We start from the raw sequence: 57,671 nt of genomic DNA, 5'->3' as shown, positions 1-57,671 counted from the left end.
TTTCAGCTGTATTGGGAATATAGGAGAAAACAGTATTATCCGTATCATTATCAATCGCTTCCAATACTGCCGGAAGAATTAATTTTCCTAACATTTTTCTTTCGCGGTATATTTCTGCGTCACTCCCTCTGGAAAAATAGATGCGTTCAAACGAACACGCTTTCTTTTCTAACGGCTCTAAAATTTGTTCTAAGGAAAAACTTCCATTCTTTTTGATGATTAATGCTTTTCCGGGTTCCAGCTCTTGTACTTTTTCGTAAGCCACATTGAAAACCGTTTGAATTACCGGTCTTTCTGAGGCAACTACCACGATTTCCTCATCTTCATAATAAAACGCAGGTCGAATTCCGGCAGGGTCACGCAACACAAAGGCGTCACCGTGTCCTAATAATCCGGCCATGGCAAAACCACCGTCCCAGTTCTTGGAAGCTTTTCTTAAAATCTTTGCTATATCTAATTTTTCAGCTATCACCGGAGAGGCTTCTCTTTTGGACAATCCGTTGTTTTTACATTCTTGATATAAATCGGTCACTTCATCATCTAAAAAATGACCAATTTTTTCCATGACAGTAACCGTATCGGCCAATTCCTTCGGATGTTGCCCTAATTCCACCAAATTATCAAACAACTCCTTTACATTCGTCATATTGAAATTTCCCGCTACAATCAAATTGCGGTGCATCCAATTGTTTTGACGTAAAAACGGATGAACACTTTCGATACTGTTCTTTCCAAACGTTCCATAACGAACGTGACCTAAAAACAATTCACCGATATACGGAATGTTTTCTTTTTGCCATTCCACATCATTTTGAAATTCAGGATGAAGAATCAACTCCTCATTGATTCGCCCATTGATTTGCGTAAAAATATCTTGAATAGGTTGTGCTTGATTGGAACGCACCCGGCTAATGTATCGCTGTCCGGGAGCCACATCAAACTTGATACTCGCAAATCCGGCACCGTCTTGACCGCGGTTGTGCTGCTTTTCCATCAACAAATACATTTTTTGGATGCCATAAAAAGCAGAACCGTATTTGTCTTTGTAATACTGAAGCGGTTTCTTTAATCGTAAAAGTGCAATTCCACATTCGTGTTTGATTGCGTCACTCATTTTGTTGTAGTTATTAGTTGTGTTATTTCTAGCACGAATTTACTTTGTAAGTTCGTTTTGTTTAAGCCGCAAATTTCACGAATTTTGATATTGATTATAATGTATTTCACTTATTGAATTTTATTACAAGCCTAAATAAAATTCGTGCTAATTCGTGCAATTTGTGGCTAACTCATATAAAAAATGCCCCGAAATTTCGAGGCACACTTTTTTATTCTAATTCTATGTCAAATTGCGTTAGGGCTCTAAATTGTTTTAAACGCTCAAAAACTTCTTCGCGTTCTAAGTCAACCATTCGCTCCGTTCCAAATTTTTCAACACAGAAAGAAGCTAAGTTAGAACCATAAATAATCGCATTTTTCATGTTGCCAAACGAAATGTTTTCACTTTGAGCAATAAATCCAGAAAATCCTCCGGCAAAAGTATCACCCGCTCCTGTAGGATCAAAAACTTCTTCTAACGGTAAAGCCGGTGCAAAGAAAATTTCTTTTCCATGGAACAATAAAGCTCCGTGTTCTCCTTTTTTTATCACTACATATTTTGGTCCCATTGTATGAATTTTAGCAGCTGCTTTTACCAAGGAATATTCTCCGGATAATTGACGGGCTTCTTCATCGTTGATGGTAATCACATCCACGCGTTTCATCACTTCGTGTAATTCTGCTAACGCACAATCCATCCAGAAATTCATGGTATCCAACACCACTAATTTTGGTTTAGCGGTCATTTGATCCAACACGCTGATTTGCACCATCGGATGCAAGTTCCCCAACATTACCACCTCAGCATTTTGGAATTCGGTTGGTACTTTCGGTTGAAAATCGGCCAACACATTAAGTTCAGTTACCAACGTATCTCTTGAATTCAAATCGTTGTGGTAACGACCGCTCCAAAAGAAGGTTTTACCGCCCTTCACAATTTCAATTCCGGAAATATCAATATCTCTATCCGACAATAAATCTAAATATTCTTGTGGAAAATCTTCTCCTACCACCGAAACAATTCCGGATTTAATATTAAAAAAAGAAGCCGAAAGCCCAATAAAAGTAGCGGCTCCGCCTAAAATTTTATCTGTTTTTCCGAAAGGAGTTTCAATGGCATCAAAAGCAACCGTTCCTACGATTAAAAGTTTGTTCATGAGTTATCACTTGATATAAGGTGCAAAGATAGGGTTTTTGTTTTTGGTTTGAAAGTGGAAATTGTGTGTGGTTTTAAATAATTTTCACAAGAAGTTTAGTTCCGAATAGCTATGTAGATTGTGAAGCTTTTCTTAGGATAATTGTGATGAATAATACTTAGTTGGGTCAAAAACCGTACAAAACATGGTATCACTTTTCTTCATTACATTCGATTTAAGGTATTTTCAAATGTAAAAAAGGTAAGCGGTTAGGCTTACCTTTTAGATTTAAATTTTATTTAAGGATTGATTTACAAAAGGTTAAGTTGAACTTTTTTGTTCATCACTAACTTTGGAAGATTTCCATTTAGTTATTAACCAGACAAAAAAAATAAGAAAAAAAAGATTAAAATGTTCACTAATAAAAGATTAAAATGTTCATTTTTACAATTATATTTCCACCTCTTTAATAATCAACTACTATGTGAAACTTGATGTTTGTCAATTTGAATTCATTCTAAAATGATCTTTTTTAGAATACTCAATAAAATAAAATTTTACTTCTCTCGCTATATAATTTCTACCTTTTTTCTCTGACAAATCAATTATGAAAATCTTATTATACTGAAAAAATGCAGTATCATCATATAATTTTTTTTTATTTATGTCATCAATAGTATATACACTATCCTTATTTTTTTTTAAAAATGATTTTTTTACTTTAAAGGTTCTTAAAATTTCATGTGGTTTTTTTTCATAATCGTATGTTCTATCTATCACAAAGTTAAAAAACTGTTCATTTTCAAAAAAATACCAATACGATATATAATCAATTTCCATTAATTTAGGCAAAGGCCTAAGTGATTTGACAAATTGATTTTTCCCTTCTTTAAATATTATAAAAATACTATCCTTAGGAGTTAAATAATTTTCAGATTGTGAATAAGAAAAAAATGATACAAAAAAAAGTATTAAAATAAGTCTTTTTATGATAATTATACTATACTTACTCATTTGCTACAAAACTAAAAATTACACCTCTTGCAATATAATGTTTTCCTTCCTTTTCTTCCAAATCCACAATATAAACTTTTCGTAACTGAAGAAATAAAATAAAATTATCAATGCCTTTTTCATTTATGTCATCATAATTTATTATTTTATGTTTATTTTTTCTTAAATATGATTTTTGGAGTTTATATGTTTTAAGTACTTTATTACCATTACTATCATAATTAAATGTTTCATCAATAAAAAAACTACAACTTTTTCCGTCACTAAAATTAAAAATATAGGAAACTTTTTTTATATTTTTGGAGTTTTTTTCTAAAATTTTTGAGTATATTTTCTGATTTTCACTTTCGGAAAAATATATAAACACGCTATCTTTCTTTTTTAATTCATGGTCAAATTGAGCAAATGCAGAAAATGATACTAAAAAAAATATATGAAGTAAAAATCTCATCAGAATATTGTCTTAGTTATTGAAAAACTTCCTAACTCCTTCATAAAATAAAACTTTTCATAATTAATAGATCCAGAGGGATATTGATTTAAAAACGGAGAACTCTCATGTAAGCCATTTAAAGATAAATAATAAAACAAATCTGGCCAATTAAAATTGTAAATTTCATTATTAGACAAGATCCAAGTAGATTGCTCTGCTTGTGAAATGTGCGATGGAGAAATCAATTTATCCTTTAAACTCAATAAAACATCTGTAAATACTGGTATCATGTGGTTAAACATAAAATCATGTTGTGATACAGTTCCGTTAGCAACAGGTACACCTCCAAAACCGACTGTAATTGTGCCTAATAATTGACTAAGGTCTAGTCCATTAATTTCTGCAATAGTTGTGCCTAAATTTTGATTTATCATTTTAATATTCAAATAAGCATGAATACATTCATGCAAAATTGTTTTTGCAATTGATATATTTGAATAAATACCAAACATTGATTTATTTATCTTAATAGTGTTATAAAATTTACCATTCAAGCTTTCTAATATACAGATTCCATTTGCACTAGTTGGAATCCCATCATCAGTAATTTCAAATTTAACATTAATTCTTGGATCATTGATTTGAAATGTTTCTGTAAACATTTGCTTAAAAGTATTTGACGCCATCAATTTATTATAAATCCATGTAAATTGTTGTCCTTCTGTTGTATTTTGATCAATAGCTGAGAAATCAATATTGGCAGGTGAATTTAAGGATTTTTGCAAATCAAGATTTAAACCACTATCCTTAAGGTTTTGCAAAAACTCCTCTGCAAAAGCTAAATCCGCATTTGCTGAATTAATATAATTCTCAATCATATCTTTAATTTCATCTGAAGCACCTTGTGGATAAGGTTTTGTGAGCCAATTTTTTAAATCTGTAGGCAAACTAAAAATAAAACTCATAAATGCAGATGAAGGCTCAATTATTCCTATACCGTCGGCTGGTGGACAAGGGTCACCCATATCACCATCAGACTCTTCACTATTTTCACCTTTTTTAGTGGTTCCATTTTTATAAATTTGATACATCGCTCCTGTGCATGTATCTATCGCGTATGTAGCCCCTTTGAATGTCCCTTTACAATCGGGATAACTACCATCATGCCCGCCTCCTCCATTACAACTTATTACCATAAAAATAACACCACAACTTCCAGTTGTTGAACCACCTCCACTTGAACCTCCTGTATTACCTATTGCTCCTTGATTTAAACCAATTCCTGAAGGATTCGATATTATTGTTGTTGGATTTGTGTCAGGTAAATTAGAGTCATTTGGATATGGTGAATTTTCAACACCTCCAAAAACAGGTGTTTGAGGATCAGAATTCACAGGATCAGGACAAGGAAAACTATTTACTATAATTTGTGAATTCAAAGTCCCTTCAAATTGAGCTATTAATTTCTGTCCAGAATAATATGCATTTTTAAAATCCTCGGTCATTAAATATTCATATAAAACAACTTTTTCTTTGTCATCATAGGTAGAATAAACTATATTGTAAAATTTTTCTAATGTGATTGAAGTTGGTTTTACTAAATAAGTATAATTAGTTACACCAAATTCATTCGTTATTTCTAATACTTTTGTTAAATCAATTTCTCCAACATTAGTGCTTAAGACAGTAAAATTATTCGTGTCATTTTTACCGAATGGTTTATTAAATTTTGTAGCTAATTTTGCTGAAATGTGTCTAGACTGTTTACTATCTAAATATCTAACTTGTTTTTTGGTTACAGGTATATCTTTACCAAATTGTTTTAAAACAACTTCCTCCGTTTGGCAGGAAATTAAGAAGCCAAATAAAGATAAAAGGCAAAGTAAATGTTTAAACAAACGTTTTTTGTTCATAATAATGGTGTTTTAGTAGGTTAAAAATTCATTTATAGCAAATGAGTTAAAACCAAAGCATCATGTACCCATTATTTCAACGAAAGAAAAAGTCTGCAGTACTTTCTTTTTTTGAAAATTGTGAAGATTCATAAAAAAATTGATTTTAGCTCAATTATTTATGATTAAATTTGTTTTTGCTAATTAAGAAAATTATTTTTAATCAACAAAATATTTTTTAGTTCTAAATTATGTATTTTTAGTTCTAAAATAGAACCAAGCCGAATCATGAAAAACAACATTGGACAAAAAATTAGAAAAGTAAGAGAACTAAAAGGTTTTACTCAAGATTATATGGCAGATAAACTGGCCATTTCACAAAGAGCTTATAGCAAATTAGAAAATAATGAAACAAAATTAGACTGGGAGAAAATAGAATTGGTGTCGTCCGTTTTGGGTGTAGACCCCCTTGAACTTGTTGCGTTTGATGATACTCTTGTCTTTAATAATTGCATACAATCCGGCAAGTTCCATATTTTTAACAACAATCTACCTGAGGAACTCAAAAAAAACTATGAAGAAAGAATAGAGCATTTGGAGAAAGAGATAGAGTTTCTGAGAGATTTAGTAAATAAATCAAATGTTTAGTAAGCCATAAATATCTGTAGCAAAAATTTCATTTAAAAAAAAATGCGTCAATAGTTGACGCATTTTTTTCATTCTTAAAAATTTGCTACAAAAAGTGTAGCGTAAAATTATTTTTTGCAAATTTGCTACAAATGTAAATCTAAAATGAAAAAGCAACTGACCATCAGAGAACAACTCGGTTTAAAACAAGAAGAATTGGCATTGTTGCTTCAAGTCACGCGTAGTCAACTCTCGTTGTATGAAATTGGCAAACGTAAACTACCCACTCATGCCACTGAAAAATTGGCTACACTCTTATCTTTTGCACAAAGCGAATCTGAAACAGAAAATCTTGAAGCTAAAAACGAGCCAACAGAGAGAGGTCTTTTGCATCGTCTTTTAGTAAAAAACCAACACCAGCAACAATTGATTGAAAAGAAAATATTGGCTATGCAGAAAAAAGAAAATGCAGCAAAGGCGTCTAACAAAATTGTAAGCCGTTTGAAGGAACAAGCCAAATCAAAAAAAGAAATTAAATTATACGAGTCGCTTGCCCACAAAAAGCTAAATGAAAAAAATGCAGAGGGCTTGGTTCTACTACAAATAAAAAAAGAAGTATTGGCTTTTGAAGAAAAAATACTCAAAAAACGTTTAGAAATAGCGGTGATAACGTAAGAAATTTAGTTAATAGTATATTTTTATTATAAGATTAACGCTACACGTTAATGTTTTTATAAACTTCTGATTTATAATATTTTAAGGTATAATACTTGCGTTTATGTAAGTATAATTTTAAAATAATTTATTATGTATTCAGTAAGTAATTTAACAACAGTTGCCGATTGCGATGTGTTGTTGGGCATTGCCCAAAAGGAAAAATCCGATTTAAACTTTAAAAAGTTATCTGAGGAACGACTTGTTACCAATTACAGCAATACCGCTGTAGAGATTGATGCCATCTTGCAAGGTGTAAATGCAGAAATAGCTGCTGTTGACACAGTTATTGCGATTTTACCGGAAGGCCCCACCAAAGAGGCCGAAGAAAAACGCAAAGTACGGTTAGAATACCGCAAATTCTTGTTGGAAAACCGTAAAGAAAGTTACGGTGCGGTGGCTCTATTGGAAAAAGAATTAGACCTTGAACGCGTAAACAAACAACTTGCCGAAGTAGATGAGTTTATCGCAGAAGTTACCGCCCATCGGGATACGTTGTAAAAGTAATTGTAATGTAATGACCGCCTCTAAAGGGCGGTTTTTTTGCGTTATTAATTTCGAAATAACACAACTTCTTTATAGGGTTATCCAAAAGCATCAACCTATGATTGCTATGTGTTTAAAATATTATCGTGTTTTTTTACAACAAGTAAATACATTTTGTAAAATGTAATTTATTGTAACTACTCATATTTTCGTATTATTGAGATGTAGTAAAATATTTTATTTACCAGACCTAAAGGAAAGGATTTATGCATTATCAAGGAGTTGACAAAATAGCCGAAGTTAATTCTTTGGTTTATTTTTGTTTTTATAATATATCATGATAGCTTGTAATACTTTTGAAACTGGCAAAATCTGAAGCATTTTTCGTATTTCTCCAAATATCACTTTTATTTTTTGATTTTTCATCATCCAAAGCATCGCCAATAAAATTAGTGACCAGCTTAACCATGCTACTGTGTTTGTTATCATAATTAAAATTGTTTATTATAAATATGTTCGTTTTTCAAAAAGTTCGTGTTCAAAGAAAAAAAGTTTCATTTTTTTATTTCGGACATCAAATCGCAAGCTACTTTGATGATTTAATAAAAAAAAGGACATCAAAAATCGACTTGAAAAAAGTCAGTGTTTACGGGCTATTTCCTTCTTTTTTATCGCTAAGGATTCCAGACAACAAAAAAGGTCCACTTTTTAAAAATGATTTCTTTTGGCTAAATTCCGAAGTGGATTTCATATAAACTGTAACATGAGAGAACCAAAAAAATCTTATTTTTAATGACTTTATTGTTTCAGTATTTGCCGATAGTTTCCATTAATTACAGAGCTTGCCAGATATTCCTTTGAAGTGAAGCTTTAGTGATGTGTAAAAGGGCAGTGAGTGTGTTTGGAGGCAATACCTTGCTATAAAAAAGAATTCTTTCTTGCGGTTCACAATAGATGAAGCCTTTCTAAATTAAGAAATTTATAGTTTTTACTTATGTTTTTAATTTATTAAAAATGAAATAAAAAATATTTTATTTGCTAGAACTATAGGAAAGAATTCTTGCGGCTGCAAAGGTTTTCTTCTTTTCTATGAACTTAGTCGTTAAATTATACTTTTTGTCGGCTTTTAACATGTTTATTGATAGGTTTTTATAAATTTAACATACGTTTAGCTTGATTAATTCATTTAAATAATAAGCTTATGAAAAATTGTTTTCTTTTACCTTGTTTTCTTTTGCTAAATAGTTTTGAATTAACGTGGTCACAAGTAGGTGTTGGAACAACTACTCCGGCTTCAACTTTAGAAGTAGTGGCAACAAACCCAACCGGAGCTTCCACCAATGTTGATGGTATTTTAATCCCAAGAGTTAGCCGACAAAGAGCCCAAAATATGGCCGGCACTCCTACTTCAACCTTGATTTATGTTAACGATATTGCATCAGGTACTGCTACCGGAACTACGATTAATGTAACTTCAGTAGGATTTTATTTTTTTAACAGTTCCGGTGTTTGGGAGAGAATCTCAACCGGACTCAACACAAATTGGTCTTTGACAGGAAACGCTTCTACAAATGCAGCTACCAACTATATTGGTACTACTGATACGCAAGACCTCCGAATCCGAACCAACAACACAAACCGATGGAACATATCCAACACGAATAACGGTCAATTACAGTCCTATTCTCTGGGTACAGCTGCATTACCAACCTATTCTTGGCAAACAGACCCTAATACCGGTATGTTTAGTTCCGCTGCCGACAATTTAAATTTTTCAACTAATGGAGTGCAACGAGTTAATATTGGTAATACAGGGAATGTAGGGATAAACATTGCCCCTTCTGCCTACAAACTTGATGTGGATAGTGGTACCGGTGATGCTATCTATGGCCATTCAACAAATGTAGGAGGTATTTTAGGAAGAGAAACCAATTTTAGTATAGGCACTCCTCCACAAGCAATTCTTGGTGCCGGTGTATATGCAAATAACCCGGCGGCCGGATATACTAGTATTTTTGCTCAGTCAACTGGAGCTGCAACGGTAGCTGCAAACATTAATTACTCGAATGTTTGGATGGCAAGTTACAACTATGTTGACAATGCCTCAGCCACATTTAATCCTAGTTCATCCTATCATCAATTGAATGTTACCTCTCCAACATTAGGAGGTAACCATTCTGCTATAAATGCTTACAGCGGTCGAGGAACAACGACCGGTAATCCCGGATTTACAGTAGGTGTAAATGCAATAGCAGATGCACAAAATCAGGACGCATTTGGTGTTTCAGGTCTAGCATTTACTAATGCTGGGTTTCGGTTTGGTGGATACTTTGAAGGTCTTTCCTATGCCGGTGTAAGTAATGCATACGCATATGTTGGCGGAACGCCGAATGGTGTAACGGCTAGAAAAATTTTAGGAACCGGAACTGTTTCCGAAATTATACCTACTGCAAACCACGGTCGTGTAACACTCACTTGTCCGGAATCTCCTGAATATTGGTACCAAGATTATGGAACTGTTGAAATGGTAAACGGGAAAGCCACCATTGTTTTAGACCCAATTTTAGCGGATATCATTGTTGTGAATGATGAAAACCCAATACGCGTTTTTTGTACTCCGGTTGCAATGCCTTATTTTAATGGTGTTACCATAATGAAACAAACCCAAAATTCTATTGAAATTTTAGAGTTAAACGGCGGAAATCACTCAGGAAAATTACTATACCAATTGGTTGCTAAACCTAAAACCAATTTTGGCGAAGGAAGATTTCCTCAAGCCCCTGGTCCAAGCTTCTTAAAGGCTGACAAAGAACCAATCGCAGCCAAAGCAGCGAATAATCCAAAAGATGGCAGAAATGTTTATCGTTGGCCATCCGACCATGAAGTTTATAAATATAATCCGGAAGATATGGTAAATATTGGAGATGTTATTCCTGCCGGTCCAAATGCCGGAAAAATTAAACTTGGCGATGGAAAATATGGTGTAGCTGTTCCTGTTGAAAAAACTAAAAAATAAGATGTTGGGTTTTTGGAGGAGTTTTATGTTTTAACATTGAAAAAATCAATTTTAAGGAATAAGAATTTTATTTTTCAAAACAACTTCCCTTCCTCCTTTTCATAAAAAGCATCCACCGATAAAGTAGGCAAGTTAGAAGCATACACCGCCAATTCATCACAACGTTCGTTCTGTGGGTGATTGTTGTGCCCTTTTATCCATTGAAAATCCACTTGATGTTGACGATACGCTTTTAAAAACCGTAACCATAAATCGGGATTTTTCTTACCGGCAAACCCTTTCTTTTCCCATTGAAAAACCCATCGTTTTTCAACGGCATCTACCACATATTTTGAATCAGAAATAACCAAAACAGTAGTTTTCGGGTGTTTTAATTTTTCTAAACCAACAATTACAGCCAATAATTCCATACGGTTGTTCGTCGTGTGTCGAAACCCTTCGTAGAACTCTTTTTTATAAGGCGAACCCACCAATTCCATCACCACACCATAACCTCCTGGCCCGGGATTTCCTTTGGCAGCTCCGTCTGTGTAGATGTGGACTTCGTGGGACATTTTTTTTGGGTGATGGGTTGAAGTTAATTGGTTATGGGTTATGGGTAATTGGTTAGAGGAGTTGGTCGATTACTTTCGGGAAATATTCCTGTTCCAATTGATGGACTTTTTGAGCGATGTCTTCAAAAGTAGTACAATCAGTTATACTTACCGCTTTTTGAAAAATAATTTTTCCTTCGTCATACTGCTCATTTACATAATGAATAGTAATGCCGGTTTCTGTTTCTTTTTGTTCCAAAACCGCTTGGTGTACGTGGTTGCCATACATGCCTTTTCCTCCATATTTGGGTAACAAAGCCGGATGAATGTTGATAATTTTACTGGGGAAATGCTGTATGATACGCGTTGGAAACATCCATAAAAAACCGGCCAACACAATCAAATCCGGTTGAAAAGCTTGCAATTTTGACAAAACTACGCCATTCGACAACTCTTCTTTTGTAAACACCACTGTTTCAACCGAAAGATTTTTGGCTTTTTCAACCACTTTGGCATCGGAATGGTTTGAAAATACAGCGACAACGGATTTGGTATTATTATTTTTAAAATAACGAATAATGTTTTCGGCATTTGAACCCGTTCCCGAGGCGAAAATCACGATATGCTGCATGTTTCCTGTCATTTTTATGACACAAAAAAACGAATAAAAAACGAGAATATACGAGGATTTTTCGCCTAGATTAAAAAAAAATTTATACATTCGTAGTCAGATTTATGAACTAAAATGTTGTTTTAAAATAAAGTTTTTTATTTTTGCCAACAATTAAACTAAAATTTAAAAGATTATGTCAGACATTGCATCAAGAGTAAAAGCGATTATCGTAGACAAATTAGGTGTTGACGAAAACGAGGTTGTAACAGAGGCAAGCTTCACTAACGATTTAGGAGCTGATTCATTAGACACTGTTGAACTAATCATGGAGTTCGAAAAAGAATTTGATATTCAAATTCCGGATGATCAAGCAGAAAACATTGCTACTGTAGGTCAAGCTATTTCTTACATCGAAGAAGCTAAAAAATAATAACTAACAACATCCCGTTCTGTTCACTCGGAACGGGTGTTATTATTTTAATCAATTTTTAAATTACGGATTGTCAATCAATCGTACACATACATAAAAAAACTCCCCTGAATTTTACTTTTCATTAAATTTCAGGGTTTTTTTGTTTATATTCGTACCAATAAATTTACACAAAATGGAGTTAAAACGAGTAGTTGTGACCGGATTAGGTGCCTTAACACCCATAGGAAATAATATTCAAGAATACTGGAACGGCCTTGTCAACGGCAAAAGCGGAGCCGCTCCTATCACCTATTACGACACAGAAAAACACAAAACAAAGTTTGCCTGTGAAGTAAAAAACTTTAATGTGGAAGAATTTATCGACCGCAAAGAAGCTCGCCGTATGGATAAATTTACGCAATATGCTATCGTTGCCAGTGACGAAGCCATCAAAGATGCCGGAATTACTGCGGATAACATTGATAAATACCGTGTCGGCGTTATTTGGGGTGCCGGTATTGGAGGTTTAGAAACCTTCCAAGAAGAGGTTTTAAATTATGCCAAAGGCGATGGAACACCAAAATTTAATCCGTTTTTTATCCCAAAAATGATTGCGGACATCGCTCCGGGTCAAATTTCCATCAAAAATGGATTTATGGGACCTAATTATACAACAGTTTCGGCTTGTGCTTCTTCTGCCAATGCATTAATCGATGCGTTTAATTATATCCGAATCGGTCTTTGTGATGTGATTGTTTCCGGTGGTTCAGAAGCTGCTGTTACCATTGCCGGAATGGGTGGATTCAATTCTATGCACGCTCTTTCCACGCGAAATGAAAGTCCGGAAACAGCTTCAAGACCTTTTGATGCAACTCGTGACGGTTTTGTTTTAGGAGAAGGTGCGGGTGCATTAGTGCTAGAAGAATATGAACATGCCAAAGCTCGTGGTGCAAAAATTTATTGCGAAATCATGGGTGGAGGAATGTCATCTGATGCGTATCATTTAACAGCTCCACATCCTGACGGAATAGGTGTGATTGCCGTTATGAAAAATTGCTTACGCGATGCACGCATGAATCCGGAAGAAGTAGATCATATCAACACACACGGAACGTCAACTCCGCTTGGTGATGTTGCGGAATTAAAAGCGATTAGTGCCGTTTTTGGTGATCATGCTAAAAACATCAACATTAATTCAACCAAATCCATGACCGGACACTTACTAGGTGCAGCCGGTGGAATTGAAGCCATCGCTTCTATTTTAGCCATTCAACACGGAATTGTTCCGCCAACTATTAACCATGAAGTGGTGGATGAAAACATTAATCCAGAGTTGAATTTAACCTTGAATAAAGCCCAAAAAAGAGACATTAAAGTAGCCATGAGCAATACGTTTGGTTTTGGTGGCCACAATGCTTGTGTTTTACTTAAAAAATTGGAAGAATAATTCTAAATGAACGTTTTTAAAAAAATATTTACAAAAAATTCCCGACCTCAAGAAGGCGGGATTTTTTTTGAAGCCATTCATAAAATATTGGGGTTTACCCCGCAAAATATAGATTACTATCAAAAAGCCTTTACACATCGTTCTTCCAATAAATTAGATTCCAAAGGAAACCCGATTAATTATGAACGATTAGAATTTTTGGGTGATGCGATGCTGAGTTCTGTCATTGCCAGTCATTTATTTAATGTTGTGCCTCACGGAGATGAAGGGTATTTGACCAAAATGCGTTCTAAAATTGTGAGTCGCGAACACTTGAATGAATTGGGCAGAGACCTCAACCTGATTCAGTTTGTAGATAGCAAAGTACCAACGCAACATTTTGGTGAAAACATTCACGGAAATATTTTTGAAGCACTGGTTGGAGCTATTTTTTTAGACCGAGGATATACCTATTGCGAAAAATTCATTTACAAAAGAGTAATTGTTCCTTATGTGGACATTGAAAAATTAGAAGGAAAAGTAATCAGCTATAAAAGTTTGGTTATTGAATGGTGTCAAAAAGAAAAAAAATCCTTCCATTATGATGTGTTCGACGATAATGGAAATGATAATCAACGCTTTTTTGGTGTAAAATTGAGTATCGACCAAAAAATAATTGCCAAAGCTAGAGCTACTTCAAAAAAGAAAGCAGAGGAAATTGCTTCCAAACGTGCTTTTTATGCATTTCAAGAACAAATGGGGAAAAAAATATAAAATTGGCAAAAAACTACATCGTTTTCGTTAATAAATTTAAGTTAAGTTAGAACGTTAACGTGCTTTTTTTGGACAAAAACTGTATCTTTACATCTTGTTTATTTAAAAGATGGCCATTCATAAACTATTTATTGATGATCTTGAAGAAGCTGATTTTCAATTAATCGCCATCCATTCTCATTTAGAAAATTTCCGTATTGCTTATTTTGTCAATCAACAATTGCAAACCCGATTGAGTAAATCTCAAAAAGGCGTTTTGATTCAAAAAACGGCTTATCCTGCTTTTTTATTTGAAGACGAAAAAAACGATATGGTTTGGACGTTGATAGAAAATAAAAAAGAAGTTCAAGTTCCTTCTAATACTGCAGGATTATTTGCCAATGATGGCGGTTTAACTTCTCATGCGTATTTTTTACCGGAACTCAAAAAAGTAGATTATTTTCTGAAAATTGAAGGAGAAGAAAAACAAATCAACACCATAAAAATCATACATCAACTGAAAAAAATAAACCAAATTTCTACGGTTTATGCTGTTCAATACGACAAACTAAAATCTAAAAATAATTTAATATTTTAACAAAATATGCCACTTAACAAAAAAACGAAAATTGTAGCCACACTAGGTCCTTCGTGCAGTAGCAAAGAAGTGATAAAAGAAATGGTAGATGCGGGAGTAAACGTGTTCCGTATTAATTTTTCGCATGCCGATTATGCTGATGTAAAAGAACGAATTGACATCATCAGAGGATTGAATGAAGAATTTGGTTATACTACTGCCATTCTTGCCGATTTACAAGGCCCAAAACTTCGTGTTGGTGTGATGAAAGAAGATGTAGTGGTGAACAAAGGTGACATCATCACTTTTCAAACGGCGGAAGATGTTCCCGGAACGGCGGAAAGAGTTTATATGAACTACAAAGAATTTCCTCGTGATGTAAATCCGGGTGAAAAAATCTTATTAGACGACGGTAAATTAATTTTTGAAGCGTTAGAAACCAATGGTTCAACTGAAGTGGTATGTAAAGTACTTCAAGGTGGGCCATTAAAGTCTAAAAAAGGTGTAAACCTTCCCAATACCAAAGTTTCGTTACCGGCTTTAACTAAAAAAGACATTAAAGATGCTTTATTTGCCATTGAAAATGAAGTGGATTGGATTGCTCTTTCATTCGTAAGAACACCAAAAGATTTAGAGGAATTACAGGATTTAATTTCCAAAAATTCTTCTTATAAAATTCCGATTGTGGCTAAAATCGAAAAACCGGAAGCAGTAGAAAATATCGATAAAATTGTGGCCTTTTGCGACGGATTAATGGTAGCTCGTGGCGATTTAGGCGTAGAAATTCCGGCTGAAGAAGTGCCGTTAATTCAAAAGAAATTAATTCATAGAGCTAAAACGGCTCGTATTCCGGTGATTGTGGCTACACAAATGATGGAAACGATGATTACCAGTTTAACGCCAACTCGTGCAGAAGTAAACGACGTAGCCAACTCCGTAATGGATGGTGCAGATGCAGTGATGCTTTCCGGTGAAACTTCCGTAGGTAATTATCCGGTAGAAGTAATTGAAACGATGACCAGAATTATTCGTTCTGTAGAAGATAGTCCGTTGATTTCGGTTCCGCAAAATCCACCTCACGTGAGAACGAAACGATTCATTACCAAATCGATTTGTTATCATGCAGCCATTATGGCGAATGAAATTAAAGCAAAAGCCATTTCAACCTTGACGAACAGTGGTTATACTGCTTTTCAAATTTCAGCTTGGCGTCCGAGTGCTCACATTTTAGTATTTACTTCTAACCGAAGAATTTTAACGCAAATGAATTTATTATGGGGTGTTCGATCGTTTTACTATGATAAATTTGCGAGCACCGATGATACGGTGGAAGACGTAAATAAAATAGCCAAACACAAAGGATTTGTAGAAAAAGGCGATATGGTTATCAACTTAGCGGCTATGCCAATTGCTGAAAAAGGAATGGTAAATACGTTAAGAGTATCAGATATAGGATAATTTTTTTATCTTTCCACTTTAAAAATTAAAAAGATGCAATCCAACAATCCGTTTTTTAAGAACAAATCTTTTGATAAACCTCAGGTTATTCAAGTAGATGAAGAAGGAAATCGTTCTGTAATCATTGATTACAACGAGACCATGACCATTTCCGGCACCATTAACAAGAGTCTTATTATGTTGCTGATTTTAGTAGTAACCGCTACGTTAACGTGGACAATGACAGCAACCGGCTACAATCCGATGCCGTTTTTAATAGGCGGTGCATTAATTGGTTTTGTGCTCGTGTTAATTGCCTCTTTTAAACCGCATTTATCCACTTATTTAGCTCCGGGTTATGCACTATTTGAAGGATTATTTATCGGGGCATTATCCGCCATTTTTGAAGCAATGTATCCCGGAATTGTGATTCAGGCTGTTGGAGCAACATTTACCACGTTTTTAGTGTGTTTTATGTTGTATAAATATAAGGTGGTTACTGTAACCGAAAAATTCAAATCGGTGGTGATTGGAGCTACGATTACCATTGCTATTTACTATCTTATTACGTGGTTGTTGAGTATGTTTACCAGCTTTCAGCCGGTACATTATGGTAATTCGTTGATGAGTATCGGCATTAGCGTTTTGGTGATTGTAGTGGCGGCCTTAAATTTATTTTTGGATTTTGATCAAATTGAAAAAGGAGCTCAAAAACAATTGCCTAAATACATGGAATGGTTTGGAGCGATGGGATTGATGATTACCTTGGTTTGGTTGTATGTAGAGTTTTTGCGATTGCTTTCTAAGATTTCGAGTAGGGATTAACACCTTATTTATAACATAAATAAACCCTTCTTGTTTAACAACTTGTAGGGTTTAGTTTTTTTAAATTAATCTATTGAACCCATATCTTTTTTACAAAGTGAGCTTGATTATTTTCTTTTATAAAATACATTCCTTTTGCTAAATGACTTAAATTTAATTGTTTTTCTACAACTTCATTTTGGTGATGAACCAATCGACCAAAAGCATCATAAACAACCACTTTTTCAATGTTAAAGGAAGCATCTATATACATCTTTCCATTTGAAGGATTTGGATAAATCTTAATTTCATTTTGAGACAACTTAAACTGTTCAGTTGAAAGAACAATGGGCTCTTCTAATGGGGTGGAAAAATGTACGACTATAAAATCTGTTAGCTCTTGCGACTCACAAACCACATTTGATGAGGAATTAAAAACATTGATAGTAAGCGTGTAATTTAATGGTTCATCTGATAGTGAAATCGAAAAAAGATTTGTCAAATGTGAAGTTGCAGTTAATATTGATGTCCAATAACAGGTATTTAATGTAATCTGTGCCTCACTCAATGTATTTGTACTACTTACAAAAGTTGTAATGGTTTGACCAAATATTTTTAACTCAACATTGATACCGTTTTCAATCGGTATAATCGATACTTGTTCAATTGTTTGTGCCTTCATCAAACTAAAAAAAAGTAAGAAAATATAAAGTTTTTTCATAGCATTTCATTTTATTTTTGATGAAATTAGATTTGAATTTATTTCGATTAAAAATACTTTTTATTCTTTAACGATTTTTTTAATAATTTCCATACCATCATAAAATAATACTTTCATAAAATATATCCCTGCTGATAGATTTTCATCCACATGAATAGTATTATTGATGCGTGAGAATTCTATTTGCTTTCCTAATATATCAACCATTTTTACATTTTTTACTTCACCTATATTGCTAATATTTATATTATCTTTAAACGGATTAGGAAATATTTGAAATTCTAATTGTTTATCTTTTTGATTAACAGATAAAGCATCGTCAATAGTTAGTTTAGTAATTATTGCTTTTCGAATAGCATTCTGACCCATTGAACCTCCAATCAAAAATTCATTAGCCGATGTAAATTTCATACTATACATATAATCACTTTGTGATGATAAATCGAGAATAAAGTTTGAACCATTATTAAAAGTATCATCAAATGATCCATCATCATTTAAACGAATAATAGAATATCCTAAATTGGAATCAGAAACAAGCGTGGTTCCGCTGATTACAATTTTTCCATTTTCTTGTAAGTCAAAATCAGTAAAGGGAAAATTACCGGAAGAAATTCCTGAGTTTGCAAAATTTTCATCAAAACTACCATCTTCATTAATCTTTAAGATAAAATAACTGTCCGCATTATTACCCCCTAAATAATAGGAGTTGTTAGTCCCTTTTTTAATTTGAGTAATTAACTCCGATCCAAAAGGATATGGGTCAATTTGTAAATCATAAACTACTTTCCCATTGTTCCCAAACGCTTCAATAAAATTTCCATTTGTATCTGTTTTACAATAAGCAATTTTAGTATTGGATGCATTGGAAAATTCAAATCCAACAGACAGTAGTTCATTGTTGTTTGTAACTATTGTTTTTTCGAGACCGAAATGAAAACTTCCAGACGACACATTCATAACACCATTATTACCAAAATCTGTAGCTAAAGAACCGTTTGAATTTAATTTAACAAGTATACCTAAACTGTTCGCAGTTCCGCCCAAAACAATAGAATCATCATTCAAAAGAACGATTGAATTAAAACCAATAGAATTCACATTTAAAATAAAAACTCCTTCATTAGCAAATGATGTATCTAAGCTCCCGTCTGGATTTAATTTAACTAAAAAACCAAAACTTTGAGAAGAAATTGAATTGTGTGCCATACCACAAATAAAAATTTTTGAGTGTTCTGTCACCTTTATGTCAAATGGTGTTTGACTTTCTGCAAATGAAAGAACAGAAACACCATTATTACCAAAACCATTATCTAAAACCCCTTCGGTAGAACACTTTGTTATTGATAATTCATAATTATAAGAATTACCACTTTGTAATGTAGCTCTGGCACCATAAATATTGCCCAATGCATCCCAATCTAAAGCATAAACAAAGGAGTTTTGTGAGGAAGGGACAACGAAAACGCCATTATTCCCAAAAGAAGAGTTAATGCTAATGTTTTGAGAATTTAAACTCCAAAATAGCAGCAATAAAAAGGTAGTTATTGTTGTTTTCATAGCTTTTGAATTTAATTTTTGATAAAGTTTTTGGCATCAACAATTTCACCGCTACAAACGAGAGCAACAGTATAAAAACCTTGAGTATATTCACTAAGATTAATAATATAGTTTGATTGATTAATATCAATAATATAATTATGAGAGGTTGTACTACTACCATAATAACCTAAAACCATTAAATATGCAGAGGTGTTTTCATTGACTTTATAATTTACTTGAATTTGGTTAACTGCTGGATTTGGTGAAATGGATTCTATTTTACTTGGGTTTAATTTAACTTCAACATCTGCATAATCTTTAAATCCATCAGTTAAAGCAATAACTTCAAGTTTATATTTTTTTACAATATCGGTTGATACGGTTAAGTCTTTACCTTGAAAAATCAGCTCACCATTTGAATCATACCAATTATATAAAGCCGCCTCATTAATTTGTTCTGCACTAATTATAATGGGTTGATTAATATCAGTCATTATTGTCTCTCCTGCATCAGCTAAAAATGGTTGTCGAACCGGTTTTTTAATCACAAAAGTTTCTCCACCAATAATTTCATCAGTAAAATAATCTTTTTGAATGATATGATAGGTGTAATTAGATTTTTCAGTTAATTCTCTTGTTAGAAAATTGAATGAAATTTTTAATGTCCCTACTTCATTGGGATCAAATAATAAATGATCTAAAACTACTTTATTTCCTTTTACAATTTTTCTTTTTTCTTCATTTGTGTTGTCTAAAAATGCTACTTTTTTGCCTCCTTTTTCCCAAGCATTAAACAAAACATTATCCATTTTAATTGAAATTTCAGCTTCCTCTGCAATAGATTTACCCTCTTCCTCTTCTTCTACTTCTAACTCCAGATAATAAATATTAGAAGTATTTTTAGGATTAGAAACATAAATTACACCTCCAAAAGTATCTCCATTGGTTACGTTTTGAATTAAATCAACAACTGTAATATTGGTCATTGCAATATTATTATTGTTTTTAATATTTTGAATATCGTTATTTGTTTCAGGAAAAGTCATTTGATCGTCATTAGAGACAATCCTTGCTAATATACAAAAATGCCATAAATCTTGTTCTTCTACGATAGTAGCATAATTTTGAGGATTTGGAATTAACCATGGTGCTTTTAAAATTATTTCTTGACCCGGATTAAGCACCGGTATAGTTATTGTTGCAATTGGTGCACCCATTTGAACATTATCTATATATAAATTTCCTTCCCATGATAATGGCCAAGTAGAAGATGTTCCTGCTTTTGACCAATATAGCTTTAATTCATCATTCCCACTTGAGGCAACACAGCTTTTGTTCTTAATTTTTACATACACATAATTAGGTATTGTTTCACTATATTCAGGATTTTGATGCTCTTCTATTCCATCATCATTATTTCTTATCCAAATTGACTCACTACTCCAAAACTTTTTTGTGATTGTATTAGGTTCAATTCCTTCATCTTTAAAAGAATCTGCTATCATTAAATCTAGTGTAGGTGAATATAACTGTTGAGCTTTTACAACTGCAGCGTGAGCATCAACTAAACCATAACCCATTTCATTATTCCATCTTCCATTGTTTCTATTAGTTTGATATGTATAAGTATAATTCCCCACCTTTTGGGCTGTTTTTTCAATAATATCATTAACTTCTTTACCCGTCAAACAAGGATTCGTAGATAAAATTAATGCTGATACGCCTGAAACAAATGGTGCTGAAAAAGAAGTGCCTTGCTCTAGAATTACATTATTATATAAATCCGTTGTTAATATATTAGTCCCTGGTGCAACTAAATCAAGTTTATTCCCAAAATTAGAAAAGCTTGCTTTAGAGCCATTCTCATTCATTGCTCCAACAACTAATATGTTATTTATTGTATTTGCCGGAAATGGTATGTTTGAATTTCCATTGTTAGCAGAAGCATGAACCACAACACAACCTAGTCCATTTCTTCCATTTGTTATTACATTATTTAATGCATCTTCTATAAATCCATTTGGTGTACAACCCCAAGAATTATTAATAACATGAGCTCCGTTAATCATAGCTAAATTAATAGCGTTTGCAAGTCTTTGTAGATTTAAATTTCCAGAGGACAACATACTTATTGACATTAATTTAGTTTTAGGTGCTGTTCCTACAATTTGGTAATTGTTGTTTTTCAATGCACCAATTATACCAGCAACATTTGTACCATGTGGTGTTGCATTAATACTTGGCGATGATTGTGAAACGGCATCCCAACTAAAAGGATGAATATTATCAATCAAATCTTGATGTTCCAATTCAATTCCACTATCTATAACAGCTACAATACTATTTTCCCCTTCTGTTATAGACCAAGCTTGACAGGCATTTATATCTAAATTAGGATTGTTAGTGTTATAAAGCCCCCATTGTTGTTGAAAAAGCGGATCATTTGTGCAATCTGAATTATTATTAGAAAACACAACATCCATAAAGTCAGGCACAGCACCATCAAAAAAACCGGTTTCATAAAAATAATTTGCTACCTCTAAAGCATTATCTAAAGTTGTCTTATTGCATTTTAATGTAAACCACAAAGGCATAAATTGATTTTGCTCAATTACTTCTACATTTTTAGCTAAAGATATAGTATGAAGCAGTTGAACATCATTTAAGCTTTTTAATTTTACATAGAAATAACTAGACATATCAATTGTAGCACCATTAGAAGTAATAAAAGATGGTGATACTGTTAAAACAGAAGAATTATTTCTTAAACTATTGATTTTTTGCAAATACTCCATATCTGAATAAATATGGGGGGGGGGGGTAAATTCAATTTTAGCCCATTTTGTTGAATCTTTTACATCTTTTAAAAAAACAAAGTCTTTAAAACCATATTCCATTATTGAATTAACACTTGTTTCATTTGAAACATTTATTGTTAAAAATCTTTTATCAAGTTCAATGTTTATTTTCTGTCCTTTGAAATAATAATACTTAGTTTGTGAAAATGATGCTATACTTGATAAGAAAATTAAGTAAAAAAGTTTTTTCATGACATTTTTTTAATAAATACCTTCAAATATAAAAAAAATAGAAACAATTTCAAAATTATTAATAGTTTTCTTAGTTTTTTTCTTTTTATTATAATTATTCGAAATTTATTAACACTTTTTATTCCAATTTAGTATGTTTACCAGCTTTCAGCCGGTACATTATGGTAATTCGTTGATGAGTATCGGCATTAGCGTTTTGGTGATTGTAGTGGCGGCCTTAAATTTATTTTTGGATTTTGATCAAATTGAAAAAGGAGCTCAAAAACAATTGCCTAAATACATGGAATGGTTTGGAGCGATGGGATTGATGATTACCTTGGTTTGGTTGTATGTAGAGTTTTTGCGATTGCTTTCTAAGATTTCGAGTAGAGATTAATTAAAGTACTTTATCATAAAAAATGCCTCAAAAAGTATCTGACTTTTGAGGCATTTTTTATGTAAATATTTCTTTAAGCCGCTCTTTCAAAAGCTATAAAATTAACCAATTCACCTGCTTTATTAAATACAGGAAAACCTTGAATATGGCATTGGTATAAAGAACCGTTTTTGCAATAATTGGTCACTACTTTATCAAAAGGCTGTTTGTTTTGAACAGCTAGTCCTATTTCTCTTGATATTTCTGGACAAGTGGCTTCACCCTGAAACATTTTTGGAGAATTTCCGATGACTTCATTAGGTTGGTATCCGTTCATGTGAATCATGTTTTGCGTAGCATACACAATTTTTAACTTCGGACACGTTACTACCACAACCGTGTCGTGTTGCATCATTTTATTCAATTGAAGATTGTTTTGCCATTGTTGAGCAACAGCCATTTGATTCAATTGATTTTGATCGGAAAGACAGGCGTTTAATAATCCGGAAAATTCACTATAGAAATTCCAACAAATGAGCGGTAATTTTTTTATTGACAATTTTGAAATATAACTAAAGTATCCCTTGTCATAGGTTGATAATTCTGCCATGAGCTTTAAATTTGAACCAAATGTATACTTTATTTTTTCATGATAACTTAAACAAAATAAGTTTAACTTTTGTTGAAGTTTGAAAAAGTTAGTTACTTTTGAAGTATGTTTTCAAAATACAACGTATTTCTTATACCGTTTTTCTTGACTGTTATTGGGTATAGTCAACCCTATCAACCATTATTGGAAACCGACAACGAATGGCATTTTACCACTTGTTATAATGGTTGTCTAACCGATATTTACTATACCAACAGCGATACGCTTGTAAACGGACTTTCACACAAAATTTTAGACGGTTATCATTATATCTCCAGAACGTTTTTACTTCGTGAAAATACGGAAGAAAAAAAGGTGTTTTTAACGAAAATCAACCCCAATCGAATTGACACCTATTTACTTTATGATTTTTCATTGGAAGAAGGTGATACCTTTGAAATGAAAAACCCTATAAGTCCTTTTCCCGCAGAAGGTGGATGGTTTGTGTTGGATTCGATTCGAAATCGTCCGTTTCAAGAAACTGAAATAAGAAGGTACTTTTACTTCTCTCCGCATCCCGAAAATACGGTTTCTAATCAAAATGCTATTTGGGTTGAAGGCGTTGGTTCGCTTTCCATCATTAATGCTCCCGGTGGTTATCCGGAACTAAATAGTGTTGGCTCACTTACTTGCTTTTATAAAAACTATACTCTTTTTTATACGGATGAAAACGAAGAAACCCCCATTTGTGAAGAAACAATTTTAAATTCTGATGAATTAATTCTATTCCAACCTGAAATTATTTTTCATTCTTCAACTAAAGAGCTTATTATCAAAAGTAATGAAAAGTGGCACTCGTGTGTGTTGTATGATGTGCTCGGACAACAATTAGCCGTAAACCATTCACAAGATGAAAACAATTGGTCTTTACAAGAATTCACACTACCGAACGGAATCTATTTCATCAAAATAACTTTTAAAAATCAAGTAATCACCAAAAAAATACTTTGGAAAAACGATTAATTAAAACTCAAATTTTAATTGAACCGCCACCGTTTTCTTGATTTCTGTATTCAAATTATGCAGTGAAATTCCCAACAAACGAACTGAATCTTTTAATTTTTCCTGGTACAACAACTCTTTTGCGGTAGCCAACAACAAGGATTTCTCTGAAATAAAATACGGCAAGGTTTTACTTCGGGTTTGCAAGGTAAAATCGGAATACTTAATTTTAAGGGTTACGGTTTTTCCGGCTATTTTATACTTCTGTAATCGTTTTTCCAATTCTTTGGCAATGCTTTCCAATCGTTCTTCCATAAACACTTCCGAGGATAAATTGGCATTAAACGTTCGCTCAGCCCCAACTGATTTGGAAATACGATTTGGCTTTACCGGACTGTTATGAATACCTCTGACGATGTAATAATAATGCACTCCGCTTTTGCCAAAATGTTTTTCTAAAAAAGCTAAACTTTGGTTTTTTAAATCCATTCCGGTATATATCCCAAATTGATACATTCGCTCAGCGGTAACTTTACCAATACCATAAAACTTTTTAATGTCTAACGCTTCCAAAAAAGTTGCCACCTCATCCGGATTTACAGTTTTTTGACCGTTTGGTTTGTTGTAATCTGAAGCTACTTTGGCCACAAACTTATTCACGGAAATTCCGGCCGAAGCGGTTAATCCGGTTACTTCAAAAATGCGTTTTCTAATCTCTTGAGCTAATAAAGTAGCACTCGGGTTTCCTTTTTTATTTTGGGTTACATCCAAATAGGCTTCATCTAACGACAACGGTTCCACTAAATCAGTATATTCATAGAAAATCTTTCGAATTTGCTTCGATATTTCACTGTATCGCTCAAATCGTGGGCGAACAAAAACTAGTTCCGGACATAATTTTTTAGCCAATACGCCACTCATTGCACTTCGAACACCAAACTTTCGGGCTTCATAACTGGCCGCAGAAATGACGCCTCTTACTTCGCTTCCGCCAACAGCGAGTGGTTTTCCTTTTAGTTCAGGAAAATCCTTTTGCTCAACTGAAGCATAAAAGGCATCCATATCAATATGAATGATTTTTCGTTGATGAAGAGGTGTTTCCATACCACAAATTTATGTATCTTTCGCTAAGATTATCCTTTACCAATGATAGAAATAGAAAGAAAATTTAAAGTGCTTTCTGAGGCATTTAAAGCAGCAGCATTTCAACAAAACAGAATTGTGCAAGGTTATTTATGTTCAGATCCTGAACGCACGGTTCGGATTAGAATCAAAGGAAACAAAGGCTTTTTAACCATTAAAGGAAAAGGAAACGAATCAGGAATGACCCGTTTAGAATGGGAAAAAGAAATTACGGTTTCAGAAGCTGAATTGTTGTTACCGTTATGCGAAAAAGGCGTGATTGAAAAAACCAGATACGATATTCAATGCGGTAATCACATTATTGAAGTGGATGAATTTTATGGTGATAATGAAGGATTGATAATAGCCGAAATCGAACTAAACTCAGAAACCGAGTCGTTTGAAAAACCGCACTGGCTGGGCGAGGAAGTAACCAACGACGAACGCTTTTACAATGCTTATCTAAGTAAAAATCCTTTTAAAAATTGGTCCATATGAAACTACAATCACTACTTATTGGCTCTATACTCATTTTGATCTTGTCCTGCCAATATAATTCTGTTTACAACAAAATGGACTTAGAATTTGATCAAAACAGATGGTATAAAAACAGTCCTAAAAATCATCTTTTTTCTATTGAACAAGAGGGAAAATATGATGTTTTCATTCATTTTAAACATGTATATGATTTTCAATTTGATTCTATCCCATTAATCATCAAGAGCAAAAATCCTGATGGAAAAATGGATGTTATCACTTTCTATTTGAGTGTTAAAAAAGAAAAAGATAGAGGTGATTGTGTAGGCGATATTTGTGATTTAAAAGAAATTCTATTTGCTTCAAAGGAAATGAAAAGCGGTAATCATGAAGTTTCAATCGAAAATCAATTTAAACACGACTATTTACCAAACGTTTTAGGTATTGGTCTTTCAGTTGAAAAAAGGCAATAAATCAATCTTTTTGAGTCGAAATAGTATCTATAATTTCTTCCACTAGTTCTATCGTTACCTTCATTGAACCATATCCATGATGACGGGCAATATCGCGAAAGGCTCTTTTGGTTAAATCAATATGTCTTCCTTTAGTAAAAGGACCTCTGTCATTAATTTTAACAATGGTTGATTTTCCATTGGCTTCGTTTGTTACCCGCACTTTTGTGCCAAATGGAAGTGTGCGATGTGCAGCAGTATATTTTTGATTGTCAAATCGTTCTCCGCTTGCCGTTCTTCTACCATTGAACTTATCAGCATAATAAGAAGCGTGAGCCCCTTTTTTTAGCAATGTAAATTTGAAATTTCCCTCCTTTTGAATACTATCAATAAGAATAGAATCTTTTTTTAAGGTATCATTTACAGTCATAAATGAAAAAAAAGATCCATTAAAAGATTTATTTTTTATAGAAAAACCACTCAATAAAGCTAAAAAAAGAATACCTAAAATTCCAACTATCCATTTATGTTTCATGAGCTTATTATTTTTATGGTGATTCAATTATCAAAATACATTCCAAAATGAAAAAACCACGCAATGCGTGGTTGTTTTTACTTTAACTCAGCCAAGAAACCCAAGGAATTCGGCTCATTAGTAAAATGAATCCCAAAGAATAAAAGATTAAAATCTTTTTAAACTTATCGTCCATGTGTGCTTTTTTGTGTTGTGACCATCCAATTGTAATTAAAACAATAGCAATAATATTCACTAAAGGATGTTCAAGTGATGTTAAACGCAATGTTTCGTTTTTCATCTCTCCCAACACTTTTAAACCAACTGGCGAAACAAAATAAAGTAATAACCCTAAAACCAATTGAATGTGTGTAAAAATCAATCCGAATAGTGAAATTCTTAAATCTTTTGCTTCATAATCTCTGTTTGCTCCATAGCCCATTAGGGCGTTTATGATTCCGGCAAACAAAACAATCATGGCCAACCAAGCCCACCAAGAGTGCAATTTTAAAAGTAATTCGTACATTTTTATTTTAAATTATTGAAAGACAAATATAAACAAAAATTGTAATTTTTAACATTATTGATGTAGATTCCTATTAATTATAACAAAAATTAAATTTTCATTTATTTTTTAAGAAATAATGCAATAATGTAGTGGTAGAACTATCATGTGTTTTTACCTTTCCCGAATGTATTTCATCTAATATAGAATTAGCCAATTGTTTTCCTAATTCAACTCCCCATTGGTCATAACTGAAAATATTCCAAATAACCCCTTGCACAAATATTTTGTGTTCATAAAGAGCAATCAATTCGCCCAAACTTTCCGGAGTTAATTGATTGATTAATATCGTATTGGTTGGTCGATTGCCCGAAAAGATTTTAAACGGCAATAAATAAGCTGCTTTTTCTTCACTTATGCCTTGTTTGTTAAATTCGGCTATTACCTGCTCAGCAGATTTTCCATTTAATAAGGCTTCTGTTTGAGCAAAAAAGTTCGACATCAATTTGTCATGATGGTCTTGATTGCCGTGTAATGGCTTAACAAACCCAATAAAATCAGTCGGTATTAATTTTGTTCCTTGATGAATCAACTGAAAAAAGGCGTGTTGCGAATTGGTTCCGGGTTCTCCCCATATCAAAGTTCCGGTTTGATACTGAACAGGGTTGCCGCCTCGGTCAATACTTTTACCGTTACTTTCCATGATACCTTGTTGTAAATAAGGGGCTAATTTTTGAAGGTATTGTGTGTAAGGAATCAATGCTTCACTTTCGGCACCAAAAAAGTTGTTGTACCAAACACTCAACAAGGCCAAAATTACCGGTAAATTTTGCTCAAATGGCGTGTTTTTAAAATGATTATCCATTTGATTGGCTCCTTTTAACAAGGCATCAAAATGATCAAACCCAACCGCTAGACTAATGGATAATCCAACCGCACTCCACAACGAAAAACGTCCGCCAACCCAATCCCACATAGGGAAAATATTATCCGGGTGAATCCCAAAATCGGTTACTCTTTGCACGTTAGTAGAAACGGCTACAAAGTGTTTCGCCACATCTTGTTGAGTAGCCGATTGTAAAAACCAATTACGAATCGTTTCAGAGTTTGAAAGTGTTTCTTGCGTTGTAAACGTCTTTGAAACAATCACAAATAACGTAGTTTCTGGATTTAATTTCTGAATTACTTCTTGAACGTGATCGCCATCCACATTAGAAACAAAATGTACCGATAAATGGTTTTTATAAAAAGCCAATGATTCTGTAACCATTGCAGGTCCTAAATCTGAACCGCCAATGCCAATGTTTACAATGTCGGTAAATGTTTTTCCGGTAAATCCTTTTCGAACACCTGAAATAACTTCATTGGTAAACACCTTTATTTTATTTTTAACCGATTGAATTTCCGGCATAACATCAATGCCGTCCACTTTTACAACGGTATCTGCCGGACAACGCAAAGCCGTATGTAATACCGCTCTGTTTTCCGTTTGATTAATCGCTGCACCATTAAAATACTGTTGAATAGCGTCCGATAACTCTATTTCATGAGCCAAGCTAATCAAATGCTTCATCGTTTCCTGATTGACAATATTTTTCGAATAATCAACATAAAAATCATTCCATTGAACATGAAATGAAGTAGCTCTATTCGGATCTTGTTCAAATAATTCCTGCATGGTTACAGTTTGCATTTCTTCAAAATGATTTCGAAGGTTTTCCCATGCTTTTGTCTGTGTCGGATTGATATTCTTTAATGCCATTTTATTTCAATTTTTGTTGTGCAATACTGTCTAATTCTTTCTTTAACGGTGCAATATATTCTAAATATTTTGCTTTGTGTTTTGCATTCATAGGCTCCGTATTCGGAAGTTTTTGTCCTAAAGGATCCACTTGTTCACCATTCTTCCAAAAACGATAACACACGTGAGGACCTGTAGCTAAACCAGTACTACCAACTAATCCGATGGTTTGTCCTTGCGTAACTGATTGCCCTTGTCGTACCAATATTTTGGACATATGAAGGTATTGAGTCGAATAAGTTCCGTTGTGCTTTACTTTCACAAAATTACCATTACCTGCGGTATAACCGGTTCGTTCAACCACACCGGAAGCGGTTGTTTTAATCGGTGTTCCATGTGGAGCAGCATAATCGGTTCCTTTGTGAGCTTTCCAAGTCATTTGCACCGGATGAAAACGTTTGGGTGAAAACCGTGAAGAAATACGGAAATAATCCAAAGGAGCTTTTAAAAACATGGTTTTTAAACCTTTGCCTTCCTCGTCGTAGTACTCAAATCGTTTAGCAAGGCTATCTATTTTATAAGGAAAAGCATAAATTCTTTTGCCTTTGTGTTCAAAAAAGGAACTTTCCAAACGATCAACCCCAACATAAACGGTATCGTTGATGAACTTTTCATACATTGTTACCGCAAATTTGTCATCTTTTTGAATTTTAAAGAAGTCAATAGAATACTCGTAAATCTTAGCTAAATTGTTAGCAACGCCAGCTTCTACTCCGTTTTTATTTAAGGTTTCAGACAAAGAACCGGTGATAGCGGTAGCAATCGTACGCTTTTTTATCGTAATGGGTTTTTGCTTGTTATACGCTTTTACAATCGTATCTCTAAAGTCAACAACACTATAGTGAATGTTATCTTTTTGGTAAATAAAAACTTGTAATTGATGCGGAGCTTCTTTTGCTTTTAAAAGTGTAATTGGTTTTCCAACCCGAATATCCCGCATGTTGAAACTGTCTTTAATTTGTTCGGTAACTTCATGTACTTTAAAATTACCAATGTTGTAACTTTCAAGTAATTTGCCAAAGGTGTCACCTGATTTAATGGTGTCTTGCACCACTTGAAAATCATTCAAGGTAAACCCAAATTCAATAACAATCGGGATTTTCTTTTGTTCATCTTTTTCAATTTCTACCTGGTCAACCTTTCTTTCGCATGAAAACAAAAGCAACGAAACACCAAGCAGAAGTACTTTATGTAATTTCAATTTGTTCTTTTTAATTCAATTATACACTTTCTTTTTCGCCCCAAACCGCTAATTCCTCTGCTGACCATAATTCCGGAAAAAAGATTCTACGTTGGTACTTTGGCAACATATACTTTTTCCAATCGCTTCCCCCGGTAGCTTCTCCACTTCCTTGTCCGCTTTCAATGTACTTTTTAGCCGCATGATAATGCCCCATCACCCAGGTAATATTTACCGTATAATCATAATGCCGCATGGCTGCAATCAAATCTTTGTCTTGCTGATCTTCTTGTGGCAACTGTTTGAATTTACGCCATACATTGATGGTGTTGTATTCTTCCATAAAACGCAAAAACTCCTGCTTATATTTTTTCTCAAAGGCTAAAATTAAATATGATTTTTCGCCGGTTTGATAATCTTTTCCGGCTGCTTGCCAATACAAATGCTCAAAAGCATGTTCATAGGGCGTATTTCGGTCAATTGTGGCTCTAAATCGATAATCAATTAAGTTAATCAAATCAGTTGAGGCAAATTCAATCAAGCGGTACTGAGCACTTTGAAATCCGCTGGCAGGGGTTAACGTATTGCGGAATTTCATGTATTGTTCCACTTCCATTCCATCTTTCATGATGGTAAAAGAAGTGGTCAACATATCAAAATAGCGACTGATACGCATTAATTTATCGGTAAAAACACTTGTTGTTAAGGTGGAAGAATGACTAATTTGTTCTATTTCCCATAAAATCATTTTAAACAACAATTCATTCACTTGATGATACATGATAAACACCATTTCATCCGGCAAAGTGGTGCGTTGCGTTTGTAAATTCAATAAAGCATCTGTTTGAATATAATCCCAATATGTAATTGGCTTTGCCCACAAAAGTCCTTCTAAATGTGTTTCAGTTTTTTGGTTTATCGCTTGAAACTTTTCTTCTAATTTTTCAAGTATTTCTTCGTGAGCGGTTGTATTCATTATGGTTTTGCTTTAACGGTAAACGTATGTTTTAATCCTTTGAATTGTTCCAAATCTGCTTTTAGCGAACCCACCATCAAACTCGCTTTGATACGAATGGGTAATTTATTGTCGTCATCTGATATCCAAACAGTTAAGCTTTCTTGTTCTTTAAAAACCCGACCAGCTTGCACATACGGACGAAAAATCATGGTTGGAATGACCCCAAATTTAGTTTTTAAATCTTCACGACCCATAAATTTTAGCTTAAATTTAGTCGTTTCATCATCAAAAAACATATCAATGTCTATCGATTCTCCCACTTTTAGCTTGTCCACCTTTGGGTGGTTTCTCAAATAATAAAAAGTAGATAGAATATCTTGCACATTATTGGGCACTTCAAAAGTTTTCTCGGTTTTACGTTTGTAGTCTTTGACTAAAACCGTTTTATTTTGCGGATTAAAAAACCCTTCTTGGTTTTTGGTGTAGCCACCTTCATTAATTTTCCGCACAAACTGATACGGATTTCCGGTTTCTTTATCAAAATAACTTTGATAATCGTCTTCTACTTCAAAGAAAAACTTGGTCATACCGGTAGTGTATCCCCTACCTTTGGCGTGAAATACTTTTTTGTTGTTTCTAACCGCTTCACGAACGCTTAATTCTGCAATTCCGGCATTAATCATACCATAATGAATACGAAATTGAAACCATTCACCTACATCAAAAGCATCTTCTTTTGGTGGTTGAACCCCTTGAGAACTAAACCCGGAAGTGATAAAAAACAGCAGTAAAAACAGTAATTTTTTCATACAATATCGTCTTTTTGATAAAAGGCGTTACAATTTCTGTTCCAAATGTACTAAAACTAAAAATGACCTCAAAAAAAGGTTGAATTTTAATGATTTTTTGAAGGTATTGTTTTGTTGCTTCAAGTTAATCTCAATAAATATTGGGATTCGAATTTGTTCATAAAAAATTTTGAAATTCTAAAAAAAATCAAAACTGAAAAAGTAAACCAGTCCCAAAGCCTTTAAGTTCTGTGTCTCTATTGAAGGAAGGTTTCATTAAGGCCGCTATGTTCTAGCAAATTTTATTAATGGTTCAATATTCCCTTTATCTGCTAGTCTTATCGATTTAATATACTCTTTTCTAACTTCATCGGCTTTTACCATATTAGAACTATGCCATGAAAAAATTTCTTTTTTAAAAATAGATTCGACAATTATATCCGCCATCAAGCGTGAATGCCGACCATTTCCATTCGGAAAACAATGGATGTTGACTAATCTATGCTTGAATCTAATTGCTATTTCATCTGGCGGAAACGTAGCGTTATCAATCCAATAATTTGTATCGTCAAACAATACTTTCAAATCATGCCAAATATTTATCCATTTTACCCCAATATTTTTTTCTGATTGTCTAAATTCCCCTGCCCATTTCCAAACTTTACCAAACATTCTTTTGTGCAATACTTTTATAAAATGATCAGTCAAAATCGTTTCTTTTTTTAACTTCTGTTTTAAAAGCCATTCAATAGCATTTTCTATATTTAGCTGTTCATATTCATCTAATTCCGCATGAGTTGTTATGGTCTTTATTAAAAGTCCTTCTTTTTCTTCTTCATTTAAAGGGGTTTGACCTTCTTCGTATTCTAAATCTAATCCCATAATGACCTCCGCATTTCTCGTTTTATATCACTTGCCAAATCTGTTATTGCTTTTTGAATTTGTTCTTCACTATTGCCCTGATTCTCAAGTTGCATATTGTGATTTGTTCGTAAAACAATTTTTCTAGCCAATTCTTCGGATTTATATTCTATGAGTTTTTCTAATGAACCTTTCTTAGGAACAAATCCATAAACAAATTTCATATCCAGTGCATTCGCTGTTTCTTTGAGTAAATGTATAGAAATAGATTCATTTGCTTCTCTTTCTTCTATTTTTTTCACTCCTTGTTTGGTAATATTTAATCGTTCACCCAATTGTTCAAGCGTCATATTTAAAGCCGTTCTAATACTATATATCCATCCTTTTTCGGGAATAATTACATTTTCAGCTTTTTGGAAAGATTTTATCTTTCTATCCAATTGCTCAATTAATAATTTTTTTTGATTTCTCATGACAATTCTATTTAAAAAACGCTACAAATGTAAACATATTTATTTACATTTTAAATAAATAGTAAACATAATATATTACTTTTTAACATATAAGTAAATTTATATGTTTATTTTATTAAAATTTAGTATACTTAAAAGTTTACTTTTTTCAAATAGGTACAACCAAAAGGAAACAATTAGTATTGTAATGTTTATTATTATGATTTATTTAAATGCTATGTGAAGGGCTGTTAAAGCGAGTAGTGATAATAACAGCAGTAAAAAAAAAGTAATTTTTTCATGTTATATCGTCTTTTTGATAAAAGGCGTTACAATTTCTGTTCCAAATGAACTAAATCTAAAAAAGACCTCAAAAAAAGGTTGAATTTTAATGATTTTTTGAGGGGGTTGTTTTGTTAATGAAAAGTCAATCTTAAAACTTTAAGATTGGCAGAACTTAGTATTAATTTCAAGAGAACCCTTCTTGTGGCTAGTAAAAAAGTGGAAATAGAAAAAAACCCGAAAAGCAATTTACTTTTCGGGTTACTCCATGTTTATATTGATAAACTTTAATCAACTTTAGCATACCGTTCTGCACAACCTTCTATGCATCCAATTTGACCGGGAGGTGATAAATCATTGTCTAAAATCATTTCTGTTTCAGAATAAAAATTAATTTTTTGCTTTTTACTATACGTTGTTTCATTCAACCGAGACGTAAAAGTTATAATACTATCGGATGAAACACTAAAAGTTCCATTTGGATAATTGGGCACTTCAGGAGATACAAATGTACCATCTGCTTTTAATTCAATTATTGGTCCATTATCAATTAAATATGGCCCTGGTGGGTCATAATCCAAATACTCAACATATTGCCATTTTCCTAAAATAGGAGTAATATCAAATGAAGTCTGTTTATCATTGTTATCAGAACAATTGACGAAGACCAAAAAAATTAGACCAAAAAAAGCATACTTTTTACAACTAAATTTCACAAGAAAATAATTAAGGATTATTGATTCTTTCTAAACGCAATTGCGGCCCAAATATCGCTCCCGGTGCGATATATTCTAGTACATTATCATTAAGTATAAGAATTTTAAATCGTTCCGGGTTTGATATGCCTGATGGCGTAATAGTATAATTAAAAGTTAGAATTGAATCATTTGCAATGTTAAATTTTCCACTATATGTTTCAGAAGGTATAAATGTTGTTTCAAAAGTTTTGTTTTGTCTAAAAGTAGTTTCAAAACCATTTTCAACTGTATGATAATTAAAACCCGTTTCGGGATCTTCTTCATCATCATAGTAACCCACTAATTTCCAATCTCCAACAATTTTATTCATCATCAAACCATTTGAATTGTCTTCACTATCTGAACAACCTAATGATACAAAAAGTATCAAAATTATTATTTTTTTCATATTTAATTTATTCTGCTATTATTACTTGTTGATTAAAACCACCTTCGTTGGTAAATAAATTCACCACATAATTATTACCGCTTATTAAGTTAACATTTTCAATTGTGAATTCATTTGTTTCAAATACATTTCTATATATCTCATTGCCTTGATAGTCAAAAATAGTAATTGAATTATTAACTTTATCTAACTCACTGTTAAAAAACTGAGGTTGTTCCAAATCTTTATAATTGCACGGTGAAGTATTTTCAGGTTTTTGAACTATAACATTAATTAAACCGTTTCTAACAGGGTTTGGGGCAATGATAGATTGAATGTTATTTTTAAAACAAGGGTTGTTTTTAGGATCCCCAACATCAACATAATTTTCACTTATTAAATACTTTTCACCAGACTGTGTTATTTCATGACAAGTTATCAAATAACTTTTTGAAATATTACCCCAATTAACAATAGCTTGATTTGTTGAACTAGTAAAAATATTTTTTTCATTAGGTAGAGCTCCAACAAAATAAGGTTTTATATTTTCACTATTTAATGCAGTTGGTTCACTTTCCTGCTCATGAATTTCCCACATATACTTTACAACTGGATCATCTAAATCTTCATCCTCTGGATCTATTGGAATTATTAAACCCATATCTCCATAATCCTTACTTACCCAATCATAAAGTCCAGCCATTCTGAAAACACCAAAAAGACATCTTGTTCGAATTGTTTTCGTTTTTACTATACTTCCATTAATGGTTACGCTAATAGTAGAATTAGATGTACTTGGTAATGTTCTAGTAATATTAACAGAAGAATTTGTTGAGGAACCAATAATTTGCAAACATCCACTTACACTCCAATTATAAGTTGGTGTGCCAATAGGAGCCACAGAAACTCTATAAGAATCTATCCTACCCGAACGACATATTTTTGAAGGTCCAACAACATTTGCACAATTGTAAGAGCGAATGCTTTGTAATTCTGGAGCTCCAGTAATAGAACTAAACATTCTTTCGCCTTGACCGGGTGAAAAATGTTGCTTACCTATCCAATATGACATTATATTTTTCTTGTCTGGATTGTAATTATTCAAACCATATGGATTGTTTACATTACTGTTTCCGCCCATTGTTGTATAATCAGCAGGTGTATCACAAACTAAATCACCTCTAATATGACATTCAACAGAATTAAAAGGGTTTTCTGCACAACTTGCATTAAAACCATTCGCTGTTGAAGTACATCTGAAAGTATGTCTAAGATTTAAAGCATGACCTACTTCATGTGAAACAGTACAGTCATTTGTGGCGTGAATTCCTTTAATAGTTACTCTTAAAGTTCCAAAAGTTGCTATACCACCTAATGATGGATTATGATTAAAATTTTTGATAAAATAAATATTTAAACAATTAGGAATATTTGCAGGACTACTTCCTTGCAAATAATTATTGTAATTTGTACTGTTAATGTAGTCAAAAGTACCTACTTGGTTGAAATAAATTCCGTGAGGATTAAATTTAGAATTCATTTCAGACAAAACCTGAGGAATAATGTTTGGATTAATGGCGGCATTCGCACCATTATTATCTCTTACAATTCTAAAACAAACATTTATACAATGTATATCTACATTTGCTGAACTCCTATTAAAATGATATTGGTCGTAAGTTTGATAATTTTCAGTATCAACAAAACCACATTCTTGAGCATTTAATCTAGCTAAACAAATAAACAAATAAACAAATAAATTGTAATAATTCTTCATAAACAAATAAGTTTTTATTGGTTAATTAAATGTAAAAATATTAAATGCTTATTTAATTAACAAATAATTTCTGCTTAAAATATTAAAAGTAAAAAAATTTTAATAAATACCAAAGTAAGATTAATTTATTTTAGTCAGCAGAGTCCCTTGTTTAGTAAAACAATTTAAAAACCGAAAAACACTTTTTCATAAACTCCCACATTCCTCTCCTCTCACTAAAAATAACAAAATCTTTCCTCCTAAACCATATCCAAATGAAATGATTTGTTGTAAAACTAATTGTCTCATTGACACATTACCAAACAACACAAAACACAAAGCCCAACTGTTTCCAATTGGGCTGTATGCTAATTAACTAACCAAAAAACTATAAATTATGAAAATTTACATTACTCCAAGGAGGTAACCACTCCTCCTTTTTGCGAGTGCAAAGATAATTCGTTTGTTGCGAAATATTTATTCATTTTTTTACTTTAACACTATTTTGACAAAAAACCACTGCTTTGATAGGTTAAAATTTCATTATTCGTAATTTTAAGCTGTTTTTGTTTCTAACTTGTTACTATAATTTGACAAACTTTACACCATTTCATAAAAAAACCGTTCGGTAATCGTTTCAAAAACAACTACCTAACGGAAATTTTAATTAAATTTTGATTTATAATGTTCCTCTTAACGCTTGCTCACGTTCGATACTTTCAAACAACGCTTTGAAATTTCCGGCTCCAAATCCTCTGGCTCCCATCCGTTGGATGATTTCAAAGAATAAAGTTGGTCGGTCTTCCACCGGTTTGGTGAATATTTGTAACAAATAACCTTCCTCATCAGCATCAATCATAATGCCCAATTTCTGAAGTTCGTTGATGTCTTCCTTGAATTTAGACATGTGGTCTTTTAACCGTTCCGGAATGGCATCATAATACGCTTGTGGAGGCGTACTCAAAAACTCCACACCTCTTTTACGCATTTCAGCTACCGTAGAAATGATATCATCAGTAGCTACAGCAATGTGCTGCACTCCCGGACCTTCATAAAAATCTAAATATTCTTCAATTTGTGATTTTTTCTTTCCTTCTGCCGGTTCATTGATAGGGAATTTAATTCTACCATTACCGTTACTCATCACTTTACTCATTAAAGCGGAATATTCTGTGGTAATCTGTTTGTCGTCAAACGATAAGAAATTCACAAATCCCATGACATCTTCATACCATTTTACCCACGTATTCATTTCATTCCAACCCACATTTCCTACCATGTGATCTACATATTTCAACCCTACCGGAGTCGGATTGTAATCCGATTTCCATTCCTTATACCCCGGAAGGAAAGTGCCATTATAATTTTTGCGTTCAACGAATAGATGAACGGTTTCGCCGTACGTGTAAATTCCAGCACGAATTACTTCGCCATGTTCATCCGTTTCAACCGTAGGCTCCATGAAAACTCTAGCTCCTCTTTTAGTGGTTTCTTCAAATGATTTACGTGCGTCTTCTACCCATAACGCCACGATTTTGACTCCATCTCCATGTTTTTTCACATGTTCGCCAATTGGCGAATCGCTTTTTAAAGCAGTGGTTAATACCAATCGGATTTTATCTTGCTTCAACACATACGAAGCTCGATCTTTTACGCCAGTTTCCAATCCGGCATAGGCCAAGGATTGAAATCCAAAAGCTGTTTTGTAAAAATGAGCCGCTTGTTTGGCATTTCCAACATAAAACTCTACATAATCGGTTCCCATTAAAGGAAGAAAATCTTGAGCTCCTTCAAATATTTTTTCTAGTCCGTATTCTACTGATTTTATTTCTTGTGACATAATTTTTTAATGTGGCAATTGGTTAATGTGGCAATGTGTCAATTTAGAAAACTGCTGAAATTGCATTTCAATAACCAATTGGGTTAAACTTTTTTTTTAATTTGTCAATTGGTTAATGTGTCGATGTGTCAATTTAGAAAACTGGTAAAATTTACATTTCATCAACCAATTGGCTTAAACTTTATTTATTAATTTTTGAAGTTGCAATAATTTTATTTGTAATTTTTAAAATATCAAATAACTCTACTAACAATTCTTCTGTGTCAGGATAACGTTGCAGTTCATTGCATAAAAACAACCAAAATTCGGTTTCATCAGCTTCTTTCATGGCAATTTTAAATTTATGAATGAAATCGGCTTTGCTTTGAGCGTTTTGAGCTTCTTTTATGTTTGCTCCTATTGATGTACCGGACTTAAGCAGTTGATTAGCAACAACAAACTTTTTGTTTTCCTCTAATTTTTCGGTGTATAAAACAATCTTCTTGGCAAACTCAAATGATTTTACAAGAATTAAATTATCCTTGTACTTTTCTTTAAATGTTATCATGGCTTATAAAATTAATGTGTCAATTGACTGATTTGTTTACAAATGTTTTTAAATTATAAATGTGATTTTTTAAATATAATTTCTAATATCTTAATTACTATTACCCCTCATTGACAAATTGCCGAATTGACAAATTGACAAATTATCAAAGCCACGATTGGTAATACTTCTCATCCGCCACTTTCATCGCTTCATCTGTTACCATCAAAGGTTTAAAGGTATCAACCATCACGGCTAATTCTTTCGTTTCGGTTTTTCCGATACTGCGTTCATACGCTCCAGGATGTGGACCATGCGGAATACCCGCCGGATGCAACGATATATTCCCCGGTTTCACATCGTTTCTACTCATAAAATCTCCATCTACATAATACAACACCTCATCACTGTCAATATTGCTATGATTATAAGGAGCCGGAATAGAAAGTGGATGATAATCATACAATCTCGGCACAAACGAACACACTACAAAAGCATCGGTTTCAAAAGTTTGATGTACCGGTGGCGGTTGGTGTATTCTACCTGTTATCGGTTCAAAATCGTGAATGGAAAAGGCATACGGATAATTGTACCCATCATAACCCACCACATCAAAAGGATGAGAGGCATAAACCATTTCTATAATTTCATCTCTTTTTTTCACTTTAATTACAAAATCTCCCAACTCGTCATAGGTTTCCAATTCGGTTGGGCGACGTAAATCGCGTTCGCAATAAGGTGAATGCTCTAACAATTGACCAAACCAATTACGATACCGTTTTGGGGTGTAAATAGGCCGTCTGGATTCTACAATAAATAAGCGATTATCGTCTGTGTCAAAATCAATTTTATAGATAATTCCACGAGGAATCAATAAATAATCACCGTATTTAAAATCGATATTACCTAAAAAAGTGCGAAGTTTTCCGCTTCCTTTGTGAATGAAAATCATTTCATCGGAATCGGTGTTTTTATAAAAATAATCTTGAGTTCTGTTTTGAGGAGCGGCCAACGTAATATGACAATCCGAATTGGTCAATACGATTTTACGGCTTTCCAAATAATCTTTTTCTGGAGTAACATCAAAACCGTGCAATTTATAGGATTGCATGTTATTGGCTTTAACCACATTGGGTGCTACAGAATATTGCTTGCGAATTTCTTTAACTTGTGTCGGTCGATGGATGTGATACATATTAGAATACATTCCGTCAAAACCAACTGTTCCAAACAATTGTTCGTAATAAAGCTCACCGTCGGGCTTTCTGAATTGTGTATGTCGTTTGGGAGGAATACTCCCTAATTGATGATAAAATGGCATTTTTGTGAATTTAAATTAAAAAAATAATAATTGTCATCTTGACCAATTGGCTAATTGACACATTACCCAATTGACACATGAATTCATTCCGGATTGCGTTTCATCAGGAAGTGGAGGTAAGCTAATAATCCGGGCCAAAAAGATACCATAACAACAATTTTTGTTAGAATTGGTTTTTTTTGATGTTGACTCCAACAATTATACCCAGCCCAAACGCTACTAAAAAACCAAGAATGATAAACATATTATGAGAATTTAATAAAATGCTTCACAAATATCGTAAAAAAATGAATACTACACAATTAAAACCAAAAACCAATTCCAAACCATGTGAAATGATCTTTTGTTTCTGGAGACCAACTGTGTTTGATTTCTAGAGGACCTATAACGGTTTCCATTCCGTAACCAAAACCATAACCGGTATACGAAGGTCTTTGCAACCAATTATCATCATCAAAAATATTAGTTCCAATGTTGGAAAAATTAGCAAATGCATTTAGGTGATTTCGTTTAAAAATTTCTACATCCACTTGGAATAGGGCTTTTACATAACTGTTCCCCGCTAAACTAAGGAAATCATAGCCATAAAACGGGCGAAAATTATTCACCGGATAAAATCCATATCCGCCTAAAACAAAATTAAAAAAGGGCACAGATTCTTCGCCAATTGAAAATCCGCCTTCGCTTTGCACCAATAATGTTGTTTTACGTATGATTTTTTTGGCAAACCCAAAATCAGCCTTAAAAATAGAATAACGATTAAATGAATTAGTATAGTCGGTAGAATATAAAAACGATTGTATATCTCCATTAAAATACCAACCTGATTTAGGGAAATATTTGTTGTCAAATGAATCAAACTTCAAGTAACCAAACAAACTGTAATAATCACTTTTTTCAAATAAAGAGGTTGAGTTTTGTAATGTTTCAGATTCTATTTTTAAACGTTTGTGTTCAAATCCGGCTCCCACTAAAAACTTTTGAACAAATAATGTTTGCAGATATATTTGATTGGTAAAATCAATAAAATTAATATTTAATGTACTGATATTATTTTCAGCAAACAAAACGCCATCACTAAAATCTGAAGTAATGTTTCGATTGAACTGATTCAGTCTTGATTTAAAGCCAAAACTCCAGTGAAATCCATTATCGATATAGTAATCTAAATAATACCTAAAATTATCACCAAGCACAAAATCTCCTGAAATAACGTCGTTTTTGAAAAGAATTTTCTTTTGCGTCACGTTCACTAACAAGGCACTTTTATACAACCCATCATAATGCAATCCAAATCGCAACAATGTTTTGTTAGGGTTTTCGGTTAAATTAAGATTCAATCGATCTTCATCATGGTCTTTGTCAAAAGTGTAATTGATACTACCAAAACTTTGTGAAGCGTTCAAGTTTTCAACACCTTGTTTTAACTTTCCATATGTTAGATTGCTTCCCGGTTTAAACCTTAACTTACCAATTATATAAGAACGAGTATAATTATCTAGTTTTGTGTGGCTTAAACTCTTAATCCCAATACTATCTCTTTCGGTTTTTACCTCTTGTAAAGGTTCTTTTGTGTAATTTTGACCGAGTTTTTTTAACTCATTTAACACTGCTTTAGCCGCCAATTCTCCCTTATCAACTATTTCGGAACCTTTATCAAAAGAGATAACCGAATATTCTCCAATATCAGGTTTGATATAAATATTTGTTATCAACTTTTTCTCCTGCATTTTTTGAATCATTTGCAAATTTGAAATTTGCACCAAAATTCGCGTAGCATCTCTCAAAAAAGTTCTGTCTTTTAGATCATCTTGCACATCTACACCAATAATGATATCGGCTCCTAATTTCTTAATTTCTTCTGCGGGAAAATTATTAACAACTCCACCATCAATTAAATATTTTCCATCAATAATTATTGGCGAATACAACGATGGGAATGCTCCACTTGCCATGATTGATTGAGCCAAATAACCACTGTTTAAAATGACTTCTTCTCCTGTTTCAATGTTGGTAGCTACACATAAAAAAGGTATTGGCAATTGATTAAAATCACGAACATGTCGCACATTATGCGTAAGCCGTGAAATCATGTTATAGTTATACAATCCTTTTGATAATGCAGATGGAATCCCTAAACGAAGTTTATTAAATGGTAAAGTCAAGGCATAACGCTCATCGTTTCCTTTTTCGTAAAAATTCTTGGAAGATCGAGGTACAAAATCTTGTATTACCGCATCATAATCTGTATGCGTAAAGATACTATCCAGTTGTTTGGCGTTATAGCCTGCAGCATATAATCCTCCAACAATGGCTCCCATACTTGTGCCGCTGATGTAATCAATTTTAATTCCGGCTTCTTCAATCACTTTCAACACACCAATATGTGCCAAACCTTTGGCTCCACCACCACTTAAAACTAAACCAATTTTTGGACGATTGGGATTTTCTTCTTGTGCAAAGGTTGTTGAGGATAATAGGAAAAAGGTAATAGGTAATAGGTAATAGGTGATGGGTAATGGGTGAAAGGAAGTCTTGTATAATAAAGACTTTTGATTCCTTTTTTGAAGAATCAAAACGAACATCACGACACCTAAAATTAAACCCATCAAAAGACCCACATTATTTTATTTAACAATAGTTCTGTAAAATTCGGAAATTTTTTTGGCTTTTGAAGCACCAACCACGTCAGAAATTTCACTTTCGTTGGCTTGAGCTAATCTTTTAACACTTTTGAAATGTTTTAGTAACGTTACCATCGTCTTTTCTCCGATTCCGGGAATGGTTTCAAGCGAGGTCTGCAAAGCTGATTTACTCCGTTTGTCTCGATGATGCGTAATTCCAAAACGGTGAGCTTCGTTTCGCAATTGCTGAATGATTTTAAGCGTTTCCGATTTTTTATCCAAATACAACGGTACAGAATCACCGGGATAAAACAATTCTTCTAATCGTTTGGCAATTCCGATAATCGCAATTTTTCCCCGTAATCCTAAATCGTCTAAACTTTTTAAAGCAGAAGACAATTGTCCTTTTCCTCCATCAATGATAATCAACTGAGGTAAAGGTTGGTTTTCCTCTAATAAGCGTTTGTAACGACGATATACCACTTCTTCCATCGAGGCAAAATCATTCGGCCCTTCAACTGTTTTGATATTGAAATGACGATAATCCTTTTTGCTGGGTTTACCGTCTTTAAACACCACACAAGCTGCAACTGGATTCGTTCCTTGAATATTCGAATTGTCAAAACATTCAATATGACGTGGCTCTACGGAAAGACGTAAATCTTTTTGCATTTGAGCCATAATCCGATTGGTATGGCGTTCAGGGTCCACAATCTGAATTTGTTTCAATTGCTCTAAACGGTGGTACTTGGCGTTGCGTTGCGAAAGTTCCAAAATTTGCTTTTTGTCGCCCAACTGCGGAACGGTTACTTTTATTTTATCCCCAAAATCCAATTCAAACGGTAAGATCAATTCTTTAGACGTCAAATGAAATCGCTCCCGAAGTTCTACTATAGCCAATTCCAACAATTCTTCATCTGTTTCATCTAATTTCTTTTTCATTTCCAACGTATGAGAACGAATAATCGCTCCATGAGCAATTTGAAGAAAATTAACATACGCCATCGATTCATCCGACACAATCGAAAAAACGTCAATATTGGATATCTTCGGATTTAGAATAGTGGATTTGGCCTGATAATTCTCTAAAACATCTATTTTTTCTTTGATTTTTTGTGCTTCTTCAAATTCCATATTTTGAGCATGCAGCATCATTTTTTGTTTAAAAGCCTTGATGCTGTCTTTAAAATTTCCTTTTAAAATTTCCCGAATAGCATCTACTTGACTTTGGTAATTTTCTAAACTTTCCAACCCTTCACATGGGCCTTTACAATTGCCAATGTGGTATTCTAAACACACTTTGTATTTATGATTCCGTATATTTTGTTCACTTAAATCGTAATTACACGTTCGCAACGGATACAATTCTTTAATCATATCCAACAGCGTATTTACCGTTTTAAAATTGGTATATGGACCAAAATATTCTGAACCGTCTTTTATCATTTTCCGAGTGGGAAAAATGCGGGAAAAAGGTTCTTTTTTAATGCAAATCCACGGATAGGTTTTGTCATCTTTTAAATTGATGTTGTACCTTGGTTGGAGTTTTTTAATCAAATTGTTTTCCAATAACAAGGCGTCTTGTTCGGTAGCTACGACGATATGACGAATTTCCACAATTTTCTTCACCAAAACAGCCGTTTTGTGGTTGTCATGGGATTTGGTAAAATAAGACGAAACTCTCTTCTTTAAATTCTTTGCTTTTCCAACATACAATATCTTACCTTCCTTATCAAAATACTGGTACACCCCCGGACCATCGGGTAGTGTTTGAAGTTGGAGTTCTAAGGAAGGTATCTGCATAGTACAAATATAGTAGTAAAAAAAGGTGCGTGCAACTAACATTTATCATATTTCCTCTTTAGCAAACTACCTAGCTTTGCCCAAAATAAACAACCATGAAGTATTGGAAAAAATATAGCCACCAAGAACGTTTAGACAAAACAACTGAGGCATTAGCTCAAAACGTAAACTTTGCACAAGACATTTCGCTGGGTTTTCCGGCTTCTAAATTGGATGGAAAAGTGTTTTATGACAATGCTCCATTTTTGAAAGATGCTCCAACACTGCAAACTTTTGTGGCCAACCCCAATCACATTGGTTGTCACACCTTAGGTCAATCCGAAAGCGTGTTCAGTGGCACCCAACAACTAGAACGGGAAGTTTTAAACGCATTGGCTATCGACGTTTTTAAATCTAAACCCAATGAATTTGACGGCTATATTTCACCCGGCGGAACAGAAGCCAACATTCAAGCTTTATGGATGTACCGCAATTATTTCCTTCACGAACATAATGCTTCTTTACAAGAAATAGCCATTGTTTCCTCAGAAGACACGCATTATTCCATCCCGAAAGGGGCTAACCTTTTACAAGTAGATTGGCTCAAAATTCCGGTTGATTTTTCAACCCGTCAATTGGATAAAAAAGCTTTACAAGCGATTCTTTTACAAGCGAAAGACAACGGTAAAAAATATTGTATTGTGGTGTCAAATATGGGAACCACTATGTTTGGTTCAGTGGACAATCCGTTGGATTATATCGAAACGTTAAACGCTCTTCAACTGCCGTTTAAATTACACATTGATGGTGCGTATGGCGGATTTGTGTATCCGTTTAGTAACCAACAGTCAACGATTAATTTCAGTAATCCTGACATTAGTTCAATTACCATTGATGCCCATAAAATGCTACAAGCACCGTATGGAACCGGTATTTTTATTTGCCGAAAAAACCTCATCCATCATGTGCTCACCAAAGAAGCAGAATATGTGGAAGGCATGGATGTTACCCTTTGCGGAAGCCGTTCCGGTGCCAATGCTATTGCCGTTTGGATGATTTTGTCAACTTACGGTCCACACGGTTGGTTCGAAAAAGTAAGCACCCTGCAATTACGAACCGATTTCTTGTGTCGTGAATTAGACCAATTGAACATTCGCTACTTTCGAGAACCGTTTATGAATATTGTAACGATAGAAGCAAAATACATTTCCAGTGAAATCGCTCATCGTTTTCGATTGGTGCCGCAATCACATTTGAATGATAACAAGTGGTATAAAATTGTGGTGATGAATCACGTGGAACCCGAACATTTAATTACTTTTATAGCCGAATTGAATGCTTCGGTATATGCATAAAAAAGAACTTCGGTTAAAATATAAAGCCTTACGTGCCGCTCTTTCTGAAGAAGAAAGAGAAGAAAAAAGCTTAGTCATTGCCAACCAATTGCTTCGGTTGAATATTTGGGATAAAACCTATTTCCATCTTTTTCTTTCCATTGCCGAACAAAAAGAAATTGATACCGAATTCATCTTGCAAATTCTAGCCGGAAAAGACAAAGAAATAGTAATTGCCAAAAGTGATTTCACTACCGGAATTATGACCCATTTCCTATTAACCGACAACACCAAAATCAAAAAAAACGCATACAATATTCCGGAACCTATTAACGGTTTGGAAGTGCCTGTTGCCAAAATAGAAGTGGTGTTTATTCCGTTATTGGCCTTTGATCAAAAAGGCCATCGGGTGGGCTACGGAAAAGGGTTTTATGATCGGTTTTTAAAGGAATGTTCTCCAGAAACCATCAAAATTGGATTGTCCTTTTTTGAACCGGAAGAAAAAATTGAAGACGTTTTTGAATCTGATATACGATTGAATTATTGCGTTACACCAAATGAAATCTATTCGTTTGATTAAGCAGCAACTTCCTCTGTAGATTCTTCTTTTTTATCTGTACCAAAGGCTTTTTTGTTGAATACAATCAAAATACCAACTCCGGTAGAAATAGCCATATCGGCAATGTTAAAAATGGCATTAAAAAAAGTAAAGTATTTTCCACCTACAAAAGGAAGCCACTCGGGTAAATTCCCTTTCCAAATCGGGAAATACAACATATCTACCACTTTACCGTGGAACCATGAGCCATAAGGCTGGTCTGAAAACAATGTTGAAGCTGAATGATAACTATCGTTAAAAAGTACGCCATAAAAAACACTGTCAATAATATTACCAAATGCTCCGGCTAAAATAAGGGCAATTGACACAATCAAGTAGGAAGAACTATGCTTACGAACACTGTCCCACAGCCAATATCCAATTCCAAATACTGCTACAATACGAAATAAGGTTAAAAATAACTTTCCATAGTCTCCCGGAATTTTGGTACCCCAAGCCATTCCTTCATTTTCAATAAAATGAATACGAAACCATTCAAAAACCTTGATTTCTTCTCCTAAAACAAAATTAGTTTTGATATAGAGTTTAGATACCTGATCTACTAATAAAACAAGAAAAACAAGTAAATAAGCTTTCTTTAAAGTCATTTTTTGGGTTTTAAAGGTGCAAAAATAACAATATTATCAAACATTAGTGAAATTATACCAAGAAGTGTAAAAAGTTTAAATAATTTTTAGCATTTCAACGCAACTTTACGGAGATTTTTGCATCTTACTATCAAAAATGTTAATACATTTGTTTAACCTAATACCTTACCAATGAAAACATTAAAATCCTTTTGGATAATTGCGATTTCTCTTTTTATGTTCACCGCCTGTAACGATGAAGAAGGTAACAACGAAACCGCAAAATTTGCCGTACCGATTGTTAAAACCCTATCAGAAATTAGAAATTCCATAACCATTGAATCGGCTCAACCAACACAATCGGATGGTAAAATTTATGTGACGCAAAGTCTTTTATTTTATGTCGCTCAAGAATCCGGTATCCATGTGTTCGATAATTCCAATCCGCAAAATCCGCAAAACATGATTTTCATTAATTTGGAAGGAGTGCACGATATCGCTATCAAGGGAAACTACTTATATGCGGACAATTTTGTTGATTTAGTGGTGTTCGATATCTCAGACCTCAACAATATTACCTTAGTGAGAACCGTAGAAAATGTATTGGAGTTTTATCCTGCTTATCCCGAAGAAGCTGAATATTATGCGTATGAGGATTACCCGGGTGTAAATGAAATCATGGTGGGTTTTCGAATTGAAGTACGTCAAAAACCAAATCATGATGAAATGATATTAGCCAACGATGCGTTTAGTGGTTTAGAAAGCTCAAGTGGTGGTGCAATTGGAACAGGTGGCTCATTTGCTAAATTCCAAATTAACAACAATGCTCTTTATACGGTTGAAAATTTTGAATTGAATGTATTTAATATTTCAAATCCAACGCAAACTTTTTTTGATAAATCCATTTACATGACCGAGTGGTTAGGTGGCGGAGTGTTTGAAACCCTTTTCAAACAAAAAGAATTTTTATTCATCGGTTCTACCAACGGAATGTATATTGTAAACGCTTTTGATGAATTTAACCCTTTCTTTGTTTCCGGTTTTTCACATGCAACCGCCTGTGACCCTGTGGTTGTGCATGCCAATACCGCATATATTACCGTTCGTGGTGGTTCTACTTGCGGTGCCATTGAAGACCAAGTCAACGTTATCGACATCACTAACATTGAAAACCCAACCTTAATTTCAACCTATTTGTTAAGTCAGCCTTATGGCTTGGGGATTCGAAATAATGTGTTGTACGTATGTGCAGATGGAAACTTAAATGTTTTTGACGCTACCAATTCTGCCGAGTTAGTGCTTCAAAACACTTACAATGACCAAGTAAAAGACGTGATCGCTTTAGACACACACTTAATTGCCGTTGGAATTAATAAAATTGTACAATACAGTTATGGTGCTAATCATACCTTAGAAGTCATTAGCACTGTAAATTTCTAATTTGAACTATATATAAATAAAAAAGAGAGGACTTCAACATCCTCTCTTTTTATTTTCTAATTTTAAATCAATTCCCTTAGTACCTCAGCACCTTAGAGCCTTAGTACCTTAGAAAAACGCACCTTATCGCTGCATATTTTTCGCCTCAATACTCATCGTAGCATGCGGCACTAATTTTAAGCGTTCTTTTGAGATTAATTTACCCGTTACTTTACAAACACCATAGGTTTTGTTTTCTACTCTAAAAAGAGCGTTTCTTAAATCGCGGATAAACTTTTCCTGGCGAATAGCCAATTGAGAATTTGCTTCTTTGCTCATGGTTTCAGAACCTTCTTCAAATGCTTTGAATGTTGGTGAGGTATCATCCGTTCCGTTATTCAAATCATTCATGTAGGCACTTTTTATGAGTTCCAAATCGTTTTGGGCTTTCTCAATCTTTTTTAAGATAATTTCTTTGAACTCCGCTAAATCAGCTTCTGAGTATCGTACTACTTCATCTGTCATGTTAATCTATTTTGAAATTATTATTTTTGTTTTAATGTCATCAAACTCAATTTCCGTACCATTTTCTAAACTATTTTCAAAAACCAAGGTTTCTGTTAGTGTTTCTGACTTAATATACGTTTCATTGGCTAAAACGGCTTCTTCTAAATGACCATCTTTCATCAACTGCACTTTTATCTTGTCGGTCACCTCAAAACCACTGTCTTTTCGCAAGTTTTGAATACGGTTTACCAGTTCTCTGGCAATTCCTTCTTTTCGCAATTCCTCCGTAATGGTGATATCTAATGCTACCGTAATTCCATTCGCATTAGCCACTAACCAACCCGGAATATCTTGTGAAGAAATTTCCACATCATCTAATGATAAAGTTATTGAATTTCCTGAAATAACAAGCGTGTAGCTACCATTGCGGTCTAATGCATTGATTTGTTCTTGACTAAAACCTTGTATCTCTTTGGCTATCAATCCCATATCTTTACCGAAACGCGGTCCTAAAGCCTTGAAATTAGGCTTAATTTGTTTTACCAACACAACCGAAGCATCGTCTAACAACACCACTTCTTTCACGTTTACTTCGGCTTTTATCAAGTCGGAAACGGCTTCAATTTCAGCACGCTGTTGGTCGTCAAGTATAGGAATCATAACCTTTTGCAACGGTTGACGCACTTTAATCATCTCCTTCTTGCGAAGCGATAAAACTAACGAGGAAACCGTCTGTGCTTTCATCATTTTGCTCTCCAACGATTTATCAACATATTTTTCAACATATTTCGGAAAATCGGCCAAATGTACGCTGTCAAAATTTTCTGAATGTGTGGCTTGTGTTAAATCTCTGTAAAGCCTATCCATAAAGAAAGGAGCAATTGGAGCTGATAATTTAGCCACCGTAATCAAACACGTATATAATGTTTGATATGCCGCAATTTTATCCGTGCCGTATTCGCCTTTCCAAAATCTTCTTCTACACAAACGAACGTACCAGTTGCTCAAATTCTCCTGTACAAAATCAGAAATCGCTCTCGCGGCTCTGGTGGGTTCATAATCCGCATAGCTTTCATCTACCAATTGAACTAACGTTTGTAGTTCCGATAAAATCCATCGGTCAATCTCCGGTCTTTCCGTCAGCGGAACTTCTGCTTCTTGATACGTAAATCCGTCAATGTTTGCATACAACGAAAAGAACGAATAGGTATTATATAAGGTGCCGAAAAACTTACGTCGAACTTCGGCAACGCCTTCAATATCAAATTTTAAATTATCCCACGGATTCGCATTGGCAATCATGTACCAACGTGTGGCATCCGGACCGTAATCCGCCAACGTAGTAAATGGGTCAATTGCATTACCCAAACGCTTCGACATTTTTTGTCCGTTTTTGTCTAATACTAATCCATTAGAAACCACATTTTTATACGCTATTTTATCAAAAACCAACGTTCCAATCGCATGCAAGGTGTAAAACCAACCACGCGTTTGATCGACACCTTCCGCAATAAAATCGGCTGGGAATGCTTCATTATTATCAATCAAATGCTTGTTTTCAAATGGATAATGCCATTGAGCATACGGCATCGCACCGGAGTCAAACCAAACGTCAATTAAATCGGTTTCGCGTTTCATCGGTTTTCCGGATTTGGAAACTAATGTGATGGCATCAACCACATTTTTATGCAAATCAACTAAATCATAGTTTTCTTCGCTCATATTACCGATTTCAAAACCTTTAAACGGATTTTCTTTTTGGAAACCGGCTGCAATGGATTGTTCAATCGCTTGATACAATTCTTCTACCGAACCGATTAAAACTTCTTCGGTTTTATCTTCTGTTCGCCAAATTGGTAACGGAATTCCCCAGTATCTGGAACGGGATAAATTCCAATCGTTGGCGTTTTTCAACCAGTTGCCAAAACGACCTTCTCCTGTTGCTTTAGGTTTCCAGTTGATGGTATCGTTTAAATCGAACATACGGTCTTTGATTTCCGTTACTTTGATGAACCAAGAATCCAACGGATAATACAAAATCGGTTTATCTGTTCGCCAACAATGCGGATAACTGTGCACGTATTTTTCTACTTTGAAGGCTTTGTTTTCTTCTTTTAGCTGAATAGCAATTTCTACATCGGCAGAGCGTTCGGGAGCTTCGCCTTCGTTGTAATATTCATTTTTTACATATTTACCGGAAAAATCACCTAAACCTTGGATGAATTTTCCTTGTAAATCCACTAGCGGAACAGGATTTCCGTTAGCATCCAACACCAACATCGGTGGTACTTCGGGTGTAGCTTCTTTCGCCACTTTCGCATCATCCGCACCAAAAGTAGGAGCCGTATGTACGATTCCGGTACCGTCTTCTGTGGTCACAAAATCACCGGAAATTACTCGGAAAGCATTTTCAGGATGTTGATACGGTAAAATCCAAGGTAATAATTGTTCGTAACGAATACCTACTAAATCTGCTCCTAAAAAACCAGAAGATATGATTGAATATTCTATTTTACCATCTTCTCTAATAATTGGCTCATTTCTATCTTCAAGCTTTATATATTTTCCTGAAAATTGCTTACCTATTAAATTTTCTGCTAGAATAATATTAATTCTTTCAAATGTATATTGGTTAAAAGTTCTTATCAAAGAATATCTAATCTTTGGTCCAACCGTCAAGGCCGTATTACTCGGCAATGTCCAAGGCGTAGTCGTCCAAGCTAAAATATGAATAGCACCAAATCCTTGTAAAAAACTCGGTAAGGTTTCCGGTTTTGTTTTAAATTGAGCTACAACCGTTGTATCGGTCACATCTCTGTAACTTCCCGGTTGATTCACTTCGTGCGAAGATAATCCCGTTCCTGCTTTGGGTGAATACGGTTGAATGGTGTAGCCTTTGTACAACAAATCTTTATCATAAATCTGTTTCAGCAACCACCAAACCGACTCCATGTATTTCGATTTATAAGTCACATACGGGTCGTTCATGTCCACCCAGTAGCCCATTTTCTCAGTCAAATCGTTCCACACGTCGGTGTATCGCATCACGGTGCGTTTACACGCTTCGTTGTATTCAGCTACGGTGATTTTAGTACCGATGTCTTCTTTGGTAATGCCTAATTCTTTTTCGGTACCCAATTCAACGGGCAAACCGTGGGTATCCCAGCCGGCTTTTCGTTTTACTTGAAAGCCTTTTTGGGTTTTATAACGGCAAAAAATATCTTTAATCGCACGAGCCATCACGTGGTGAATACCCGGCAAACCATTGGCTGAAGGCGGACCTTCAAAAAACACATACGGTGGTTGCCCTTCACGGCTGGTGACACTTTGTTCAAAAATCTGGTTTTCCTTCCAATACTTCAGTACTTCCGAGGCCACAGTTGGCAAGTCAAGTCCTTTGTATTCAGCGAATTTCATACTCATGTTTTCTCGTTCTAAAAAATCAATTTGCGAAAGTAATGATTTTTGAGATAATTTGGTAAAATAATGTGGTAATGTGGCAATGTGCCAATTCGGCAATGTGGCAATGTGGCAATGAGGTAAAGGTCAATTTTACAAGTACTAATTGGATTCTGTGTCTTCCGTGCTTTCTGTGAGAGAAAAAAATCAAAGCTATCAAAATCCGCTTCCATCCATTATAGCGAAGCTATCCATCCGCAACAATCAGCGTTTTGCTCTGCAAATCCGTTCCATCTGCGTTCCAAAATCTTTGCGACTCTGCTCCCGATGATTCGGGATGGCGAGAAAATCAAAAAGCGTAGCGTCCCTGTGCTCTCAGTGCCTCCATCGTGCCCTTAGTGGTTGAAAAACTCAGCAACTCAGCCACTCAGCCACTCAGCCACTCAGCAACTCAGCCACTCAGCCACTCCTCAAGAAAACACCTCCCCCAACACCTCCAACGACTTCGGCCATCGAAACCCATCCAAATGAAACGCATAATAATCCATCAACACCTTCAACAGCAGTTGCCGTTCTGCCGACACAAAACATTTCGTATCGCCGGTTAGTTTCAACGAAAGTAATTTTTTAAACAACACCGTTTCGTGTTCCGAGAGGCAACTCACGGCGTGGTACTCGGTAAACACCCCTTCGGTCAGTTCAAAAAAAGGAGCGTCTTGTTGTGAAATATCGGGATAAAACCCTAAAAAGCGAGTCATGCCCAGCAGTAAAATCAAGTGAAAATTGGCCACTTCCTCATGGCTGTCCAACCAAAGCAACGCCGTTTCGAGGTAATCAAAAAAGGGCTCATTTTTTTCCTCTTCCTGAATGCAGTGGTGGAGCACTTCCGAGAGAAACAATACGATGGAACTTTTCACTACGTTGGTAGGCAAGCTCACATACGGTTGAGCGATACGCACTTCCTTAAAATACTCCAACTTGCCTTGGTTTTTGTGGGTAGCCTCAATGTCCAGTAAGGTAAGCGGTTGAAAATACCCCATCTTCTGCTGACTCTTACGGGCCGAAAACGCGTTGGGCACAAAATAACTCTTCACCCCATCGGTGCGGGTAAAGCACTTTACAATCAGGGATTTCTCCTGGTACTTTAACGCCGAAATCACGAGGGCTTTGGTTTTGACTTGCATGAGGTAAAAATCAGAAAAATAATTTGAATCTTAATTTATTTTTAATTTTCTTTATGATTAAATTAAATTTAAATAATAATGTCTAAAAACCTCTGGACCCGCCAAGAACTAATCCTAGCTTTTAATCTCTATTTAAAGCTTCCTTTTGGTAAAATGCATAAGCAAACGCCAGAGATTATTGAGTTGGCTAATTTGTTGGGCAGAACACCCAGTTCAATCGGGATGCGTTTAGGAAACTTTGCAAGTTGTGACCCTAACTTACAAGCAAGAGGTATTGGCGGTTTAAAAGGAGGTATGAATCAAGTAAAACCAATTTGGGATGAGTTCTTCCACAACCAAGAAGAATTAGTGTTTTTGAGTGAGAAAATTTTAGCAGAAAAACAACAAACCAGTATTGAATCAAAATACAAAGAAGTCTTAGCAGATATAAGTCACTTAAAAGGTGAAACCATTATTCGTGAAGTAAAAACAAGAGTAAATCAATCGGTTTTTAGACAAATGGTGCTTTCCAATTATGATTCCAAATGTGCTATCACTGGTATTGATATTCCACAGTTACTTTTTGCTAGCCATATTGTTCCGTGGTCACAAAACGAAAAAGAACGATTAAATCCAGAAAACGGTATTTGTTTATCAAGTCTTTATGACAAAGCCTATGACAAAGGTTTAATTGGCATCAACACAAATCATGAAATCATCTTATCCGGTGAACTCAAAAAGAAAAAAGAGGCACCTTATTTCGCAACTCATTTTGCTATCCTTGAAAAACAAAAGATAAATACACCGCAAGATTATTTCCCAAAAAAAGAATTTTTAGAATATCATTTGGATACTATTTTCAACAAACAATTCATTTATTGACAGATAAAATATTAATTCCTACATTAGCCTTTCCATAAAAGCAGTTGTTTATGAAAAACAAATACGTTGATTTTATTTCAGATGAGCATTTTTTAGAATGTGTGGCCAATCTGCATAAAGCTTATACAAAAGCAAAAAACAATTTGACTAAAAAAAGTTTTTACAGTAATAAAGTAGATACCATTAAGTTAACGTTTGATGCTAAATTCAACGCTATTGATGAAGAAAGTTTGATCAAAGGTGAAATTCTTAGACAAATTGATAAATCAATTAATAATTCTATTGGAACATTTCACGAGCAAATTTTAGGAGGGATAAAAGGTTTTGAAGTTGGTAAATTAAGTGGTTTTGACATTAAGGCAAATGACAACACTCTATTTGCAGATATTAAAAACAAACATAATACGATGAACAGTAGTTCGGCAGAAGCATTGTTTCAAAAACTAGCTCGATATGCCGATACTTACAAAAAATCAAAATGTTATTGGGTTCAAATCTTAGCCAAAAGTAGTTTTTGCGAATTATGGCAAGGCGAAATTAACGGGAAAGAATACAGCCACAGTAGAGTTTACAAAATTTCTGGTGATCAATTCTATGCTTTACTTTCAGGTGAACAAGACGCTTTTTATCAACTTTATAAAAAGCTGCCATTAGTGATTACCGACTATTTGAAAAGTATTGAAAACACAAGCTCAGAAAATGAAAACTCAGCTTTAGAAGAAATCAACAAGGAAACCAAAAAATCCAAAAGAACTGTTTTAGACCAAATTACTTTTGAAAATTATGGTTTTTATTTGGGTTTTGACAAGCTGTAATACGCATTCAAAAACTTCACAATCGAATAGCCCACTTCCTTCCCTAAATTTACGGGTACAGCATTGCCTATTTGTTTATACTGCTGAGCAATAGAACCTGCAAATTGCCAATCATCAGGAAAGGTTTGAATGCGTGCATATTCGCGAACCGTAAAAGGTCTCGTTTCTTCCGGATGGCAACGTTCTGTTTGCTTTTGAGCTGGGCTACAGGTTAGCGTTAAACATGGTTCATCCCAACCAATCCTTCGTGCTATGCCGGTTTTTCCACCGCCTAAATGAAAACTTCCGCCCATAAATTCTTTTTGAATATCAAGTGGTAAATCTCTCCAGTAGCCTTTTGGTGGGACTAAATCCAATACTTCAATTTTACTTTTAGGATATTTTGAACCTTCTGATTTTGGCACATCCGAATCAAATAAATCTCCTTTTTTCAATGCATCGCTTAAATTATAGATGCGTTTGTATGGTTTTGGATAATCATATTTTATGTCAATATCTTTTCGAATTCCTACCAAAATCAATCGTTCACGCTTTTGAGGCACATTGTAATGAATCGCTTTCAACACTTGAACAGGAACAACATGATAGCCAATTTCATCCAAAATAGAAATCATTCCTTGCAGGGTTTTACCTCCATCATGACTAAGCAAGCCACGAACATTTTCTCCTATACAAATTGGTGGATTTACTTCTTTGACTACCCGAGCAAATTCATAGAAAAGTGTTCCTCTTGCATCGGCTAAACCCAATTTTTTTCCTGCATAACTAAACGCTTGACATGGAAAACCGCCCGTAACCACATCTACTTTATCCTTATATTCTGTAAAATTAAATTGTTTGATATCACCTTCTAAAACATTCCAATTGGGTCGATTGTTTCGTAATGTTTGACAAGCCCATTTGTCTACATCATTCAAAGCCACACATTTTAATCCGGCTTTTTCCATTCCTACAGCCAAACCTCCTGCACCAGCAAATAATTCAATTACAGTGTAATTATGATTAGGTTGCACATGATTGGAAACTGATTCTTTAACTTTAAAATCTATAAAGCCTCCAAACAAATTATCTAAATCAGATTTTCTGTATAAACGATAATTACTCATGGGTTCTCGAACCGCATTTAACTTTCCTTCATTATCCCATCTACGCAGTGTTTCTTTACTTTTGCTTATATATTCTGAAGCTTCAGACAGTGTCATTAAATCATCCATAACCAAATTATTTAACCTTATACAATGGTTACAAATTTAAAAGAAAAAATGACTTAACAAAATAAAAAGAAATCTAATTTTAGTAATTTTATAAACATAAAAAACTGCAAATGATTCAACACAAAAAATGTACTTGCGACGAAGATGCTTGGGAAGAAATTGTCGTCAAAAATGATGATTACTTTCATAACAAAACAGTAGTATATTATCATTGTGATGAATGTGGAGAAGATTTCAGAATTGAAGATTTTGAAACAGGCGAAGAACTATTTTTAGGAAATGAGTAAATTTATAATCATACCAAAATGACCCACCTCCAAAAAATCCAGTACCTCCAAAAATTCCTAAACCAACCCCATCATTCCTATTATGATGATTTCACAGCACCTATTCTTCTTTATTTCAATGATGATTTCTCAGAAGTAAACCCACAATTTGCCTTTTTACATGAGCTAAACAGTCCTGAAGCCATTGAACAAAAAATTGATTTTCTGTTATCTCAATTTGTCCTCAAATTCGATGCTGAGCAAGAAACAGAAAATGATTTTATTCACTACTACATTGGGAGCTAATTTCTTCCCATTTTCATATCAATTCTTGGGGGTTGTGGTACCCTTTTTTGCTAATTCCCCATAAAACCAACCGTTTTCCGCACAACCCAACCATTCAGCAAAGCTTGCCTCGATTATAAAAGAGCGTAAAAGCTATCTAATCGCCCGTCAATAAAGGAGAGTAATGACTTTTGTTATGATTGCTGTTTCCTTCGGGTTTCCTTCGGGTTTTATTCGATATTGGTTCGGGGTTGTGGTACCCTTTGTTGATGTCTTATTTTCAAAAAAAAGGGGGGGGTTCATAACCAAACAGCAATTTATCTGCCATTACACTCAAAAAAGAGTACATTTTTTAGCTAAAAAAGGGGGCTAACCACCCTAAACATTCACCAAAATTTTTATCTTTGTTTCAAGCAGGTATACCTTTCTTTTTCGCTGTTTTTTCCCTTTTTTTTGCAAGTTGTAATAGTACTGGTATAGTAGAGATATAGTACTAGTATAGTAGTAGTATAGCATACCAAAGCCTGATCAAAGCCTGATAAACCCCAAGTCAAAGCCATGTGAAAGCGTTAGTTACTATATGCTAAAAGCGATATCGCTTTACCTTTT

Annotated in this window: 54 protein-coding genes and 1 pseudogene (1 of these 55 running past the window's edge); 21 read left to right on the top strand and 34 right to left on the bottom strand. The window is 34.1% G+C overall.

What is annotated here, in order from left to right:
- The 5 genes from H601_RS0103005 to H601_RS0102985 all read right to left on the bottom strand — a co-directional run.
- A protein-coding gene (locus H601_RS0103005; protein WP_026710129.1) for an amidophosphoribosyltransferase crosses the window boundary here: on the bottom strand, nucleotides 1–1,114 show its 5' portion. The gene continues 785 nt to the left of window position 1, outside the view; 1,114 of the gene's 1,899 nt are visible here — the first part of the coding sequence; its start codon is at nucleotides 1,112–1,114; its stop codon lies off the left edge, out of view.
- A 211-nt stretch (nucleotides 1,115–1,325) separates the two neighbouring features.
- Nucleotides 1,326–2,252, bottom strand: coding sequence for a PfkB family carbohydrate kinase (locus H601_RS0103000; RefSeq protein ID WP_026710128.1), 927 nt, complete (start codon nucleotides 2,250–2,252; stop codon nucleotides 1,326–1,328).
- Between the two features lie 480 nt (nucleotides 2,253–2,732).
- Nucleotides 2,733–3,245, bottom strand: coding sequence for a hypothetical protein (locus tag H601_RS0102995; RefSeq protein ID WP_026710127.1), 513 nt, complete (start codon nucleotides 3,243–3,245; stop codon nucleotides 2,733–2,735).
- Nucleotides 3,238–3,696: a hypothetical protein gene (locus tag H601_RS0102990; RefSeq protein WP_026710126.1), complete on the bottom strand. Its 459-nt coding sequence runs from the start codon at nucleotides 3,694–3,696 to the stop codon at nucleotides 3,238–3,240. Before H601_RS0102990 ends, H601_RS0102995 begins: the two co-directional genes overlap by 8 nt.
- On the bottom strand, nucleotides 3,696–5,591 hold the full coding sequence (locus H601_RS0102985) for a SprT-like domain-containing protein (protein WP_026710125.1): 1,896 nt from the start codon (nucleotides 5,589–5,591) through the stop codon (nucleotides 3,696–3,698). Before H601_RS0102985 ends, H601_RS0102990 begins: the two co-directional genes overlap by 1 nt.
- Before the next feature lie 267 nt (nucleotides 5,592–5,858).
- Between H601_RS0102985 and H601_RS0102975 the strand changes: the two genes are divergently transcribed.
- The 3 genes from H601_RS0102975 to H601_RS0102960 all read left to right on the top strand — a co-directional run bounded on the left by H601_RS0102975 (nucleotide 5,859) and on the right by H601_RS0102960 (nucleotide 7,412).
- Nucleotides 5,859–6,218 carry a helix-turn-helix domain-containing protein gene (locus H601_RS0102975; protein ID WP_035655447.1) on the top strand — a complete coding sequence of 120 codons (360 nt, stop codon included), beginning with the start codon at nucleotides 5,859–5,861 and terminating at the stop codon, nucleotides 6,216–6,218.
- Between the two features lie 144 nt (nucleotides 6,219–6,362).
- Nucleotides 6,363–6,872, top strand: coding sequence for a helix-turn-helix domain-containing protein (locus tag H601_RS15115; RefSeq protein ID WP_035655446.1), 510 nt, complete (start codon nucleotides 6,363–6,365; stop codon nucleotides 6,870–6,872).
- Between the two features lie 132 nt (nucleotides 6,873–7,004).
- The gene (locus H601_RS0102960) at nucleotides 7,005–7,412 is read left to right on the top strand and encodes a hypothetical protein (protein WP_026710123.1); all 408 of its coding nucleotides are present in this window, start codon (nucleotides 7,005–7,007) and stop codon (nucleotides 7,410–7,412) included.
- Nucleotides 7,413–7,722: 310 nt separating this feature from the next.
- Here H601_RS0102960 and H601_RS0102955 read toward each other — a convergent pair whose 3' ends face one another.
- Nucleotides 7,723–7,866, bottom strand: coding sequence for a hypothetical protein (locus tag H601_RS0102955; RefSeq protein WP_156900331.1), 144 nt, complete (start codon nucleotides 7,864–7,866; stop codon nucleotides 7,723–7,725).
- Between the two features lie 732 nt (nucleotides 7,867–8,598).
- On the opposite strand from H601_RS0102955, the gene H601_RS15995 reads away from it, so the two are divergent.
- Nucleotides 8,599–10,413, top strand: coding sequence for an autotransporter outer membrane beta-barrel domain-containing protein (locus H601_RS15995; protein WP_051220639.1), 1,815 nt, complete (start codon nucleotides 8,599–8,601; stop codon nucleotides 10,411–10,413).
- A 74-nt stretch (nucleotides 10,414–10,487) separates the two neighbouring features.
- On the opposite strand, the gene rnhA is transcribed toward H601_RS15995, so the two are convergent.
- Nucleotides 10,488–10,967, bottom strand: a complete 480-nt coding sequence (gene rnhA / locus H601_RS0102940) for a ribonuclease HI (protein ID WP_026710120.1) — start codon at nucleotides 10,965–10,967, stop codon at nucleotides 10,488–10,490.
- Between the two features lie 52 nt (nucleotides 10,968–11,019).
- On the bottom strand, nucleotides 11,020–11,577 hold the full coding sequence (gene purN, locus H601_RS0102935; RefSeq protein ID WP_026710119.1) for a phosphoribosylglycinamide formyltransferase: 558 nt from the start codon (nucleotides 11,575–11,577) through the stop codon (nucleotides 11,020–11,022).
- Nucleotides 11,578–11,752: 175 nt separating this feature from the next.
- Here purN and H601_RS0102930 point away from each other — a divergent pair, with 175 nt between their 5' ends.
- The 6 genes from H601_RS0102930 to H601_RS0102905 all read left to right on the top strand — a co-directional run bounded on the left by H601_RS0102930 (nucleotide 11,753) and on the right by H601_RS0102905 (nucleotide 16,989).
- Complete coding sequence (locus H601_RS0102930) at nucleotides 11,753–11,989, top strand: acyl carrier protein (protein WP_007137004.1); 237 nt, start codon at nucleotides 11,753–11,755, stop codon at nucleotides 11,987–11,989.
- A gap of 175 nt (nucleotides 11,990–12,164) precedes the next feature.
- Nucleotides 12,165–13,418: a beta-ketoacyl-ACP synthase II gene (fabF, locus tag H601_RS0102925; protein ID WP_026710118.1), complete on the top strand. Its 1,254-nt coding sequence runs from the start codon at nucleotides 12,165–12,167 to the stop codon at nucleotides 13,416–13,418.
- A 6-nt stretch (nucleotides 13,419–13,424) separates the two neighbouring features.
- Complete coding sequence (gene rnc / locus H601_RS0102920) at nucleotides 13,425–14,171, top strand: ribonuclease III (RefSeq protein WP_026710117.1); 747 nt, start codon at nucleotides 13,425–13,427, stop codon at nucleotides 14,169–14,171.
- A gap of 109 nt (nucleotides 14,172–14,280) precedes the next feature.
- Entirely contained in the window at nucleotides 14,281–14,748 is a 468-nt protein-coding gene (locus H601_RS0102915; protein WP_026710116.1) for an IPExxxVDY family protein, read from the top strand.
- Nucleotides 14,749–14,754: 6 nt separating this feature from the next.
- Complete coding sequence (gene pyk / locus H601_RS0102910) at nucleotides 14,755–16,185, top strand: pyruvate kinase (RefSeq protein WP_026710115.1); 1,431 nt, start codon at nucleotides 14,755–14,757, stop codon at nucleotides 16,183–16,185.
- Between the two features lie 33 nt (nucleotides 16,186–16,218).
- A complete protein-coding gene (locus tag H601_RS0102905) occupies nucleotides 16,219–16,989 on the top strand; it encodes a Bax inhibitor-1/YccA family protein (RefSeq protein ID WP_035655444.1) in 771 nt (256 codons plus the stop codon).
- Between the two features lie 70 nt (nucleotides 16,990–17,059).
- On the opposite strand, the gene H601_RS0102900 is transcribed toward H601_RS0102905, so the two are convergent.
- Genes H601_RS0102900 through H601_RS15990 form a run of 3 tightly spaced genes read right to left on the bottom strand, consistent with a single transcriptional unit; the run spans nucleotide 17,060 to nucleotide 22,281 of the window.
- The gene (locus tag H601_RS0102900; protein ID WP_084139918.1) at nucleotides 17,060–17,689 is read right to left on the bottom strand and encodes a T9SS type A sorting domain-containing protein; all 630 of its coding nucleotides are present in this window, start codon (nucleotides 17,687–17,689) and stop codon (nucleotides 17,060–17,062) included.
- A 60-nt stretch (nucleotides 17,690–17,749) separates the two neighbouring features.
- Nucleotides 17,750–19,249 carry a T9SS type A sorting domain-containing protein gene (locus H601_RS0102895; protein WP_026710112.1) on the bottom strand — a complete coding sequence of 500 codons (1,500 nt, stop codon included), beginning with the start codon at nucleotides 19,247–19,249 and terminating at the stop codon, nucleotides 17,750–17,752.
- An 11-nt stretch (nucleotides 19,250–19,260) separates the two neighbouring features.
- Complete coding sequence (locus H601_RS15990) at nucleotides 19,261–22,281, bottom strand: S8 family peptidase (RefSeq protein ID WP_051220638.1); 3,021 nt, start codon at nucleotides 22,279–22,281, stop codon at nucleotides 19,261–19,263.
- A gap of 130 nt (nucleotides 22,282–22,411) precedes the next feature.
- On the opposite strand from H601_RS15990, the pseudogene H601_RS0102885 reads away from it, so the two are divergent.
- Nucleotides 22,412–22,657 (top strand): annotated as a pseudogene (locus H601_RS0102885) (Bax inhibitor-1/YccA family membrane protein); the annotation flags it as partial.
- A gap of 73 nt (nucleotides 22,658–22,730) precedes the next feature.
- On the opposite strand, the gene H601_RS0102880 reads toward H601_RS0102885, so the two are convergent.
- On the bottom strand, nucleotides 22,731–23,246 hold the full coding sequence (locus H601_RS0102880; RefSeq protein ID WP_026710110.1) for a PAS domain-containing protein: 516 nt from the start codon (nucleotides 23,244–23,246) through the stop codon (nucleotides 22,731–22,733).
- A 105-nt stretch (nucleotides 23,247–23,351) separates the two neighbouring features.
- Here H601_RS0102880 and H601_RS0102875 point away from each other — a divergent pair, with 105 nt between their 5' ends.
- Nucleotides 23,352–24,248, top strand: coding sequence for a T9SS type A sorting domain-containing protein (locus H601_RS0102875; protein WP_026710109.1), 897 nt, complete (start codon nucleotides 23,352–23,354; stop codon nucleotides 24,246–24,248).
- Here the strand turns inward: H601_RS0102875 and dinB are convergent, their stop codons facing one another.
- Nucleotides 24,249–25,331: a DNA polymerase IV gene (dinB, locus tag H601_RS0102870; protein ID WP_026710108.1), complete on the bottom strand. Its 1,083-nt coding sequence runs from the start codon at nucleotides 25,329–25,331 to the stop codon at nucleotides 24,249–24,251.
- Nucleotides 25,332–25,373: 42 nt separating this feature from the next.
- On the opposite strand from dinB, the gene H601_RS0102865 reads away from it, so the two are divergent.
- Together H601_RS0102865 and H601_RS0102860 are read left to right on the top strand one after the other, a co-directional pair.
- Nucleotides 25,374–25,847, top strand: a complete 474-nt coding sequence (locus tag H601_RS0102865; RefSeq protein ID WP_026710107.1) for a CYTH domain-containing protein — start codon at nucleotides 25,374–25,376, stop codon at nucleotides 25,845–25,847.
- Complete coding sequence (locus H601_RS0102860) at nucleotides 25,844–26,299, top strand: gliding motility lipoprotein GldH family protein (RefSeq protein ID WP_084139917.1); 456 nt, start codon at nucleotides 25,844–25,846, stop codon at nucleotides 26,297–26,299. The genes H601_RS0102865 and H601_RS0102860 overlap by 4 nt, the downstream gene beginning before the upstream one ends.
- Nucleotide 26,300: 1 nt before the next feature.
- Here the strand turns inward: H601_RS0102860 and H601_RS0102855 are convergent, their stop codons facing one another.
- From H601_RS0102855 to uvrC, 16 genes are all read right to left on the bottom strand, one after another.
- On the bottom strand, nucleotides 26,301–26,813 hold the full coding sequence (locus H601_RS0102855) for a septal ring lytic transglycosylase RlpA family protein (RefSeq protein WP_026710105.1): 513 nt from the start codon (nucleotides 26,811–26,813) through the stop codon (nucleotides 26,301–26,303).
- An 82-nt stretch (nucleotides 26,814–26,895) separates the two neighbouring features.
- The gene (locus H601_RS0102850; protein WP_026710104.1) at nucleotides 26,896–27,318 is read right to left on the bottom strand and encodes a hypothetical protein; all 423 of its coding nucleotides are present in this window, start codon (nucleotides 27,316–27,318) and stop codon (nucleotides 26,896–26,898) included.
- A 97-nt stretch (nucleotides 27,319–27,415) separates the two neighbouring features.
- Nucleotides 27,416–29,059 carry a glucose-6-phosphate isomerase gene (gene pgi / locus H601_RS0102845; protein WP_026710103.1) on the bottom strand — a complete coding sequence of 548 codons (1,644 nt, stop codon included), beginning with the start codon at nucleotides 29,057–29,059 and terminating at the stop codon, nucleotides 27,416–27,418.
- A gap of 1 nt (nucleotide 29,060) precedes the next feature.
- Complete coding sequence (locus tag H601_RS0102840; protein ID WP_035655442.1) at nucleotides 29,061–30,299, bottom strand: peptidoglycan DD-metalloendopeptidase family protein; 1,239 nt, start codon at nucleotides 30,297–30,299, stop codon at nucleotides 29,061–29,063.
- Between the two features lie 19 nt (nucleotides 30,300–30,318).
- The gene (locus H601_RS0102835; protein ID WP_026710101.1) at nucleotides 30,319–31,254 is read right to left on the bottom strand and encodes a tryptophan 2,3-dioxygenase family protein; all 936 of its coding nucleotides are present in this window, start codon (nucleotides 31,252–31,254) and stop codon (nucleotides 30,319–30,321) included.
- Entirely contained in the window at nucleotides 31,254–32,045 is a 792-nt protein-coding gene (locus H601_RS0102830) for a DUF3108 domain-containing protein (protein WP_026710100.1), read from the bottom strand. The genes H601_RS0102835 and H601_RS0102830 overlap by 1 nt, the downstream gene beginning before the upstream one ends.
- A 264-nt stretch (nucleotides 32,046–32,309) precedes the next feature.
- Nucleotides 32,310–32,906 (bottom strand): mobile mystery protein B, encoded by a 597-nt coding sequence (locus H601_RS0102825; protein ID WP_026710099.1) that lies wholly within the window; start codon nucleotides 32,904–32,906, stop codon nucleotides 32,310–32,312.
- A complete protein-coding gene (locus H601_RS0102820) occupies nucleotides 32,897–33,358 on the bottom strand; it encodes a mobile mystery protein A (RefSeq protein WP_026710098.1) in 462 nt (153 codons plus the stop codon). The genes H601_RS0102825 and H601_RS0102820 overlap by 10 nt, the downstream gene beginning before the upstream one ends.
- Before the next feature lie 548 nt (nucleotides 33,359–33,906).
- Nucleotides 33,907–34,335, bottom strand: a complete 429-nt coding sequence (locus H601_RS0102810; RefSeq protein ID WP_026710097.1) for a hypothetical protein — start codon at nucleotides 34,333–34,335, stop codon at nucleotides 33,907–33,909.
- Between the two features lie 10 nt (nucleotides 34,336–34,345).
- Nucleotides 34,346–34,765: a lipocalin family protein gene (locus H601_RS0102805; RefSeq protein WP_026710096.1), complete on the bottom strand. Its 420-nt coding sequence runs from the start codon at nucleotides 34,763–34,765 to the stop codon at nucleotides 34,346–34,348.
- A gap of 7 nt (nucleotides 34,766–34,772) precedes the next feature.
- Entirely contained in the window at nucleotides 34,773–36,521 is a 1,749-nt protein-coding gene (locus H601_RS0102800) for a M43 family zinc metalloprotease (RefSeq protein ID WP_026710095.1), read from the bottom strand.
- A 658-nt stretch (nucleotides 36,522–37,179) separates the two neighbouring features.
- On the bottom strand, nucleotides 37,180–38,340 hold the full coding sequence (gene hppD / locus H601_RS0102790) for a 4-hydroxyphenylpyruvate dioxygenase (protein ID WP_026710094.1): 1,161 nt from the start codon (nucleotides 38,338–38,340) through the stop codon (nucleotides 37,180–37,182).
- A 181-nt stretch (nucleotides 38,341–38,521) separates the two neighbouring features.
- Nucleotides 38,522–38,887 (bottom strand): four helix bundle protein, encoded by a 366-nt coding sequence (locus H601_RS0102785; RefSeq protein WP_026710093.1) that lies wholly within the window; start codon nucleotides 38,885–38,887, stop codon nucleotides 38,522–38,524.
- Between the two features lie 145 nt (nucleotides 38,888–39,032).
- The gene (locus H601_RS0102780) at nucleotides 39,033–40,187 is read right to left on the bottom strand and encodes a homogentisate 1,2-dioxygenase (protein ID WP_026710092.1); all 1,155 of its coding nucleotides are present in this window, start codon (nucleotides 40,185–40,187) and stop codon (nucleotides 39,033–39,035) included.
- 302 nt (nucleotides 40,188–40,489) lie between these two features.
- Nucleotides 40,490–42,796 carry a patatin-like phospholipase family protein gene (locus H601_RS0102770; RefSeq protein ID WP_245571603.1) on the bottom strand — a complete coding sequence of 769 codons (2,307 nt, stop codon included), beginning with the start codon at nucleotides 42,794–42,796 and terminating at the stop codon, nucleotides 40,490–40,492.
- 18 nt (nucleotides 42,797–42,814) lie between these two features.
- Complete coding sequence (gene uvrC / locus H601_RS0102765; protein WP_026710090.1) at nucleotides 42,815–44,614, bottom strand: excinuclease ABC subunit UvrC; 1,800 nt, start codon at nucleotides 44,612–44,614, stop codon at nucleotides 42,815–42,817.
- Between the two features lie 95 nt (nucleotides 44,615–44,709).
- Here uvrC and H601_RS0102760 point away from each other — a divergent pair, with 95 nt between their 5' ends.
- Nucleotides 44,710–45,948, top strand: coding sequence for a pyridoxal phosphate-dependent decarboxylase family protein (locus H601_RS0102760; RefSeq protein WP_026710089.1), 1,239 nt, complete (start codon nucleotides 44,710–44,712; stop codon nucleotides 45,946–45,948).
- Nucleotides 45,941–46,507: a 5-formyltetrahydrofolate cyclo-ligase gene (locus H601_RS0102755; protein WP_026710088.1), complete on the top strand. Its 567-nt coding sequence runs from the start codon at nucleotides 45,941–45,943 to the stop codon at nucleotides 46,505–46,507. Before H601_RS0102760 ends, H601_RS0102755 begins: the two co-directional genes overlap by 8 nt.
- On the opposite strand, the gene H601_RS0102750 is transcribed toward H601_RS0102755, so the two are convergent.
- Nucleotides 46,504–47,133 carry a lipoprotein signal peptidase gene (locus H601_RS0102750; RefSeq protein ID WP_026710087.1) on the bottom strand — a complete coding sequence of 210 codons (630 nt, stop codon included), beginning with the start codon at nucleotides 47,131–47,133 and terminating at the stop codon, nucleotides 46,504–46,506. The genes H601_RS0102755 and H601_RS0102750 overlap by 4 nt on opposite strands.
- Before the next feature lie 171 nt (nucleotides 47,134–47,304).
- On the opposite strand from H601_RS0102750, the gene H601_RS0102745 reads away from it, so the two are divergent.
- Nucleotides 47,305–48,552 carry an LVIVD repeat-containing protein gene (locus tag H601_RS0102745; protein ID WP_026710086.1) on the top strand — a complete coding sequence of 416 codons (1,248 nt, stop codon included), beginning with the start codon at nucleotides 47,305–47,307 and terminating at the stop codon, nucleotides 48,550–48,552.
- Between the two features lie 123 nt (nucleotides 48,553–48,675).
- Here the strand turns inward: H601_RS0102745 and H601_RS0102740 are convergent, their stop codons facing one another.
- The 3 genes from H601_RS0102740 to recO all read right to left on the bottom strand — a co-directional run bounded on the left by H601_RS0102740 (nucleotide 48,676) and on the right by recO (nucleotide 53,621).
- A complete protein-coding gene (locus tag H601_RS0102740) occupies nucleotides 48,676–49,056 on the bottom strand; it encodes a TraR/DksA family transcriptional regulator (RefSeq protein WP_026710085.1) in 381 nt (126 codons plus the stop codon).
- 6 nt (nucleotides 49,057–49,062) lie between these two features.
- Nucleotides 49,063–52,461 (bottom strand): isoleucine--tRNA ligase, encoded by a 3,399-nt coding sequence (gene ileS, locus H601_RS0102735; protein ID WP_026710084.1) that lies wholly within the window; start codon nucleotides 52,459–52,461, stop codon nucleotides 49,063–49,065.
- A gap of 446 nt (nucleotides 52,462–52,907) precedes the next feature.
- Nucleotides 52,908–53,621, bottom strand: coding sequence for a DNA repair protein RecO (gene recO, locus H601_RS0102730; RefSeq protein ID WP_026710083.1), 714 nt, complete (start codon nucleotides 53,619–53,621; stop codon nucleotides 52,908–52,910).
- Nucleotides 53,622–53,699: 78 nt separating this feature from the next.
- Between recO and H601_RS0102725 the strand changes: the two genes are divergently transcribed.
- Both H601_RS0102725 and H601_RS0102720 read left to right on the top strand, forming a co-directional pair.
- Nucleotides 53,700–54,482 (top strand): HNH endonuclease, encoded by a 783-nt coding sequence (locus tag H601_RS0102725; protein WP_035655440.1) that lies wholly within the window; start codon nucleotides 53,700–53,702, stop codon nucleotides 54,480–54,482.
- 50 nt (nucleotides 54,483–54,532) lie between these two features.
- Nucleotides 54,533–55,297 carry an Eco47II family restriction endonuclease gene (locus H601_RS0102720; RefSeq protein ID WP_026710081.1) on the top strand — a complete coding sequence of 255 codons (765 nt, stop codon included), beginning with the start codon at nucleotides 54,533–54,535 and terminating at the stop codon, nucleotides 55,295–55,297.
- Here the strand turns inward: H601_RS0102720 and dcm are convergent.
- Complete coding sequence (dcm, locus tag H601_RS0102715) at nucleotides 55,273–56,511, bottom strand: DNA (cytosine-5-)-methyltransferase (RefSeq protein WP_035655437.1); 1,239 nt, start codon at nucleotides 56,509–56,511, stop codon at nucleotides 55,273–55,275. The genes H601_RS0102720 and dcm overlap by 25 nt on opposite strands.
- 110 nt (nucleotides 56,512–56,621) lie before the next feature.
- On the opposite strand from dcm, the gene H601_RS16445 reads away from it, so the two are divergent.
- Together H601_RS16445 and H601_RS0102705 are read left to right on the top strand one after the other, a co-directional pair.
- The gene (locus H601_RS16445) at nucleotides 56,622–56,798 is read left to right on the top strand and encodes a hypothetical protein (protein WP_156900330.1); all 177 of its coding nucleotides are present in this window, start codon (nucleotides 56,622–56,624) and stop codon (nucleotides 56,796–56,798) included.
- A gap of 18 nt (nucleotides 56,799–56,816) precedes the next feature.
- Complete coding sequence (locus tag H601_RS0102705) at nucleotides 56,817–57,083, top strand: hypothetical protein (RefSeq protein ID WP_026710079.1); 267 nt, start codon at nucleotides 56,817–56,819, stop codon at nucleotides 57,081–57,083.
- The last annotated feature ends 588 nt before the right edge of the window (nucleotides 57,084–57,671 follow it).

This window comes from Flavobacterium filum DSM 17961, from assembly GCF_000425465.1.
GTDB lineage: Bacteria > Bacteroidota > Bacteroidia > Flavobacteriales > Flavobacteriaceae > Flavobacterium > Flavobacterium filum.
The sequence above is the reverse complement of the archived record's forward strand: the minus strand, read 5'-3'. Positions and strand labels throughout refer to the sequence as shown.

What these genes read in the sequence shown, in the direction of transcription:
- H601_RS0103000 (WP_026710128.1), bottom strand. Translation starts at nt 2,252, where the DNA reads ATGAACAAACTTTTAATCGTAGGAACGGTTGCTTTTGATGCCATTGAA.
- H601_RS0102995 (WP_026710127.1), bottom strand. Translation starts at nt 3,245, where the DNA reads ATGAGTAAGTATAGTATAATTATCATAAAAAGACTTATTTTAATACTT.
- H601_RS0102990 (WP_026710126.1), bottom strand. Translation starts at nt 3,696, where the DNA reads ATGAGATTTTTACTTCATATATTTTTTTTAGTATCATTTTCTGCATTT.
- H601_RS0102985 (WP_026710125.1), bottom strand. Translation starts at nt 5,591, where the DNA reads ATGAACAAAAAACGTTTGTTTAAACATTTACTTTGCCTTTTATCTTTA.
- H601_RS0102975 (WP_035655447.1), top strand. Translation starts at nt 5,859, where the DNA reads ATGAAAAACAACATTGGACAAAAAATTAGAAAAGTAAGAGAACTAAAA.
- H601_RS15115 (WP_035655446.1), top strand. Translation starts at nt 6,363, where the DNA reads ATGAAAAAGCAACTGACCATCAGAGAACAACTCGGTTTAAAACAAGAA.
- H601_RS0102960 (WP_026710123.1), top strand. Translation starts at nt 7,005, where the DNA reads ATGTATTCAGTAAGTAATTTAACAACAGTTGCCGATTGCGATGTGTTG.
- H601_RS0102955 (WP_156900331.1), bottom strand. Translation starts at nt 7,866, where the DNA reads ATGGTTAAGCTGGTCACTAATTTTATTGGCGATGCTTTGGATGATGAA.
- H601_RS15995 (WP_051220639.1), top strand. Translation starts at nt 8,599, where the DNA reads ATGAAAAATTGTTTTCTTTTACCTTGTTTTCTTTTGCTAAATAGTTTT.
- rnhA (WP_026710120.1), bottom strand. Translation starts at nt 10,967, where the DNA reads ATGTCCCACGAAGTCCACATCTACACAGACGGAGCTGCCAAAGGAAAT.
- purN (WP_026710119.1), bottom strand. Translation starts at nt 11,577, where the DNA reads ATGCAGCATATCGTGATTTTCGCCTCGGGAACGGGTTCAAATGCCGAA.
- H601_RS0102930 (WP_007137004.1), top strand. Translation starts at nt 11,753, where the DNA reads ATGTCAGACATTGCATCAAGAGTAAAAGCGATTATCGTAGACAAATTA.
- fabF (WP_026710118.1), top strand. Translation starts at nt 12,165, where the DNA reads ATGGAGTTAAAACGAGTAGTTGTGACCGGATTAGGTGCCTTAACACCC.
- rnc (WP_026710117.1), top strand. Translation starts at nt 13,425, where the DNA reads ATGAACGTTTTTAAAAAAATATTTACAAAAAATTCCCGACCTCAAGAA.
- H601_RS0102915 (WP_026710116.1), top strand. Translation starts at nt 14,281, where the DNA reads ATGGCCATTCATAAACTATTTATTGATGATCTTGAAGAAGCTGATTTT.
- pyk (WP_026710115.1), top strand. Translation starts at nt 14,755, where the DNA reads ATGCCACTTAACAAAAAAACGAAAATTGTAGCCACACTAGGTCCTTCG.
- H601_RS0102905 (WP_035655444.1), top strand. Translation starts at nt 16,219, where the DNA reads ATGCAATCCAACAATCCGTTTTTTAAGAACAAATCTTTTGATAAACCT.
- H601_RS0102900 (WP_084139918.1), bottom strand. Translation starts at nt 17,689, where the DNA reads ATGAAAAAACTTTATATTTTCTTACTTTTTTTTAGTTTGATGAAGGCA.
- H601_RS0102895 (WP_026710112.1), bottom strand. Translation starts at nt 19,249, where the DNA reads ATGAAAACAACAATAACTACCTTTTTATTGCTGCTATTTTGGAGTTTA.
- H601_RS15990 (WP_051220638.1), bottom strand. Translation starts at nt 22,281, where the DNA reads ATGAAAAAACTTTTTTACTTAATTTTCTTATCAAGTATAGCATCATTT.
- H601_RS0102880 (WP_026710110.1), bottom strand. Translation starts at nt 23,246, where the DNA reads ATGGCAGAATTATCAACCTATGACAAGGGATACTTTAGTTATATTTCA.
- H601_RS0102875 (WP_026710109.1), top strand. Translation starts at nt 23,352, where the DNA reads ATGTTTTCAAAATACAACGTATTTCTTATACCGTTTTTCTTGACTGTT.
- dinB (WP_026710108.1), bottom strand. Translation starts at nt 25,331, where the DNA reads ATGGAAACACCTCTTCATCAACGAAAAATCATTCATATTGATATGGAT.
- H601_RS0102865 (WP_026710107.1), top strand. Translation starts at nt 25,374, where the DNA reads ATGATAGAAATAGAAAGAAAATTTAAAGTGCTTTCTGAGGCATTTAAA.
- H601_RS0102860 (WP_084139917.1), top strand. Translation starts at nt 25,844, where the DNA reads ATGAAACTACAATCACTACTTATTGGCTCTATACTCATTTTGATCTTG.
- H601_RS0102855 (WP_026710105.1), bottom strand. Translation starts at nt 26,813, where the DNA reads ATGAAACATAAATGGATAGTTGGAATTTTAGGTATTCTTTTTTTAGCT.
- H601_RS0102850 (WP_026710104.1), bottom strand. Translation starts at nt 27,318, where the DNA reads ATGTACGAATTACTTTTAAAATTGCACTCTTGGTGGGCTTGGTTGGCC.
- pgi (WP_026710103.1), bottom strand. Translation starts at nt 29,059, where the DNA reads ATGGCATTAAAGAATATCAATCCGACACAGACAAAAGCATGGGAAAAC.
- H601_RS0102835 (WP_026710101.1), bottom strand. Translation starts at nt 31,254, where the DNA reads ATGAATACAACCGCTCACGAAGAAATACTTGAAAAATTAGAAGAAAAG.
- H601_RS0102830 (WP_026710100.1), bottom strand. Translation starts at nt 32,045, where the DNA reads ATGAAAAAATTACTGTTTTTACTGCTGTTTTTTATCACTTCCGGGTTT.
- H601_RS0102825 (WP_026710099.1), bottom strand. Translation starts at nt 32,906, where the DNA reads ATGGGATTAGATTTAGAATACGAAGAAGGTCAAACCCCTTTAAATGAA.
- H601_RS0102820 (WP_026710098.1), bottom strand. Translation starts at nt 33,358, where the DNA reads ATGAGAAATCAAAAAAAATTATTAATTGAGCAATTGGATAGAAAGATA.
- H601_RS0102805 (WP_026710096.1), bottom strand. Translation starts at nt 34,765, where the DNA reads ATGAAAAAAATAATAATTTTGATACTTTTTGTATCATTAGGTTGTTCA.
- H601_RS0102800 (WP_026710095.1), bottom strand. Translation starts at nt 36,521, where the DNA reads ATGAAGAATTATTACAATTTATTTGTTTATTTGTTTATTTGTTTAGCT.
- hppD (WP_026710094.1), bottom strand. Translation starts at nt 38,340, where the DNA reads ATGTCACAAGAAATAAAATCAGTAGAATACGGACTAGAAAAAATATTT.
- H601_RS0102785 (WP_026710093.1), bottom strand. Translation starts at nt 38,887, where the DNA reads ATGATAACATTTAAAGAAAAGTACAAGGATAATTTAATTCTTGTAAAA.
- H601_RS0102780 (WP_026710092.1), bottom strand. Translation starts at nt 40,187, where the DNA reads ATGCCATTTTATCATCAATTAGGGAGTATTCCTCCCAAACGACATACA.
- H601_RS0102770 (WP_245571603.1), bottom strand. Translation starts at nt 42,796, where the DNA reads ATGGGTTTAATTTTAGGTGTCGTGATGTTCGTTTTGATTCTTCAAAAA.
- uvrC (WP_026710090.1), bottom strand. Translation starts at nt 44,614, where the DNA reads ATGCAGATACCTTCCTTAGAACTCCAACTTCAAACACTACCCGATGGT.
- H601_RS0102760 (WP_026710089.1), top strand. Translation starts at nt 44,710, where the DNA reads ATGAAGTATTGGAAAAAATATAGCCACCAAGAACGTTTAGACAAAACA.
- H601_RS0102755 (WP_026710088.1), top strand. Translation starts at nt 45,941, where the DNA reads ATGCATAAAAAAGAACTTCGGTTAAAATATAAAGCCTTACGTGCCGCT.
- H601_RS0102750 (WP_026710087.1), bottom strand. Translation starts at nt 47,133, where the DNA reads ATGACTTTAAAGAAAGCTTATTTACTTGTTTTTCTTGTTTTATTAGTA.
- H601_RS0102745 (WP_026710086.1), top strand. Translation starts at nt 47,305, where the DNA reads ATGAAAACATTAAAATCCTTTTGGATAATTGCGATTTCTCTTTTTATG.
- H601_RS0102740 (WP_026710085.1), bottom strand. Translation starts at nt 49,056, where the DNA reads ATGACAGATGAAGTAGTACGATACTCAGAAGCTGATTTAGCGGAGTTC.
- ileS (WP_026710084.1), bottom strand. Translation starts at nt 52,461, where the DNA reads ATGAGTATGAAATTCGCTGAATACAAAGGACTTGACTTGCCAACTGTG.
- recO (WP_026710083.1), bottom strand. Translation starts at nt 53,621, where the DNA reads ATGCAAGTCAAAACCAAAGCCCTCGTGATTTCGGCGTTAAAGTACCAG.
- H601_RS0102725 (WP_035655440.1), top strand. Translation starts at nt 53,700, where the DNA reads ATGTCTAAAAACCTCTGGACCCGCCAAGAACTAATCCTAGCTTTTAAT.
- H601_RS0102720 (WP_026710081.1), top strand. Translation starts at nt 54,533, where the DNA reads ATGAAAAACAAATACGTTGATTTTATTTCAGATGAGCATTTTTTAGAA.
- dcm (WP_035655437.1), bottom strand. Translation starts at nt 56,511, where the DNA reads ATGGATGATTTAATGACACTGTCTGAAGCTTCAGAATATATAAGCAAA.
- H601_RS16445 (WP_156900330.1), top strand. Translation starts at nt 56,622, where the DNA reads ATGATTCAACACAAAAAATGTACTTGCGACGAAGATGCTTGGGAAGAA.
- H601_RS0102705 (WP_026710079.1), top strand. Translation starts at nt 56,817, where the DNA reads ATGACCCACCTCCAAAAAATCCAGTACCTCCAAAAATTCCTAAACCAA.